This is a genomic window from Bythopirellula polymerisocia (assembly GCF_007860015.1).
Taxonomy (GTDB): Bacteria; Planctomycetota; Planctomycetia; order Pirellulales; family Lacipirellulaceae; genus Bythopirellula; species Bythopirellula polymerisocia.
Map to the genome: position 1 here is coordinate 519,042 of NZ_SJPS01000003.1, position 57,671 is coordinate 576,712.

Annotated in this window: 48 protein-coding genes and 1 pseudogene (2 of these 49 cut by a window edge); 16 read left to right on the forward strand and 33 right to left on the reverse strand. The window is 50.4% G+C overall.

Annotation, left to right across the window (positions count from 1 at the left end):
- The 6 genes from Pla144_RS11665 to Pla144_RS11690 form a co-directional block, all read right to left on the reverse strand.
- Positions 1–76 carry the start of a PRC-barrel domain-containing protein gene (locus Pla144_RS11665; RefSeq protein WP_231936315.1) on the reverse strand. Its footprint begins 500 nt before the window's first position, so only the first 76 of its 576 coding nucleotides appear in the window; the start codon lies at positions 74–76; the stop codon falls past the left edge of the window.
- Positions 77–146: 70 nt separating this feature from the next.
- Positions 147–350 carry a CsbD family protein gene (locus Pla144_RS11670; protein WP_146450846.1) on the reverse strand — a complete coding sequence of 68 codons (204 nt, stop codon included), beginning with the start codon at positions 348–350 and terminating at the stop codon, positions 147–149.
- A 62-nt stretch (positions 351–412) separates the two neighbouring features.
- Complete coding sequence (locus Pla144_RS11675; RefSeq protein WP_146450847.1) at positions 413–685, reverse strand: BON domain-containing protein; 273 nt, start codon at positions 683–685, stop codon at positions 413–415.
- Between the two features lie 82 nt (positions 686–767).
- Positions 768–1,262, reverse strand: coding sequence for a YciE/YciF ferroxidase family protein (locus tag Pla144_RS11680; protein WP_146450848.1), 495 nt, complete (start codon positions 1,260–1,262; stop codon positions 768–770).
- Between the two features lie 255 nt (positions 1,263–1,517).
- Positions 1,518–1,718, reverse strand: a complete 201-nt coding sequence (locus Pla144_RS11685; protein WP_146450849.1) for a hypothetical protein — start codon at positions 1,716–1,718, stop codon at positions 1,518–1,520.
- 68 nt (positions 1,719–1,786) lie between these two features.
- Entirely contained in the window at positions 1,787–1,942 is a 156-nt protein-coding gene (locus tag Pla144_RS11690) for a DUF3309 family protein (RefSeq protein ID WP_197530603.1), read from the reverse strand.
- 600 nt (positions 1,943–2,542) lie between these two features.
- Here Pla144_RS11690 and Pla144_RS11695 point away from each other — a divergent pair.
- Positions 2,543–3,067: a hypothetical protein gene (locus Pla144_RS11695; protein WP_146450851.1), complete on the forward strand. Its 525-nt coding sequence runs from the start codon at positions 2,543–2,545 to the stop codon at positions 3,065–3,067.
- 66 nt (positions 3,068–3,133) lie between these two features.
- Here Pla144_RS11695 and Pla144_RS11700 read toward each other — a convergent pair whose 3' ends face one another.
- The 5 genes from Pla144_RS11700 to Pla144_RS11720 all read right to left on the reverse strand — a co-directional run bounded on the left by Pla144_RS11700 (position 3,134) and on the right by Pla144_RS11720 (position 5,375).
- A complete protein-coding gene (locus Pla144_RS11700; protein WP_146450852.1) occupies positions 3,134–3,340 on the reverse strand; it encodes a hypothetical protein in 207 nt (68 codons plus the stop codon).
- 83 nt (positions 3,341–3,423) lie between these two features.
- A complete protein-coding gene (locus Pla144_RS11705) occupies positions 3,424–3,879 on the reverse strand; it encodes a phage holin family protein (RefSeq protein WP_146450853.1) in 456 nt (151 codons plus the stop codon).
- 240 nt (positions 3,880–4,119) lie between these two features.
- Entirely contained in the window at positions 4,120–4,575 is a 456-nt protein-coding gene (locus Pla144_RS11710; protein ID WP_146450854.1) for a hypothetical protein, read from the reverse strand.
- Positions 4,576–4,596: 21 nt separating this feature from the next.
- Positions 4,597–4,911, reverse strand: a complete 315-nt coding sequence (locus Pla144_RS11715) for a hypothetical protein (RefSeq protein ID WP_146450855.1) — start codon at positions 4,909–4,911, stop codon at positions 4,597–4,599.
- A gap of 44 nt (positions 4,912–4,955) precedes the next feature.
- The gene (locus Pla144_RS11720) at positions 4,956–5,375 is read right to left on the reverse strand and encodes a CsbD family protein (RefSeq protein WP_146450856.1); all 420 of its coding nucleotides are present in this window, start codon (positions 5,373–5,375) and stop codon (positions 4,956–4,958) included.
- 482 nt (positions 5,376–5,857) lie between these two features.
- On the opposite strand from Pla144_RS11720, the gene Pla144_RS11725 reads away from it, so the two are divergent.
- The 3 genes from Pla144_RS11725 (at position 5,858) to Pla144_RS11735 (ending at position 7,912) form a co-directional block, all read left to right on the forward strand.
- Positions 5,858–7,105, forward strand: coding sequence for an AI-2E family transporter (locus tag Pla144_RS11725; RefSeq protein WP_146450857.1), 1,248 nt, complete (start codon positions 5,858–5,860; stop codon positions 7,103–7,105).
- A gap of 156 nt (positions 7,106–7,261) precedes the next feature.
- Positions 7,262–7,471, forward strand: coding sequence for a carbon storage regulator (locus tag Pla144_RS25550; protein ID WP_146450858.1), 210 nt, complete (start codon positions 7,262–7,264; stop codon positions 7,469–7,471).
- Between the two features lie 24 nt (positions 7,472–7,495).
- On the forward strand, positions 7,496–7,912 hold the full coding sequence (locus Pla144_RS11735; protein WP_146450859.1) for an Hpt domain-containing protein: 417 nt from the start codon (positions 7,496–7,498) through the stop codon (positions 7,910–7,912).
- Positions 7,913–7,978: 66 nt separating this feature from the next.
- Here the strand turns inward: Pla144_RS11735 and Pla144_RS11740 are convergent, their stop codons facing one another.
- The gene (locus Pla144_RS11740; RefSeq protein ID WP_146450860.1) at positions 7,979–9,478 is read right to left on the reverse strand and encodes a sigma-54-dependent transcriptional regulator; all 1,500 of its coding nucleotides are present in this window, start codon (positions 9,476–9,478) and stop codon (positions 7,979–7,981) included.
- 377 nt (positions 9,479–9,855) lie between these two features.
- Between Pla144_RS11740 and Pla144_RS11745 the strand changes: the two genes are divergently transcribed.
- The 4 genes from Pla144_RS11745 to Pla144_RS25305 all read left to right on the forward strand — a co-directional run bounded on the left by Pla144_RS11745 (position 9,856) and on the right by Pla144_RS25305 (position 11,969).
- The gene (locus Pla144_RS11745) at positions 9,856–10,023 is read left to right on the forward strand and encodes a DUF1328 domain-containing protein (protein ID WP_146450861.1); all 168 of its coding nucleotides are present in this window, start codon (positions 9,856–9,858) and stop codon (positions 10,021–10,023) included.
- A gap of 64 nt (positions 10,024–10,087) precedes the next feature.
- A complete protein-coding gene (locus tag Pla144_RS11750; RefSeq protein WP_146450862.1) occupies positions 10,088–10,567 on the forward strand; it encodes a PA2169 family four-helix-bundle protein in 480 nt (159 codons plus the stop codon).
- A gap of 238 nt (positions 10,568–10,805) precedes the next feature.
- Positions 10,806–11,717 carry a hypothetical protein gene (locus tag Pla144_RS11755; RefSeq protein WP_146450863.1) on the forward strand — a complete coding sequence of 304 codons (912 nt, stop codon included), beginning with the start codon at positions 10,806–10,808 and terminating at the stop codon, positions 11,715–11,717.
- A gap of 117 nt (positions 11,718–11,834) precedes the next feature.
- Entirely contained in the window at positions 11,835–11,969 is a 135-nt protein-coding gene (locus Pla144_RS25305) for a hypothetical protein (RefSeq protein WP_261342322.1), read from the forward strand.
- A gap of 171 nt (positions 11,970–12,140) precedes the next feature.
- Here Pla144_RS25305 and Pla144_RS11760 read toward each other — a convergent pair whose 3' ends face one another.
- The 5 genes from Pla144_RS11760 to fucP are packed head-to-tail and all read right to left on the reverse strand — an operon-like array spanning position 12,141 to position 16,914.
- Positions 12,141–13,160, reverse strand: coding sequence for a zinc-binding alcohol dehydrogenase family protein (locus Pla144_RS11760; RefSeq protein WP_146450864.1), 1,020 nt, complete (start codon positions 13,158–13,160; stop codon positions 12,141–12,143).
- Between the two features lie 14 nt (positions 13,161–13,174).
- Positions 13,175–14,002 carry an amidohydrolase family protein gene (locus tag Pla144_RS11765; protein ID WP_146450865.1) on the reverse strand — a complete coding sequence of 276 codons (828 nt, stop codon included), beginning with the start codon at positions 14,000–14,002 and terminating at the stop codon, positions 13,175–13,177.
- Positions 13,999–14,388, reverse strand: coding sequence for an RbsD/FucU domain-containing protein (locus Pla144_RS11770; RefSeq protein ID WP_146450866.1), 390 nt, complete (start codon positions 14,386–14,388; stop codon positions 13,999–14,001). Before Pla144_RS11770 ends, Pla144_RS11765 begins: the two co-directional genes overlap by 4 nt.
- A 24-nt stretch (positions 14,389–14,412) precedes the next feature.
- Positions 14,413–15,447 carry an aldo/keto reductase gene (locus tag Pla144_RS11775; protein WP_146450867.1) on the reverse strand — a complete coding sequence of 345 codons (1,035 nt, stop codon included), beginning with the start codon at positions 15,445–15,447 and terminating at the stop codon, positions 14,413–14,415.
- 48 nt (positions 15,448–15,495) lie between these two features.
- Complete coding sequence (gene fucP / locus Pla144_RS11780) at positions 15,496–16,914, reverse strand: L-fucose:H+ symporter permease (RefSeq protein ID WP_146450868.1); 1,419 nt, start codon at positions 16,912–16,914, stop codon at positions 15,496–15,498.
- A 472-nt stretch (positions 16,915–17,386) separates the two neighbouring features.
- On the opposite strand from fucP, the gene Pla144_RS11785 reads away from it, so the two are divergent.
- Complete coding sequence (locus Pla144_RS11785; protein ID WP_146450869.1) at positions 17,387–20,596, forward strand: DUF1553 domain-containing protein; 3,210 nt, start codon at positions 17,387–17,389, stop codon at positions 20,594–20,596.
- Positions 20,597–20,604: 8 nt separating this feature from the next.
- On the forward strand, positions 20,605–22,059 hold the full coding sequence (locus tag Pla144_RS11790; protein ID WP_146450870.1) for a DUF1501 domain-containing protein: 1,455 nt from the start codon (positions 20,605–20,607) through the stop codon (positions 22,057–22,059).
- Between the two features lie 16 nt (positions 22,060–22,075).
- Here the strand turns inward: Pla144_RS11790 and Pla144_RS11795 are convergent, their stop codons facing one another.
- Positions 22,076–24,487, reverse strand: coding sequence for a glycoside hydrolase family 95 protein (locus tag Pla144_RS11795; RefSeq protein ID WP_146450871.1), 2,412 nt, complete (start codon positions 24,485–24,487; stop codon positions 22,076–22,078).
- Positions 24,484–26,031, reverse strand: a complete 1,548-nt coding sequence (locus Pla144_RS11800) for an MGH1-like glycoside hydrolase domain-containing protein (protein ID WP_197530604.1) — start codon at positions 26,029–26,031, stop codon at positions 24,484–24,486. Before Pla144_RS11800 ends, Pla144_RS11795 begins: the two co-directional genes overlap by 4 nt.
- A 229-nt stretch (positions 26,032–26,260) precedes the next feature.
- On the opposite strand from Pla144_RS11800, the gene Pla144_RS11805 reads away from it, so the two are divergent.
- Complete coding sequence (locus tag Pla144_RS11805) at positions 26,261–28,300, forward strand: glycoside hydrolase family 127 protein (RefSeq protein WP_146450872.1); 2,040 nt, start codon at positions 26,261–26,263, stop codon at positions 28,298–28,300.
- A gap of 26 nt (positions 28,301–28,326) precedes the next feature.
- Here Pla144_RS11805 and Pla144_RS11810 read toward each other — a convergent pair whose 3' ends face one another.
- Genes Pla144_RS11810 through Pla144_RS11835 form a run of 6 tightly spaced genes read right to left on the reverse strand, consistent with a single transcriptional unit; the run spans position 28,327 to position 37,817 of the window.
- The gene (locus Pla144_RS11810; RefSeq protein ID WP_146450873.1) at positions 28,327–31,548 is read right to left on the reverse strand and encodes a DUF6298 domain-containing protein; all 3,222 of its coding nucleotides are present in this window, start codon (positions 31,546–31,548) and stop codon (positions 28,327–28,329) included.
- Positions 31,541–32,878: a bile acid:sodium symporter family protein gene (locus Pla144_RS11815; protein ID WP_146450874.1), complete on the reverse strand. Its 1,338-nt coding sequence runs from the start codon at positions 32,876–32,878 to the stop codon at positions 31,541–31,543. Before Pla144_RS11815 ends, Pla144_RS11810 begins: the two co-directional genes overlap by 8 nt.
- A gap of 9 nt (positions 32,879–32,887) precedes the next feature.
- Positions 32,888–33,547, reverse strand: a complete 660-nt coding sequence (locus Pla144_RS11820; RefSeq protein WP_146450875.1) for an aspartate/glutamate racemase family protein — start codon at positions 33,545–33,547, stop codon at positions 32,888–32,890.
- Positions 33,548–33,586: 39 nt separating this feature from the next.
- Positions 33,587–34,975, reverse strand: coding sequence for a four-carbon acid sugar kinase family protein (locus Pla144_RS11825; RefSeq protein WP_146450876.1), 1,389 nt, complete (start codon positions 34,973–34,975; stop codon positions 33,587–33,589).
- Complete coding sequence (locus Pla144_RS11830) at positions 34,972–36,270, reverse strand: ribulose-bisphosphate carboxylase large subunit family protein (RefSeq protein WP_146450877.1); 1,299 nt, start codon at positions 36,268–36,270, stop codon at positions 34,972–34,974. Before Pla144_RS11830 ends, Pla144_RS11825 begins: the two co-directional genes overlap by 4 nt.
- A 23-nt stretch (positions 36,271–36,293) precedes the next feature.
- Entirely contained in the window at positions 36,294–37,817 is a 1,524-nt protein-coding gene (locus Pla144_RS11835) for a hypothetical protein (protein WP_197530605.1), read from the reverse strand.
- A gap of 35 nt (positions 37,818–37,852) precedes the next feature.
- On the opposite strand from Pla144_RS11835, the gene Pla144_RS24595 reads away from it, so the two are divergent.
- Complete coding sequence (locus Pla144_RS24595) at positions 37,853–37,993, forward strand: hypothetical protein (protein ID WP_197530606.1); 141 nt, start codon at positions 37,853–37,855, stop codon at positions 37,991–37,993.
- Between the two features lie 91 nt (positions 37,994–38,084).
- On the opposite strand, the gene Pla144_RS11840 is transcribed toward Pla144_RS24595, so the two are convergent.
- From Pla144_RS11840 to Pla144_RS11870, 8 genes and pseudogenes are all read right to left on the reverse strand, one after another.
- Positions 38,085–38,723, reverse strand: a complete 639-nt coding sequence (locus Pla144_RS11840; RefSeq protein WP_146450879.1) for a DUF3826 domain-containing protein — start codon at positions 38,721–38,723, stop codon at positions 38,085–38,087.
- Positions 38,724–38,935: 212 nt separating this feature from the next.
- Positions 38,936–39,688 (reverse strand): class II aldolase/adducin family protein, encoded by a 753-nt coding sequence (locus Pla144_RS11845; RefSeq protein WP_146450880.1) that lies wholly within the window; start codon positions 39,686–39,688, stop codon positions 38,936–38,938.
- An 81-nt stretch (positions 39,689–39,769) separates the two neighbouring features.
- Positions 39,770–41,434 carry a fucose isomerase gene (locus Pla144_RS11850; RefSeq protein ID WP_146450881.1) on the reverse strand — a complete coding sequence of 555 codons (1,665 nt, stop codon included), beginning with the start codon at positions 41,432–41,434 and terminating at the stop codon, positions 39,770–39,772.
- Positions 41,435–41,578: 144 nt separating this feature from the next.
- Positions 41,579–44,953 carry a glycoside hydrolase family 2 TIM barrel-domain containing protein gene (locus Pla144_RS11855; RefSeq protein ID WP_146450882.1) on the reverse strand — a complete coding sequence of 1,125 codons (3,375 nt, stop codon included), beginning with the start codon at positions 44,951–44,953 and terminating at the stop codon, positions 41,579–41,581.
- Positions 44,950–47,424 (reverse strand): glycoside hydrolase family 95 protein, encoded by a 2,475-nt coding sequence (locus Pla144_RS11860; protein WP_197530607.1) that lies wholly within the window; start codon positions 47,422–47,424, stop codon positions 44,950–44,952. The genes Pla144_RS11855 and Pla144_RS11860 overlap by 4 nt, the downstream gene beginning before the upstream one ends.
- Position 47,425: 1 nt before the next feature.
- On the reverse strand, positions 47,426–48,568 hold the full coding sequence (locus tag Pla144_RS11865) for a hypothetical protein (protein WP_197530608.1): 1,143 nt from the start codon (positions 48,566–48,568) through the stop codon (positions 47,426–47,428).
- A gap of 28 nt (positions 48,569–48,596) precedes the next feature.
- Complete coding sequence (locus tag Pla144_RS25555; protein ID WP_391580967.1) at positions 48,597–49,151, reverse strand: glycosylhydrolase-like jelly roll fold domain-containing protein; 555 nt, start codon at positions 49,149–49,151, stop codon at positions 48,597–48,599.
- A 126-nt stretch (positions 49,152–49,277) separates the two neighbouring features.
- Positions 49,278–52,040: pseudogene (locus tag Pla144_RS11870) on the reverse strand (glycosyl hydrolase); the annotation flags it as partial.
- Positions 52,041–52,196: 156 nt separating this feature from the next.
- Between Pla144_RS11870 and Pla144_RS11875 the strand changes: the two are divergent.
- The 4 genes from Pla144_RS11875 to Pla144_RS11890 all read left to right on the forward strand — a co-directional run.
- Positions 52,197–54,569 carry a glycoside hydrolase family 2 TIM barrel-domain containing protein gene (locus Pla144_RS11875; RefSeq protein ID WP_261342323.1) on the forward strand — a complete coding sequence of 791 codons (2,373 nt, stop codon included), beginning with the start codon at positions 52,197–52,199 and terminating at the stop codon, positions 54,567–54,569.
- A gap of 167 nt (positions 54,570–54,736) precedes the next feature.
- Positions 54,737–55,948 (forward strand): sialidase family protein, encoded by a 1,212-nt coding sequence (locus Pla144_RS11880; protein ID WP_197530611.1) that lies wholly within the window; start codon positions 54,737–54,739, stop codon positions 55,946–55,948.
- Complete coding sequence (locus Pla144_RS11885) at positions 55,948–57,579, forward strand: sodium:solute symporter (RefSeq protein WP_146450886.1); 1,632 nt, start codon at positions 55,948–55,950, stop codon at positions 57,577–57,579. Before Pla144_RS11880 ends, Pla144_RS11885 begins: the two co-directional genes overlap by 1 nt.
- A gap of 66 nt (positions 57,580–57,645) precedes the next feature.
- Positions 57,646–57,671: the beginning of a dihydrodipicolinate synthase family protein gene (locus Pla144_RS11890; protein ID WP_197530612.1), read on the forward strand. It continues 907 nt past the right edge of the window; only the first 26 of its 933 coding nucleotides appear in the window; its start codon is at positions 57,646–57,648; its stop codon lies beyond the right edge, outside the window.

The following is a 57,671-nucleotide window of genomic DNA, read 5'->3' on the forward strand; positions in this document are numbered from 1 at the left end:
GGGCTTGGACTATCGGCATGCTCGTGATGAGCATTGCAATCGCAGCACCGGCCGCGAATCTAGATATATATTTCATGATCTTATCTCCATAAAGTGAAAATACGTTTCGAACCTACAACAACATGCTGCAAGTCGCCCCTCGTTTCCTAACAACTGCAGGATTTCTCAAATTCCTTCACTTGTTTCTCGGCCTCTTCTTTTGCGATTCCATATCGCTGCTGAATCTTGCCGGCCAATTCTTCGCGTTTGCCGTCGATCACATCGAGGTCATCGTCGGTGAGCTTGCCCCATTTCTGTTGAACTTGGCCTTTGGATTCTTTCCATTTTCCTTTGATCTGGTCCCAATTCATCGTCCTTCTCCTTTCACAAGTAAATAGAATCGCCTTAAAGACGATTTTCAAATGTTGCCCCATCACCTTTGAAGGGGCGGTGATTTAATGTCCGAGTTCACCTCGATGTTGTTGACAACACGACGTACTCCCGGAACTTTAATCGCAAGCGTTTGCGCGATCTGCTTGAGGTAATACGAATTCAATACTCCTGTAAAGTAGATCGTCGACCCCTGAGCATCGCATGCGACGTTTGCAAGTTGTGGATACCCAAGCCCTGCGAAGGTTGCTTTTACGCGTTCCACTAGTTCAGTCGGATCGGTAGTCAAGTGAATATCGACCGCAGATGTCATCATGAATCCCTTACTAAAACTCTGCCGGTTAGAAGTCGTAAGCAAATACTCATTCGCAAACGATCGCAACTGGTCACGAAACGGTCTACTTGGTCATTGCCAGAAAATTGAGACTTCGTTCGGCAAGTCGTGTCAAATGCTGATTGGCATGGCCCTCTTCGTTGAGCGTTTTTTGAAGTACATCGGCTGCCTTGTGTTCACCCAGTTTTTCCGCATAGGCGCGGGCTGTTCCGTAGCCTGCCATTTCGTAATGCTCCACTCGCTGTGCAGCACCTACAAGAGCCGCATCACGCACCTTAGGGGGGATTTCGCCTTTCACGATCTCTTCGCCCTCTTTGATCAAGCCTTCCATAGCGGCGCACTTGTGGCCACCTGGCTCAAAATCGAGGTCGCGGAAGATCCCCTCCAAACGTCTCAGGTGCTCTTTCGTTTCCTTTAAGTGAGATCGAAACGCTTCTTTTAGATTTGAGTCCGAAGCAGCAGATTCCATTTTTGGAAGCGCCTCCACGAGTTGTGTCTCGGCGCTATGAAGATCTTTGAGCTCGTGAACGTAAAGCTTTTGTAAATTGTCGAGTTTCATGGCTTACCCTTTCATGATAAATGTTCAGCAAGATGAGAGTGCTGTTGAAGGAATAAGATGCACATCACATGCCAATCTTGAAAATCGTGATTTTCCCTGTTCGCGTTAAGGAAGAAGAAGGCGCCGTGTTTGATCGAAGATCAGTCTGGTCGATGAACGTTCATAGGCTTTGCGTTCAAATTCCACAAAAAAGCGAGCCCACTTGGAGCTCGCCCTTTTTGAATTCGAGTGTGTAAGTAAAACAATCTTTCTGTATTACTCGTTTGGTTTGGGGTCCCTGCTGACCTCGACATCGGTATCGCCTGTCTCTGGATCTCGTTCAACCTCGATCTCGCCGCGAGGGGTTTCAATATCCAGGACTTTTTCTTTCCGTTCACATCCACTAAACGCGGTTAATGAGACGGCAAATAAAAAGACAGCACCAAATCGCATGGTAAGGTTACGTAGACAATTCATTTTTTCTCTCCTAGGTAATTCAAAGAATGTTGAGGATAGGCAAAGCCAAAGTGGCTACTTGGGTAGGTTCAGATTCTACCCATGAGCACAAGTACTAGCAGGATGACCACGAGCAATCCCAACCCGCTTGATGGGCCATATCCCCAATTGCGGCTGTGGGACCAAGCAGGGACGGACCCCAGTAAGAGCAACACGAGAACGATCAACAGGATAGTTCCGAGCATCACTTTTTCTCCAGAGTGAAAAGGAACAGACAACACATACTAGTAAGCCACTGCATTGGCGGAGAATCCCTTTGAACTCTGCTGCATTGCGACAAAGTTTCGCTTTCTTCGGACAATGCAAACTTTGCGCCGTTTCCAAACTCCCAATCTTCTCGTGTCAGCAACTACAGCAAATGCCAATTTGTCGCCGTAAGTGAAGAGGACTCCCCTCAATCTATGGCGGAATAGCTGCCATTACGGTCGTTTGGGGACCAATACCCTAAGCGCTGGCGAGTCAATATTTTCATTAATTCACGCCTAGAGGAGTGCCTACATCTACTGATGAGAAGGCTCTATTCTGCAATTGTCAATCTGGCACGCGTAATGCATTAATCTCGATTCCATTAGTCTGTACTAGTCACGTTTCCAAATTCAAATCGACCATTTGTGGAGAATAAACAATGTTCAAATTCGCGAAAGAAAAGACTGGCAAGGTAAAATATGCGTTGCTTGGGTGGCTTATCGGATTGCCCCTACCTATAATACTAATCTTGTTTTTCTTCCGCGGATGCGATTTTTAGGAAGACTGATAACCAATATCTTGAACAAGAGACACCGATCATGGACAAGCCACAACAAGAAAAACCACGACCCGTACGTGCCGGGGTTTACAAAACGCTCGCTAAGGCTGAGACTGCCTTCCGTTCGTTGCAAGAAGCTAGTTTTACAGCAAAGGAACTCACCGTCATCTGCAGCAACGAACAGCAACAGAAACATTTTCCCAATCAAGTTGCCAAGGAGGGGGATCCTACCTCAACCAACGCGGCCGCGACAGGAAGCGCTCTAGGTGGCCTGATTGGGGGAGTTACGGCTGTTGCGGGGTTGGCAACCATCGCAGGGATACCCGTTGTAGTGGCGGGCGCACTGGCAAGTGCTTTGACTGGCGGCGTCGTGGGCGGGTTAACAGGAATGATGATCGATCGAAGCTTCGACCAGGAGGCAGCCGACTACTTCGACCAGGCAGTTTCCGAGGGCAAGATCCTCATCGCCGTGGAACCTGAGGATGCTAATCCTGAACGACTCAGCACCGCAGCCACCTTGCTCCGCGAAGCAGGTGCCGAACCCCTCTCGCTCCTGGAAGGCTGAGAGGTGAAGAAATGGGGGAAGTTACCGGTTTTCCTCCTTCCTTCTTTCCCTATTCGCCACTTTCCTCTACCACGGCTTTAACTTCCAGCCGAGCACGAATCCAATTCCCAGGCACCACAGGGCAGCTACCTCGGGCTTTTCGCGTGCGTAGGTTTTGGCGTATTCAATCAGATCGACCGTGGGTTGTAAATCACAGGTCCCTTGAGCGCCCATTTTCTGATTTGCGGTAGAGCCGCTGGTTTGAGACTTTGCACGGGTTGTTGTGGTAGGCATAGATACCTCTCAAGATTCAGTTTTAGTGAAAGTTAAATGCTTAAATCAATGCATTCGGTGTAAATTTGAAGTAACGATTTGGGTCAGAAAAACGTTTTACGAGATGTTGGTAGCGGCAGTTCCTCCTCAGAACTGAGAGTGGATTTTAGCCAGTCAACGTTTCGCGTCAGCTCCTCACTAGACCGATTCCAGGCGGTCAGACATTCCTTAAATTTCCACCAGCCAAGGCTGATGGCAATAGCGCTCGCGAGAATACCGCCCCCGGACACCATTCCCAACGCCTCCATGCGAGACCAGCCGTTGTTTTCTATCAAAGCTTCTGCCACTGCGAGCATGGCCAAAGGCAAAGCAGCCACCAACAGAGCAAGACCAATCGCGGCCAAAATCAGCGTGCCCCAGAGGATGCGGCTCGCCGCTTTCGAATCCAACTTAAACAACTTGAATTGTAATTCTGCCAAGTCCAGCGCATCCCGGGCCAACGTGGAAAAACTTTTCTGCACTCGCGGTGGATAAGGTGCGGCCCCGTTGGTTTCGCTCATTTTCTTTTCCCCAACCAACCCAAAGTTAATCCTACTGCAACTGCAGATATCACCAGTGCAGCGGGGTGCTTTGTGACGAACCGCTCGACCTTCTCTACCCAGGCTGGTGACGCAGTGTTTTCGACCTGATCATCTCCAGCTTGGCTGGCAGTGGCTTGCCAGAGCCTATTGTGTTGGTCAATTTCAAGCCGGTTAGACGACATGGGTCTCTCTCACAATGTGTACTAGGGTGTTATATTTTCATCTGGGCTGCGCGCCCGCATAGGTTGAATCGTGCTCAGAGTCATTTGCCGACCGCTTCTGAGATGCTTGTTCAAAAGCTTGGCTCAGAAAATTCGTGGCATAACTTACGGCAGCACGCGATCCCATCGCCAAGGCGACCGCAAATAGTTTATTTGCCCATGACTCGCTCTTAGGATTGGTGATACCTTGAGGGGCCAACATAATCTTCCCCTCCTTTGCTAGCTGCCTGAGCATGTCGACATCCGACACGACCTTCTCAACCCGACGGGGTACGGCTAAGTAACCGACTGCCGTGGCAGCTCCTAGCGTAAGCCACGGATGACTACTGACCAGGTAACGCCAGTCCGTCTTAGCACGAACACTCGAAGCCACCCGCTCGACATCGAAATCAAGCGAATTACGCAAAGTTTTCATCCGTCTCTGAATCTCTTCGGGGTCCATTTCAGGCGGCATAATTCAATCTCGTTTCAAGGTCTATCGATGGATTCGCTCACTCAATGCATCGGGAACCATGGCGCCGATTTTACTTAAAAAACGGTTTCCCATATTCTCGGCAGTCTCGCGGTTCCACCAGTGGGCCGATTGTCGAGAGCCTCCGATAGCTGTTCCGATCAAAATGCCGACTCCCAGACCTGAGGCCAAAGCAATCAGCATGGAACTTCCGGCATTGTCATGCACAACATGTTGCATACGATCCACACCTTTCGCGGCGTAGTACTGCCACTCGCCGGGACGAGCATCTGGCTTCTGTACCTGTTGCGAAGAACTCTCTAGTGTTTGAGTAGACATTTTCTACGCTCCTCCTGACTTTGTAATAAGTAATTGCGGTAAGATCAACGTGACCGCAGCACAAGTCCCACAATGACACCCGCGATCAAGCCGGTCCCAAACGCGACTGCTAGCGATTCGGCAGGACGACGCTGCACCAATTGCTCGGCGCCGGCATAACCTTCGCGAACTCGGTCACGAACCTGATCGGTTACATCGCTGACCGACTCGTTAGCCTGATTGAAATATTCACGGGCCATATCCTTGGCTTGCCCGTACACGCCGGTGCATTGCTCCGTTAACTCCTCGACAGCCTTTTCAACCTTGGCCTTAGCTTGCCCCGTCTTCTGCTGAATAAGCCCTACGAGTTGTTCATAGTCGCCTTGGACTTCCTGCAATTCATCGTCGGTCAATTGTCCCCAATGCTCACGAATGAGACCTTTGAGTTGATTCCAGTTACCGATCATTTGTTCTTGAGTTGCCACTTTGACGCTCCTTCTGATTGAGTTGGTGGATGGGGTAGCAAGTCTGCATTATCGCCTGGGAAAGGAAAAATGCGAATACCTGCGCTCATACTCGATTATTATTCAATTGTAGTTTATTAGAGTGCATATTGCGCGCCGGACACTCAGCCGCATTTTCTTGGGCTTTCAATCCATTCAATCAATTTATGTGCCAAATTTTGAGTTGTGTGGTGGTTGCTCGGCGCCCAAAGTGGACTTTCTTAAACCACATTGCGGTCGTAATTCAGGCAGTGAGAATAAGTTCTCTAGGCTAAGAATTTATTCAGAGAGAATGACCGAGGTCCAGTAATGAAAGGTCCTAAGAAATCTCACATAGCAATTTCGCTAGAAAAATTTCAGAAAATGCCTTGCGAGACGTTTCTGGCCCCGATATTGCACTGGAATAGGCAAATAATTTCTTCGGCGAGCCTTTCCTACTATCTTGCGAATTCCTCAATTTCACGATGCCCACCGCCGTTCCAACATTGACTCCCCAAGCCCCGTGCTGCGGCGGGATCGTCAATGAGGTGGATCAGGATAAACCAGCATTGCCAGAGCCAGTCATCCCAGAGATTGAGTCCACGCAGAATTCCCCACAGAACAGTGACGCGGAATTTCAAGATGCCGCCCATAGCTGGGACCTGAAGGATGCTCTTCTCGCTACGCTCGCAGTCCTGGCAGTCTTTTATACGATTTACTTTACGCGCTCGATTCTCTTTCCAATCACGCTTGCGGTATTACTGAATCTAGTATTCAAGCCGATTGTATTGCGAATGCAAGACTTTCGCATTCCGGCAGCGGTCAGCGCCACATTCATTTTGGTCGCCTTTGTAATAACCGTAATCGCAGGGATTTGGCTTCTCTGGGAACCTGCCAATCAGCGGATCGCACAGATCAGCTCCCCTGGTTATGTCGCTCGCTTGAAGGAGAATCTCAAGCCGCTGCAAAAACCTTTCAAGGGCTTGAATGAGGCTAGCAAAAAGATCGACGAAATCACCAACGTTACAGACGAAGATACACCCATCAAGGTCCAGAACGGTACAGATGAAGATACACCCATGAAGGTCCAGCAAGTGCAGCCCAAACTCGGCAGTATGCTGAACCTCACGGGTAGTTTTGTTGCCAGCGCTGTGATCGTATTCGTACTGCTTTTTTTCTTGCTTGCTGGCGGCGATCGCTTCTTAGAGAAATTGGTCGTCTTGATGCCAACTTTTAAAGACAAGCGACGAGTCGTCGAGCTATCACGGGAAGTCCAACATCGGATTTCACACTACTTGTTTACCATAACTGCCATCAATGTCGGCTTGGGCATTGCCATTGGCATCGGCATGTGGGCCATCGACTTGCCGAACCCGGTCCTCTGGGGCGTAATGGGAGCAATGCTCAATTACATTCCTTTCGCAGGCCCAGCCGTCGGGGCTTTGATCGTCTTCCTCGAAGGGCTTGCCGATTTCAACTCGCTTGGCCATGCCGCCTTGGCACCGGCGATTTACATTGGGCTCAATGCTTTGGAATCTAATTTCTTCACCCCTGCCCTGCTTGGAAAGTCGATCAGTCTCAATCCCGTGATGATCGTATTGGCCATCTTTTTCTGGGGCTGGCTCTGGGGAGTAGGTGGAGTATTGGTAGCCGTGCCACTATTGGTTGTGTTGAAGATTTTCTTCGACCAGTCCCAGGTCCTGGCTCCCCTGGGCACATTTTTGGAGAAATAAATGAGTTACCCGATTCTCACGAAATGCCTCGACCCAGCGCGACGCACGAAGAGGAGCCAGTTGAATCCCGCCGCGATGCCAGCTGGCATGAGATTCGCTCACTTTGTTGTTTGTTTACAGGAGGGTATTCGAATTTTAGGTTAAGGAGAACTAACGATGCTTATTCTAACTAGAAGGTCCAACGAAACGATATGTTTACCAGAATTAGGAATTGAGAATCGTGTTCTGCAGCAACGCGGACAGAATGTCTCTCTTGGAATTGAAGCACCACGGCAGGTGAAAATTCTACAGGGAGAACTTCTTGAAGAGGAGTCTGGAGAATCCAATTCATTCTTTCAATTCCACGCAATCCACCGCTCCGCATGATACGATGTATGTAGTAGATGCATAATGGATGTGATGGACATGAATTCTATTATTAAGGCCAGCAACGTGATGCAACAACACCGACCCGGACTATCAATTTATGATTTGAATGCTGCTCTGGAGCGCCTGGGTGGGAGCCGTGAACTTTTGTGCGACATGATTGGCTTCTACCTGGAAGACTATCCTGTCCTAATTGAGCGCATTGAAGATGCGGCCGATGCTGGCGATCCGGTCACCTTAGCGAGAAATACCCACAGCTTGAAAGGCTTGGCGGCAAATTTCGACGCTATGCAGGTGATTGCAGCTGCTGAGGCAACCACTCTTGCAGCGCGGAAAAGCGTCGGATTGGTGCCTGAGAAAGAAATTGCCACCCTTTCCAAAGCAGCCTCCGAACTTGCCGAACATCTTCAATCCGCTCTAGAAGATGACGAATCAGACTGAACTGTGAGCAATTATCCGCTCGCTACCGCCTCACGCAAATGACAAGGTTGAGCAGAATGTCTCACACTAGCATTGCTCAACAGGCACCGAATCCGCTTGCTCGTCCTTGGGTTGCTCATCCTCATCACTGACCGTGACTACCTGTTCAATCGAAATCCCCAACGAGCGAATCTTATTACGCAGACTGCCACGCGTAATTCCCAGAATCCGGGCAGCTTCCGATTGATTACCCTCCGTATGCCGTAATAAGATCGTCAGCAGTTGCGTCTCCATCTCTGCCAAAGTTTCCGCATAGAGATCGGTACTTTCGTCGGCGAGACGATCCTCAACAAAACGGGCCAGACCGCCATCGGCACTTACCCCAGAACCCTTACTGCTCTGATTTGCAGATTGCTTTTCCTTGAACAAGTCCTTACCAAGTGCCGATTTCAGTAAGACGGTACCTGAGCAATACAGCAGCGCCCGACGAAGCACACTTTCCAACTCGCGCACATTACCTGGCCAGTCATATTCAAGCAACGCTGTTTGGGCGTCCGGTGCAATTCCGCTCACTTCCTTATTCAGTTCCTTAGCTAGCCGTGCCAGAAAGTGCTCGATTAGCAGGATGCGATCTTCTCCGCGATCTTTCAGTGGCGGCAAATTGATCGTGTAACCATTGAGTCGATAATAAAGATCCTCGCGAAACTCGCCCTTGCGGCACATTTCTTCAAGGTCCTGGTTGGTGGCCGATATGATCCTCGCATCGGTTTCGATCGTCTCATTTCCACCTACACGCTCAAACTTTTGCTCCTGGAGCAAACGTAATACTTTGCCCTGCACACTAGGGGACATGTCGCCGACCTCATCGAGAAAGATCGTCCCTCCGCTGCATTGTTCAAATTTCCCAATCCGCCGACTATGGGCACCGGTAAACGCGCCTTTCTCGTGACCAAATAATTCGCTTTCAAGCAACGTCTCAGACAGTGCAGCACAATTCACCGCTAAGAAAGGACCCTTCGCCCTCGAACTGTGTTGATATATGGCGCGAGCCACCAATTCCTTGCCCGTGCCGCTTTCACCTCGGATTAAGACCGTGACACTTTGCGCAGCAACACGACCTATCGCTTTAAAAACATGTTGCATCGACTCACAGCGACCGACAAATGCGTCGTGTTTCTGCGCAGGGGTGAGCAACTCGTCCATTGCCACCGGCACGGTCATCATCCGTCGCGACTCGAGTGCTTGCTCAACCATACAGGTCAGCCGTTCCACATCAATCGGTTTGGGAAGATAATCAAACGCCCCCAGCTTCATTGCTTCAATGGCAATATCACTCGTATCGACAGCAGTGACAATGATCACTGGCATGCGTGGATCATGCTGCTTGAGTTGAGAAAAGAAGTCCATTCCTGACGCATCGGGAAGAACCACATCCAAGAGCACCACATCGGGAGGGGACTCAGTCAATTTGGCCATCGCTTCCTCTGCCGAGGCAGCCGATTCAATGTCGAGGTCAAATTCTTCGAGCGCCCGCCGAACCAAGTGATGAATCGAACGATCGTCGTCTATAGACAGCAGCCTGGGCATGGGCATCAGATTTTAACAAACTAGTGAAGGGGTGGTACAATCGGACAAACTTTTGGAGTGCAATTCATGATACTCAATTGGGTTCCTGGCAAATAGACTTTCCCATAGATTGCTATGAAATTCTAAAGTCACTCGATACATCAAGAACGGTCAAATCCTGGTTCCAATCGTTGGTCACAGATCAACCGCACTGGCTCCTTTCGGCCCAATTGGAATAGGATTTTAGCGTGTTTGCCAGCATTTTAGTAACGTTGTCACCCGGAATCTCTCTGGTACGAGACTTGCAACCTTCTTTCTGGTAACAGCAGCGGAGCAGGTCCGACTGCATTATACAATCGACGAAACAAGTCGCTATTCAACGAAAGGTTAGGTATATCATGTTAAGTTGGGCCCTCACATTTTTAGTCATTGCACTTATAGCTGCAGTTCTCGGTTTCGGCGGAATCGCCGGTGCCTCGGCAGGTATTGCTAAAATCTTGTTTTTAGTCTTCTTAGTCCTCTTTGTCGTTAGTTTGATTGTTCCGCGATTGCGGGGCGGAGTCTAACACTTCTCCGGCTTGACTTGTCGGGAACACAGCGGAAAGGGGCCAGTCCAGGAAGGAGGATGAAATGAGCATTCTAACCAAAAACACGGAGTGCAATTTGGAACCTGAGTTCGTCAGCAACCTGCAGACGCTCCATCAGGCAAACATAGATAGCTCTAAGGGGTTTAAAGAAGCCGCTCAGGATGTGAAAAACTCGCAGCTGGCTGCTAATTTTCTTAAGTGGTCTCAAGAGCGAAGCCATCAAGCACTCGAATTGGCTGAACTGGTTGAGATCAACGATGGCGAAGTGAATCGCGAGGGAACTTGGCTGGGAAGTTTGCATCGTGCCTACATGTCGCTCAAGGCGGCGGTAAGCTCTGACGACGACCATGCTATTCTCGCAGAAGCTGAAAGGGGAGAGGATTACATCAAAGAAGCCTACGAAGATCTCCTTAAAGAATCTCCTGGCACCGCTGTCAACGACCTCTTGCAGCATCAATATGCCAGCGTAAAAGCCACCCATGATCGGGTGCGTGTTCTACGAGATGCCTGTAAGAGTTGCTAATTCCTGCTCCAAACTGTGGAGCAGCGACTTAAGCAGCAGACAGCGACGGGGGCCCCCGTCGCTGTCTTTGTTTTCCAGCCGTGCCGCAACGCAGCACACGGTATCCGCCATAATAAACAACTCGAAGGCATGTAATTTGCATCATATTCTGATGGGGGGCAAACAACATGCCTCCAGACATCTTGCCAAATGGTTTGGCATAAAATAGGAAACTGTTCTAAAAGTAAGGATCAAGAAAATGAGAAAACGATTATTAACAATTGGATGTGCTGCATTGGCAGCCTTGTTCGCCATACCAACGGCGTCTGCCCAACAAAGCAGTGGACCGATTCGCGAAGGAGTTCGGGGTGTTGCCGAAGGAACCGCCCAGGCGGTTCGGCGTACTGGTGAGGTAACTCGAAACGTTATTCGTGGAACCGCAGAAGGAACCGCTAATGCTGTGCGTCGAACTGGTGAAGCGGCCAGAAATTTGGGAGAGAATACCCGTGACCGTTTACGCGGCGATGGAGACTATCAACGGAATAACCAGTCTTACAATAACAGCCAAAATCTGAACAATCAGATCGATGGCCAGTATCAGGGCGAATATCAATCGGGTTATCGTGGTGCCGAAGGACAGGGTCAAAACGACGCCCAGAATCAGCCCATGCAAGCCGGCGAGGGCCAATCGAATTCTAACCAGGGAACTACTCACTCTGGCCAAGTCTATCAATTGCGGCACGACGCATCGGGTCGGGAATTCATTTGCATGAATGGACAGCGAGTCTATTTTGAAAATGACAATCAGAGCAGTGCGAATGCCCAACCGACTACTCAACGTGCTATGTATGGCTCGGAGGAGAGCTTTCAAGGCCAGAATGCTGATCGCTCAAGTGAGAGTAATCAGGATCGACCTGAGTTGAACCAAACTGGTCAAGACAACCATGACTCGGTGCCACCCGTCCCACAACCGGAATCGGCCAATCCGAATCAACCTTTGAACAGTGCGGATCAAGCGATTGAGAATGACGCCAATCGAAATGATCGCGATTCACAGGCGATTGAGAAAAACAGCCCCCAGGACGAGCAATCAACCCAGAAGGACGTTGCCCGTAGTAAAGGTGACTCTAAGGATTCCGCATCTGACAAACAGAAAGAATCTGACAATTAGTTCGGGGTTGTCAATTTACCTGTGGCAACATTCCGTATAAATCGAAGCCACCAGTTTCTAGGAAGGGTAACTGGTGGCTTTCTTTGTTATCGACTAAGCGGCCCGGTAGGAAATCTTATGTCAGCCATCAAGCTGGTCTACATGGCGATTCACGAGGCGTCCAAGAAGTGGACCATACCGATTCACCACTGGAAACCAACGCTGTACCACTTCGCCATCATGTATGAAGGACGCATACCCGACTTGGGCTAGCAAATGATGCGACCTGGTAACGTGCCACAGAAATCTTTACAGGCCCGCGCAACGGACGAGATCAGTCTTGACGAAACCGAGAAAATTCAAATTTGAAACAGCCTAAACATGTTTCCTCGAAGTGGAAAACGCGCGACAAAAGTTTTGCAATCAATTTGATTTTGAAAAACCTTATTTGAAATCCACTTGGATTTTGGTGAACTCAGATGGGCTCTCACTCCAGCTTTCTAAAATCGTGCCGGCCTCGCTGAGCGAGACCGATTTGGTAATAACCGCTTCAACAGGGAATGTCCCCCCTTCCAGGAGCTGGATCACGGAGTTGAAATCAGCTAACATAGCATTGCGGGAGCCAAGGATATCGAGTTCTTTCATGACGAAGAACTTGGTTTCATATTCTACTGGCATTTTAGCATATCCGATGTAGACCACTCTCCCCGCGAATGACACTTCCTCTACCGCGCTGCGAAATGTTTGCGGGAGCCCGACCGCCTCCACGATGACTTCGGGGCCGTGCCCATCAGTTAGCTCTTGAAGTTGAGCATGCAGAGATCCTTTTACTGAGTTGATGCCGATAGTCGCTCCACACCTCTGAGCGAGTTCCAGCTTATTGTCATCCACATCGATAGCGATGACTCGAGCCCCACGAAAAGCGGCACCTGCAATCACCCCGAGACCGATCGCGCCACAGCCAAAAACCGCCACGGTATCATCAGGGCTAACTCGACCCCTAGCGACAGAATGGAACCCAACCGTCAAGGGTTCAACCAATGCCAACTCCCTCAGCGAAAGTTTAGAAGACGTCAACAGCTTATCATGAGGGGCGACAAAGTACTCAACCATTGCTCCGTCCCTTTGAACTCCAAGCGTTTCGTTGTGTTGGCAGCAATTGGCACGTCCTTGTCGACATGCAGCACAAGCTCCACAAGCAGTGTAGGGCAGCACCAAGACATCTTGGCCGATTTGCCAAGTGGCAGGCACTTCAGAGCCAACCACTTCGATGGTCGCACCAATTTCGTGGCCAGGAATGCGAGGATAACTAACTAGGGGGTTCAGCCCGCGAAACGTAGTTAAATCGCTTCCGCAGAAGCCAACTACGCGGGTTCTCAGAAGCACTTCCTTTGGACCAGGGGTTGGTAGATCCTTTTCGATGAGTCGAGTACTTCCCGGTTTATCAATTAACAGTGCTTTCATGTCTGATTCCGTGGTTATGTCAGAGAATAGGCTTCTCTTGCTGTCTGCCCGAAGAAGGACAGCTGCTCGGATTTGGATAATTGTGCTGCGAATTCCGCCACAACCGCGTACCAGCGTTTGTACTCGCAGGCGACTAGGCAAACGGGCCAGTCCGATCCAAACATGAGACGACTTGGCCCAAAAAAATCCAGGACTGTATCCCAATACGGCTGAAGTTGGTCGAGCGTCCACTTATCAAAGTCCGCTTCAGTCACCATTCCTGAAAATTTACAATACACGTTTGGACGCTTGGCTAATTCAAAGATATTCTTCCGCCAAGGTTCTAAGAGGTTCTGAGCAATTTTGGGTTTGGCAACATGATCGAGCACAAAAACCTGATCGGGATGCCGATCCACAAATTCGATCGTCTGAGGCAATTGACGTTCGACAATGAGAATGTCGTATGTTAGGTCGAATTTCTGAAGCAAAGCGATACCCTGATTAAAATCCTCTCGTAAGATAAAATCGTCAGGTTCGTCTTGGATCACATGACGCACAGCAGAAAGCTTGGTATTGGATGCCAGACGTTCAAGCACGTCAGTCACACAGGGTTCGACCAACGGCACCCAACCTACAACACCGAGAATAAAATCGTTACCCTCGGCCAACTGAAGTAGCCATTCCGCCTCAACGAGGCTTTGTCTAGCTTGAACAGATATTGCGCCGTCAATTTTTACCGATTGAATCTCTGTTTGGAGGTCCGCCGGGAGAAAATCACGACGAATTCGCTGCATGGAATCGTCGATCCAATCATATTCCACCGGATCGTATCGCCAAAAGTGGTGGTGGGCGTCGATTCTCATGCCGATTCCAGAATGATGTTCGCGTACTGAATCGTATCACCTGTCCGGATTAGGCCGATAGATTGGGGAATACGTTTCTTGAACTCTTCGTGTGTTTCGTGGATCAAAGAGACCCCTTCTAGCGCAGATGCAAAACTGTCAACGACTGGTTGGGAATTGCTACTCAGAAATTCTTCAGCCATCCATGCTTTGCCGAAGTGTGCCTGTTCCCGAATTGCTCGGAGCACTTCGAGCACCTGGGGAACGCCATCGACCAACGAGATGTCAATCGTTTCGATCGTCGGCCATAAAGGAAACCCTCGATCAGCAATTACCAGCGTGTTGGTGTGTCGCACTCGACTCAAAAGTGAGAGGATTGTTGGATTGAGAATTCCCGATTTGATCACTTCATCGCCTCAACAGAAAAAAATTTAAAGGTATGGATAGTCAGCAGCAATCAAGCCTATTTGTTTGGCTTCGTCCCAAAAAGGAGCTTCGATGAAGGTCTCGACTGCAGCAACATTCTCTGCCACTCGGCGCGGCTCGCTTGTGTTAAGGGCGATTGCGGCGACTCCTGGTGGTGAAAGTCCGAATTGGATGCAAGCCGTCGCAGGTACGATCTCATGTCGCTGACAGAGTTCAAGGAACTTCTCGCGCCAAGCGAAGATTTCCCGATCGTTTCGACGGTCTGGAAGTCGATAGTCAAAAAACTTGCCTCCGATCAAGAAGCCCGCGTTAAACACGGCGGAATTAATCACCCCCACATTCTGTTCTTCCAGTCTATTCACAAAATCGAGCAAATCCGGTGGGTGGCGATAGATCGTGAGGCTGTTGGCAAACATCACCCAATCGAGTTCAACCACAGATTCGAGCTCAGCAATCAAACGCCAATCTTTGGAACCTACTCCAATCGCCTGAGTCTCGCCTTTACGTTTGAGTTCATGCAGTGCACCGTAAGCTGCGATAATGTCATCGAAACGCTTTTGGCGATCTGCAGGCGAAATGGCAGCCGCCAAGTACTCGTCAGGATCGTGGACCGAAAGCAATTGCGGTTGATAACCGTCGCCAAGGAGTTCGCAGCCTTGTTCCCAGCACTCCAGAATACCATCACGGCTGATGCGTTGCACGGCATCATATTCTAATTCGGCCCAAGCACCGGGCTCAAATGTTGGCTCGGGTGTAATGAGCGGTACACGTTTCCAGCCCAGCTTGTTGCTTATGATTACCCGGTCAGAAGGCATTTCTAGCTGCCGCAGATTGCGCCCGATCATCTCCAGGGCTAAGCCAGCTCCATACTTGCCGGCCGTATCAATCACGGCGGGAGGCGCATGATGCGCAAACCATTCCCGTGAGATCGCTAACTTGGTCTCTTCTGATAGTGCCTCGTAAAGATTCCCCAAACAACTTGTCCCATAGATGATGCGAGGAATCTCAAGCCCCGTGTGGCCTAGTTTTCGGAATTTCATTGACTATTCTCAATTTCCGCATAGCCTGTCAATGTTGGGTCAACTTCTTCATGAAGAGCCCACAGACGGGCCTGAGTATCTAGGTGTTCTCGCAGTGAGAAATCCGTAAACTGCAACAACAAAAAAGCAGATGAGAGGCAGCACAAAAGAAGCTCGCATGGATTCAAGCGTTGTTCCGCCAATTGTGAAGGGGTCCATATCAATCATTTGCCCCTGAAGTCGAGGCATGAGAGCCCCCCCCACGATGGCGAAGATCAATCCAGCCGAGCCCAGCTTGGCATCGTCGGCAGTCAGTCCATCGAGTGCGATTCCGTAAATTGTAGGAAACATGAGCGACATGCAGGCAGAAATCGCCACGAGGCAATACAAACCAGCAAATCCCTGCAGAAAAATGGTGCCTAGTGTCAGCAGCATGCCACCAATCGCCAGAATGCCGAGAAGCAATCCTGGGCTAATGTATTTTAGAAAAAACGTACATACAAATCGGCTGGTCAAAAATATCACCATCGCCACTATGTTGTATCTTTGCGCTTGTGCGGCGCTCAGACCGAGTAGTGTCATGCCATAGTGAATAATAAACGTCCAGCACATGATCTGTGCACCGACGTAGAAGGCTTGGGCGACGACACCGCCAAGATAGCGAAAATGGGCTAAGTTACGAAGCACTTGACTCAGGTGGATCGTGTCGTGGGAGTGGCCCGTATTGGGCATCTTAGAAACAGCGAACGTCAGTAATACGCCCAATACAACCAAGGCAATTACAACATAAGGAATCCGCACTATTCCAAGGTCATGTGATTGCATTTTCGCGTGGGCTATTGGTTCAGTCTCTGAGTAATCCTTCAAGGACTTGGTCACAAGCGTGTCTACTTCGCTGGGAAGCATTGTGGCATACTCTGGATGTGTGGCCATTTCATGATCGCGAAACTCGGCTACCTGCAAGTTGGGCAGTATGAATTGGCTGGCAACAAGCATGCCGGTCAGCGACCCGATGGGATTGAACGCTTGAGCCAGATTCAACCTTCTCGTGGCGGTCTCCTCGGGACCCATCGAGAGAATGTAAGGGTTGGCACTGGTCTCCAAAAACGCGAGCCCAAAGGTCAGCACGTACAACGCGATCAGGAAAAGTGAAAACTGCATATTCATGCTCGCAGGAATGAAAAGCAGTGCTCCGATTGCATACAAGGCAAGCCCCAATATGATTCCTGTCTTGAAGGAAAACTTTCGGATGATCAATGCCGCTGGAATGGCCATGGTCGCATAGCCCCCATAGAAGGCTGTTTGCACCCAGGCGCTCTCGGCAGTACTTATTTGAAAGATTTCCTGAAATGCCTTCACCAACGGGTTAGTCACGTCGTTGGCAAACCCCCAGAGGGCGAAGAGCGATGTCACCAGTGCGAAAGGAAAGAGGTAGTGCCGGGGGACGACCGGAAGTGATGCCGATTCAGAATTGAAAGAGTGGGACATAAGTTAAGATTGTCAGTTGAAAAGTGGCCTATTCGTTCACTATTACTATAGCGATGTGCGAACCAAATTAGAACCATACCTAAAAGTCAAAAATACTTGTCGCCGGAAAATGTACAAGTCGACTCTAAATCAAAGAACAAGGAGTACAATCACAGTAATGCGTGAAGTGCCCTAGGTTTCCTGGTCTAATCGGCGATATTGGCGATGAATTCGCTGCGCGTTTTTTTTTGCAAAAAATTCCGAATGCGCTACAGTAAACCCATTGTCTGTTCCTACTGCTCAAAGTGCGAAAAAACAGCAAAGAATTGCAACCCCAACGACCTTCTATCCTGCTCTAACTGACAAGGCATAGGTACAATGGATGATATCAGTATTTTCGAGATTGAGGCTTCTCTCGCTAATCGAAGCTCTGGATTCCATCTTTTCTTAAATATTAATACCGGAGCGAACTTTTTTGTATCCTTGGAAACTCATGGAATCTTATTGCCCACCAATCCTGCAAATTAGAAACCAATTGAGGACGCGATTGGTTCTTATCCTGGCTGCAGTACTATTTCCAGCATCAGCCAATGCGGTTTTACCAGAGATTGTCGACTATAATTTTCACATTAAGCCGATTCTTTCAGACCGCTGCTATGCCTGTCACGGTCCTGATGAGGAGACTCGGGAAGGGGGATTTCGTCTTGATCTGCGTGATTCGGCCTTCGGTGAGGCGGACTCTGGGGCACACCCGATCATTCCCATTAAGCCTGCACAGAGCGAGATCCTTTCGCGATTGACATCGGCTGACGAGGACTTCCGCATGCCTCCGGCGGATTCCAAGCTTTCGGTTTCTGAAGAAGAAATTGCCCTGTTACGTCGCTGGATCGAGCAAGGTGCTGAGTGGAAGCAGCACTGGGCATTTTTACCTGTCCAAGTTCCTGATGGAAAGTATATCGCAAATTCCATCGATCGCTTTGTCCTGGATCGGCTGGAACACGAAGGTCTGGAGTCAACAGGCGAGGCTACTCGCGAAGAGTTGATTCGACGAGTCTCTTTTGATTTAACAGGGCTCCCACCGACGGTAGAAGAGATTGACACCTTCTCAAGTGATTCTACAGAGAATGCATATGAGCGTGTCGTTGACCGGCTTCTACAGTCCCCCCGATTCGGCGAGCGGCTGGCAGTCGAATGGCTCGATGTTGCACGCTATGCGGATACCTACGGTTATCAAGCGGATCGATATCGGGCGGTTTGGCAGTGGAGAGACTGGGTCGTTCAGGCCTTTAATGAGAACCTTCCCTACGACCAATTCATTATCTGGCAACTGGCAGGCGATCTCTTGCCGAATGCGACGGACGAACAAATACTTGCGACTGCTTTCAATCGATTACATCGGCAAACCAATGAAGGAGGGAGCATCGAGGAAGAATTCCGCAATGAGTATGTAGTGGATCGTGTAGATACATTCGGGACTGCTTTTCTCGGCTTGACGATTCAATGTGCGCGTTGTCATGACCACAAATTCGATTCCATTACTCAGCGTGAATACTACGAGCTGTACGCATTTTTTAATAATATCAATGAGAGTGGACTTTATTCACATTTTACAGATGCGGTGCCCACACCAACTTTGCTGCAAGAAACACCCTCGAAAAAAGAGGTGCTCTCAGAGTTGGAACAGAAAATCGAGATTGCCGAGTCCGATTTAAAAAAGATTGCCGAGCAAACTCGATCTCAATTCGTGAAGGATTTAGAAAAGGGGTTGGTCTCGATTGATGGAGACGGGCCTATTGGGATCTTTTCTATGGATGGGCTTGATCGCGATTCGTTGGCGAATCGTGTTCATTCCGAAGAGTCCGCCGAACTCGAAGGCAATCCGGATCTTATATCCGGTCGATTTGGCAAGGCACTGAAGTTCAACGGTGAAAACAACTTTTCAACGGATGTTGGTGGCAAATTTACTCGCGATGACGCGTTTTCGATCAGCTTCTGGCTAAATACACCAGATGAAAAATCACGTGCCGTCGTGCTCCATCGATCGCGATCCTGGACAGATGCAGGTAGCCGAGGGTATGAGGTTTTGATTTCTGACGGGAAGCTACAAGGATCATTGATACATTTCCTGCCAGGAAACGCAATTAGTGTGAGAACGACTAACAAGCTTCCCCTGAAAGAGTGGGTTCACATCTGCTTGACTTACGATGGATCGAGTCGAGCCGACGGGCTCAAACTCTTTGTGAATGGCAACCCGACTGCTACTGAAATAATTGCTGACCAATTGACTAAAACAATTCTCTACAAAAGAGAAGAATACCTTGGTGGCGAAGAAGACTTTGCCCAGGCACATCGGTTGACGCTTGGACAACGATTTCGGGATCGTGGCTTCAAGGAGGGGGCAATCGACGAGTTACAGATCTATGATTGTGAACTAACTCCCTTAGAAGTGGCAGAACTCCACGGTGGGAATATGCTAACCGATTTGCTTGGGCGAAATAGACAGGAGTTATCTCAGCTCGAACGTGAGCAACTCTTCAAGCTCTTTGTGAATCACAATGAGAAATATCGAGACGCTTTGCAGGGGCTGAAGTTGCTCAGGCAACAGCGCAGCCGATTATTGGACGAGTTGCCAGAAATCATGGTGATGCGGGAATTGTCCCAGCGGCGACCTGCATATCTGTTGGCGAGAGGTGCCTACGACTCCCCTCAAGTAGAAGTAGTGCCTAATACTCCAAAGAGTCTGCCTGACATGAATCCTGAATTACCTCGAGATCGCCTAGGTTTAGCTCGGTGGCTGACTGATCCTAATCACCCGCTGACCGCGCGGGTTGCCGTGAATCGGTATTGGCAAATGCTGTTCGGGCGCGGATTGGTGGCCACGGCAAACGATCTGGGAAGTCAGGGGCAATTGCCATCCCATCCGGAATTGCTTGACTACCTAGCGTTCTCGTTCATCGAATCGGGCTGGGATCTCAAGGCAATGCTGAAGCAAATCGTAATGTCAAATACTTATCGGCAAAGTCCCCAATGCAATCTCGCTTTGCGAGAACGCGATCCTCACAATGAATTGTTGGCGCGTGGTCCTCAGCAGAGGCTCACAGCAGAAATGATGCGCGACAGTGCTCTCTTTGCCAGCGGGCTGCTTGTCGAAAAGCGAGGTGGTCCTCCCGTAAAGCCTTATGAACCCCCAGGCTTGTGGGAGGAGAAGGGAAGCGAGTCTTATGTTCGAGACGTCGGCGAAGGCAGTCACCGGCGAAGTTTGTATACTTTTTGGAAGCGGACTTCGCCGCCACCTTCAATGATTACTTTCGACGCGGCCAATCGAGAAGTCTGCGTAGTAAACAGGCAGATGACAACTACTCCGCTGCAAGCTTTGCTCTTGATGAACGATCCACAGTATGTCGAAGCTGCCCGCGCGGCTGCAGAGAAGTCGCTGTTACAAGGATCGGATAGCAGCACGGATCGCCTGGATGATTTGTTTCGATCTTTCACTAGTCGAATGCCAACAGGTGCAGAGCAAAAGGTGCTCAGTGAGCTTTATGAAGAACAATTGGATTACTACAAGAGCGATCGGTCATTCGCTGACAAATTCCTCAACATTGGCGATCATCAAAACGACAGAAAGATCGACCCCGCTCAATTGGCGGCGTTGACTGTTGTCGCCCAGACGATCATGAACCATTTTGATGCCATCGTTAAGTGAGTGCAAAAATGAATCCAGAAGCAGAGATTAAGCGACTTTTGACACGTCGACATTTCTTTGGTCGCACAAGTATTGGACTGGGATCAGCGGTTCTGGCTCAAATGGTGGGTGGAACCGAGAATCGTGTGCATGCTTCGGCAGGCAACGAATCGGGCGGTGTATTAAAATCCCTACATTTTGCCCCTAAGGCGAAGCGAGTGATCTATTTGTTCATGAGCGGCGGCCCCTCTCAGATGGACATGTGGGATTATAAACCGCTCTTAAACGAAAAGAATGGACAGGAACTACCGGATTCCGTACGCGGTAAACAGCGGCTCACAGGCATGTCTGGTAATCAGTCAACGCTGCCTTTGGCAGGCTCGTTATTCAAGTTTGCTCAGCATGGTCGTCATGGCACTTGGGTTAGCGAGCTGTTGCCGCACACTGCGAAAGTTGTCGACGATCTGTGCATAATTCGCTCGATGCATACCGAGGCGATCAACCACGATCCAGCAATTACCTTTTTCCAAACCGGATCGCAAATTGCAGGAAGACCCTCAATTGGATCATGGCTCAGTTATGGCTTGGGTACTGCGAATGAAAATCTCCCTAGCTTTTGCGTCCTGGTGACCAAAGCAGGGACTGGTCAACCGATCTATTCTCGATTGTGGGGAAGTGGATTTTTGCCCTCGGTCCATCAAGGAGTCCAGTTTCGAGCTGGCAAGGATCCCGTGCTCTATCTCAACAATCCTGCTGGAGTGTCTGGCCCATCCCGCCGCCGCATGTTGGACCGACTACGCGAATTTCATGAATTGCGTCTTGCAGAAACACTCAATCCGGAGGTCAATGCCCGCATCGCCCAATATGAAATGGCTTTTCGAATGCAGACCTCAGTGCCGGAGGTTACCGACATGAGTAGTGAGTCGGAGAGCACCTTTGACATGTATGGTCCTGATTCGCGTGAACCAGGCACCTTTGCCGCGAATTGCCTGCTGGCACGTAAGCTGGCAGAACGTGATGTTCGTTTCATCCAACTCTTCCACCGCGGTTGGGACCAACATTCCAATCTTCCTAAGGGGATTGCCGCGCAGTGCCGTGCTACTGATCAGCCTTGTGCGGCGCTGATTCGCGATCTCAAACAGCGGGGCATGCTCGAAGACACACTGGTTGTTTGGGGGGGCGAATTTGGCCGTACCAGTTATAGCCAAGGAAAGCTGACCGCCGACAACTATGGGCGAGATCATCATCCGCGCTGTTTTACTATGTGGCTGGCAGGCGCCGGTGTTGAAGGGGGGATGGTTTACGGTGAGACCGACCCTTTTTCTTACAATATCGTCGATCAACCCATGCACGTTCACGACCTGCATGCCACGATGTTGTATCTCTTGGGAATCGACCACGAACTATTGAACTATAAATTCCAGGGGCGGCGTTACCGACTCACTGATGTTCATGGGATCGTAAAACATGACATTTTGGTCTAGCCCGATTCTCAGAAGTTCACTGGATGATAAGCGCACCATCCAGTGTCTTGGTTTCCCCAGGGGCAAGGGAAACGGTGGTCTGTTGAGATCCACAACTAAGTATGCAAGAACCCCCTTTTGAACTGCTGATTGACGCAGTCTCAAGTTTTCCGTCTTTCCAGGCTATATCGACTTCAAACCCACCTCGCGCTCGAAGACCGGTGAACGCCCCCGTGGGCCAGGCGGATGGCAAAGCGGGCAGGACTTCCACCAACCACAATCCATCGCCTGTTCTGCGGTGCGACTGCAAGAGCATCTGGCAGATGCCGTTTGTAGCACCGAAGTTTCCGTCAATCTGGAACGGAGGATGGGCATCGAACAGGTTGGAGTAGACTCCACCTCCCTTATAATCCGTGAGAGGCGAATCCGTAAGCCTCAGCAATCCATGCAATACACGATGGGCACGATCGCCATCTCGCAAGCGAGCCCAGAAGTTGATCTTCCAGGCACGAGACCATCCCGTTCCCTCATCGCCACGAAAATTGAGGGATTTTTCTGCAGCACCAAACAGTTTCGGAGTATCTGGGGTAATTTCCTCTCCAGGAAATAGTCCCCAGAGATGAGACACGTGGCGGTGGTCATTGCTCGGATCGTCGATATCCTCAAGCCACTCCTGCAGCTGACCATGCTGGCCGATTTGATTCGGAGCTATGCGAGCTACACGTGAACTCAGCTCCATACGAAGATTCTCGTCAACCTCAAGGATTTCAGCAGCCTCAATCGTACTGGCAAACAGCTCGCGTATGATTTGATGATCCATTGTTGGACCCATCACCAGCCCCCCTTGCTCAGGAGAATTGCTGGGGCCACTGATGAGCCAGTTCTGATTCTCACGGGGATCCTCAACAAGGTAATCCGCAAAGAATTCGGAAGCACTCTCCATAATGGGATACGCTTTCTTGCGAAGGAATTCCTCGTCCCCTGAATAGAGATAGTGCCACCATAAATGTTGACAAAGCCATGCTCCGCCTGTGGGCCAGATACCATGATTTGCGGCATTGATCGGAGCTGTGCCACGCCAAAGATCAAAATTATGATGCAAAACCCAGCCCGGAGCATCGTAATGAACGCGGGCAGTCTCACCACCCGACTGCGATAATTCACTGATTGCTTGGAATAGGGGCTCGCTGCACTCCGGGAGGTTACAGGTTTCCGAGAGCCAATAGTTCATTTCCGTATTGATATTGACGGTGTACTTGCTATCCCAGGGCGGGCTAAGCTGGTCGTTCCATAACCCTTGTAGATTGGCGGGTTGGCAACCTGGGCGACTGGAGGCAATCATCAGATAGCGGCCGTATTGAAAGAATAGCGACTCTAATTCCGGGTCAGGATGCTCCGCATACCGAAGTACACGCTGGTCAGTCGGCAAATCCACATTTGGCGAAGGCCCCAAGTCGAGCGTCACCCTCCTGAATAGCCGTTGATAGTCATCAAGGTGATCCGCTCTCAATTCTTCATAAGATTTATGGTGAATTTGTTCGAGGTCTTGCTGGCTACGTGACACCGGATCTGCTGATATATCCTGGAAATCGACAAAACTTGTTGCCCCTGTAAGAACCATTGTTGCACTGCTGGCGTCTGTTACCCTCAGCACTCCGTCTGAAATCGAAGTATTGCCATCCGTGTGTAGAACCTGGAGATGAGAGGCGAATCGCATCCTGCTTGCGATAGTTCCAACCCGGTTGAGTTCGGTATCACGTACGCGCCCAGTCATGACCACAGTGCGGTCACCTGCAGGAGCAAGGGAGACATCCGTTTGTGGACTACTCATTCTCGCAGTAAACGCCAGTCCTTGCGGCGAATCGCAGTTCACGTGAATGACTATTGCCCTATCGGGATAACTAGCAAACGATTCTCGTTTGTACTGAATCCCATTAACGCGATATTTCGTAGATGCAATTGCCGTGTCGAGATTAAGTGAACGTCGACAGTCCTCAAAGGCATCGTGTCCAGTGAATTCAAGGACAAGATCACCAAATGGCTGGTATGCCATTTGTCGCATCGGAACCGACATGAAATGATCTGTCGCCAGTCGTTCCGCTTCACGCTGTTTCCCTTCGAATAACAGTGATCGAATACGTGGCAAATATTCTGCCGCACCGGGATGGGCGTAGCTGTGGGGACCTCCGGTCCAGAGGGTATCCTCGTTAAACTGGTATCTTGCTTGGGCAGTTCCTCCAAAGACCATGGCTCCCATTCGACCATTTCCGAGTGGCAGGGCTTCGGTCCACTGCTTGGCGGGAGCTGAGTACCAGAGTTCCAGTCTGGATTCATTTGAAGTTATCGTGGAAATACCTTCAGCCGACTTGGCAGGAGGAACCCACGAGAAAGCCACACAGAGTGTCAACAATGCTGCCAGGAAATAGCTTTCTAGAAAACTTTTTATCATGGCAACTTCGCCGTAAGCGGCCCCAAACTCGGAGACCGCCCGATTTCTTGTCCATCGGCTAGGATTACCAAACCCTTGCCACGATGGTATCGCGCTCCGTTACGGTCCCAGAAAACTGTCAAGGTTTGACCGTGGTACTGCACGCCATCGAGGCAGAACCAATCCCAAACATCTTTGGGGATGAGCGGGTCAATTTCTATGAAATTATCATCCCGAGGCACGATTCCAACCAAACCAGAGATTATGAGATCATTAAAAGTCGAGTGATTGTAGAAGCGACTTCGCTCGGCCTTCGGGCCAGTAATCAGCCAATCGCCAGTTTGTTCGTCATAGTATTCGCCGATGTAGGCCATCCCATCTTGCTGTTGGGCTTCAGCGTACAACATCAACTGGTCGAAGAAATCTCGTTTGGTGACAAAAGATTGAGGGGCACCCCGCAGAAGGTTTGCGAGCCCATTCAAGGTCTGGCTCGTTGCAAAGGGCCAGACGGCACCGTCCCACTCGCAAGTGCCGGTGCCGTGAGTGCGAAACTCTGGGTGTCGTCTTTCGGCAGTGGTGAGTCCCCAGGGTCCACGGAAACCAGCAGGATCAATTAGTTGCGCCCATGCCTCTGCGTGTTCTGGTTCGGCAAGATCAAACATCCAGGGTATGAAGCCAATCGCTTCGCGAGCGGTAGAGAATTCACCGTTTTCAAGGACTACTTTAAAGAACTGGGAATCCTTGTCCCAGAGTTGTTCATTTAGAAGAGTACGCAACTCCTCTGACTTCTTGGCAAATTCTTGGCTGAGTTCCGACTTTCCCGCCAGATCTGCAATGCGGGATATCGCCAGGGCGTTGGCAACCATATAGCTGTTGATCGTTGGGCGAATATTCTTGACACGTCGACCTCCGCTGATCGATTCTTCCATGCCATCTTTAACATCGTGCTGCCAGAAAAGACCGTCGTCTCTCTGGCGTTCACCCTCCCAAGTTCGATAGTCTGCGACCAAATCTTCCAAAATGCTTACGAGAAAACTGCGATCTAAGGTGACGAGATAACGGTCGTACAATGCCACAGCCGCCCAACTACTGAACTTATGGAAGTGTTCTGCCGGGCCTCCGCCAGGTCCTGAGCGGAGCCAGAACAGCGTATAGTCATCGAGGAATGTCTGGTCATGCAACCAGCGGCCTTCAGCTACCTGATGTCCAAAGGCACATGAGACAGTGTTGTAATCTCCAGCGTGGCTGACGGGGAGGATAAACTCCGTCAAGACCATGCCTACGGGTGTCCGCTTCATGTGTTTTCGGTAAGTCCACCAGCGGAAATAGTACATTTCTTCCAGGCGCGTGGAGGGACATTCAAACAGTGGCGCTTGATCGACCATCCACAGCCAGGAATCTGCATTTGGAATCTCATTGACTACCTGCTCGTTATCACAGGCGTTGAATCGCTCGTAATGATGAGCGAAATCATCAGGCTTAAGAACCGCCGCCTCTGCATGAGCAGAATTGAAGTCCGATCGCCAAAGCAAGAGCGAGCCACAAACTAAAGCAAGTCGGATCAAGAAAGTAATCGCTTTTGGCGGAGCATTGAGCATTGTGGAAACTAGCAAAAAGACGTCACGATCTCAGCAAGAAGTCAATTGTCTGGTTAATACTAGCTGCGAGAATGACATTGAACAAGTCGCTATACATTTAGTGGAATTTGACAGGAAACTAACGTAGAATCACTGTTGCAGGCAGAGGTTAGTCTTCTGCAACCAGTGACACCAATTCATTCAGCGAACTCTCAAAATGCTCGAACTCTCAAAACCATTTCTTACAATTGCCCAGTTGGTGATTGCGTGTATTGGGGCCAGAGAGTCGGGATTTATTTTCGCGGCGGAAGTCGTAGACACTTCGCATAGCCAATTCGCAGTGGTTCGACCTGTTGGTTTTGACGAGGTGCATTGGACAGAAGGATTTTGGGCAGACCGTGTCCGAGTGTGCCGGGAGAAATCCATCCCGGCTATGTGGGATCTCATGAAAGGCCACAAATACAAACCCTTCTTAGAGCATTTCTTGATTGCGGCTGGACGTGCTGAAGGTGATCATCATGGAGCGAAATGGAATGACGGCGATTTCTACAAATGGCTCGAGGCGGCTATCGCCACGGTCGCTGTTACAGATGATTCACAACTCAAAGCGGCCATCGACCAATCCATCGAAGCGATCAGCCAGGCCCAAAGCCCGGATGGGTACATTCATACACCGGTGCTCATTGCCCAGCGCAACGGGGACAAGAACGTGAAGCCTTTCCAGGATCGGCACGCGTTTGAGATGTACAACATGGGTCACTTAATGACGACAGGTTGTCTGCACTATCGCGTGACTGGCGAAAAAACACTTCTCGACATCTCCAAGAAAGCGGCGGATTACTTAATCGAGACATTTCGTGATCCCACACCAGAACAGGCCCGCAATTCAATCTGTCCTTCCCATTATATGGGGGCCGTTGAGTTGTATCGCACTACCGGCGATGAACGCTACCTTGAGCTAGCAAAGACCTTTCTGACCATGCGTAACTTGGTTACGGAGGGAGGAGACGACAATCAGGATCGGATACCTTTCGTAGAACAACGAGAAGCAGTGGGACATGCAGTAAGAGAGAATTATCTCTGCGCAGGTGCAGCTGATTTGTATGCCGAGACGGGCGAACCAGATTTACTGGTTCCGCTGGAATCTATCTGGGAGAACATGGCCCACAAGAAGATGTATATTACAGGGGCCAGTGGAGCATTGTACGACGGTGCCTCGCCAGATGGATCCGACGACCAGGCACACATCACACGTGTACATCAAGCTTATGGGCGGAACTACCAACTCCCCAATACCACGGCGCACAATGAGACCTGTGCGAATATCGCCAACTTAATGTGGTCGTGGCGAATGTTTCAAATCTCGGGTGATGCTAAATACTTGGATGTACTCGAACTTGCTCTCTACAACAGCATTCTGAGTGGCGTCAGCCTGAGTGGTACAGAGTATTTCTACGTCAATCCGTTGCGAGTCGTCGATCCCTTGCCGACTGAGCTACGGTATCCTCGTACTCGACAGCCATTCTTTGTGTCCTTCTGCTGTCCGCCCAATTTATTGCGCACAATTGCTGAACTCAGCGGCTACGTTTATAGCATGAGCCACGACGCCCTCTGGCTGAACCTGTATGGGGCCAACACGCTTTCGACTGAACTTCTGGGGAAGCCGTTGCAGATTTCACAAGAGACGGAGTACCCCTGGAATGGAACTGTGAAGCTTCAAGTCGAGGCTTGCCCCGAGCAGGAGTTCGCCCTGAACCTCCGAATACCCGGTTGGACAGACGGGGCGACGGTTAAAGTCAATGACAAGCAGCAAAAGATTGAGATCACGGACAAAGGATTTTTTGAACTACTTAGACCATGGAAAGTTGGCGACCGGGTCGAACTAGATCTACCGATGCCAGCGAAGTTGATAGAGGCGAACCCCTTAGTGGAAGAAACAACGAATCAAGTAGCATTTCAACGCGGACCGATCGTTTATTGTTTAGAATCGGTTGATTTGCCAAAAGATGTGGAACTTGAGCAAGTGCTTATTCCTAGGGATATAAGTCTTCATGAACGTTTCGATGCTAACTTCTTGCAGGGGGTCATCTTGCTCGAGGGAACTGCCGTGGCCAAACAGATTGCGGAATGGGGTACAGAGCTTTACCGCGAAGTCGAGAAAGCACCTACTCAGGAGTTCCAGCTACGCCTAATCCCCTATTACGCTTGGGCAAATCGAGGACCAACTAAAATGTCTGTGTGGTTGCCGCTGCAGTAGTCTAATCGAGGCAACGAATGGCTTCTCTAGGGTTCGATCTTTGAAATCCAGAGCGCCTTTGATTTCGGCGACAGCTTAACACTGCCTTCGGCACGCATGTTGGATTTATCGATGATCTTCCCTGTGCTCGTATCTATCCAGTTCATTCGGAATTTTTTTATCGCAGTTGGGAGAGACAGTATGAGTTCAGCTCCTGGATTCTGGGTATAGATCAGCAGATCTCCCTCGGGCGACGCCAAGCACCACTGCTCTTCGCCCGTGATAATGTCGTCCGTGGGGACCATCTGAGGTACTTTGCGAGCCAATTCAGGCGGCAGACTCACAATCGGCAGTGAACCACCTCCCATGAGTACTGCCCAACCCTCTGTGGGACTCCGACATTCAAGATCCGCATTGTAAAGCACCACTTTCTCCGGGTACTTGTTCCGGTATTCGCTTACAGATTTGACAATCGAGCCAAAGGAGGCCGCCTCAGGTCTCAATTGACGCATGTGCTGACGAGGTGCAAGATACTTCCCCCCTTCTGGCGCGTACAACTGGTAATTCTTGTCATAGGTCCAATAGCGGATGTCGATGACATCGACATGGGATTCTCGTACAGGATCCGCCAGTATCGAGTCTTGCACATCCTTGGTGCAACTAAGTCCAACTAGCACATTCGTATCGGTCTCCTTTTCCCATTCAACAATGGTATCGATCCAGAACTGGACAAATTCCAATGGCCCCGTGAATTCAGCGCTTGTCAACTGAATGACATTGGTGGAATCAGCGAATGCCTCCAGGCAATGACGGATGTAACGACGATGGAGTGCCCGCATGTCGGGATTGGAAACGTCGTAGAAGTGCTGGGCCATGAAGAGGCGCTTGTCGCCGATATAAGGAGGCGGCTCTGGGAGACCCGTCTGATTGATATTATTTACCGGTCTCCAAGGGCAATCGGCCCAGTGTGCGCCGGCCTCCAGGATGTTGTGCTGAAAATAGTTGTTGTGAACGAGTAACAAACCATTTTCATCAAACAGCTTTGCAAATTGAGTTAAACGGTTCCAATACCATGGGTTGTAATTCGTTAAGTCGTATTTGCTCAAGCCGTCCCATGCGACTCCTTCCCCACTTCTGACAAAAGGTTGCTCGTAGAATGGTGGGGCCGCGGCACCATCTGCACGCCTTACCATCAGATGATCATCTCGGCGGCGGTCGTACCACAGGCCGTAGTGATGTTCATAAGATATCGTGCCGCTCCAAACCATGTCTTCCACCACCGTTTCAACATCTTCCGTGAGGCCGACTCCTTCTCTACCAGGGACAAACCGTGTGATGTTGTGACCAAACTCTACTGCCTCTCCTGGGCGGAGGGAACCTCTCCACCAGCTTGGCTTAAGGCGTTTTCCTATCATGAGTTGCCTATCTGCAACGAACCACCCATTCTCGACAGACAACGTTTTGCCGACCTCCGAGGCTTGCATGGGTGACGATGAATCACTTTGAGCATTTCGCGAGGCGAGATCGTCAAGCTCAATCGCATTTTGAAGTACGTCCGTCTGGGAGCCCAAGGACCTATCTGCCGTGGACCTCGCGATATTGCTTTGGATGATGTCCAATAGTCGCTTCGCTGGCTTCTCAGACTGCTTGAGGAATTTTGCCGCCTCTTCGTAACTAGGGTTTGTTGCAGCAATAGGCTTGCCCAAAATCGGATCGATCCGGCTGCCAGCGTCTTTTCCAATTCGCTGCCGTAGCTGTGCCTGATACAAGCTTTGAGGCTTGACGAATTCACTCAAGCTTTCGAAAACTCCATCCCCGGCGGGAGTTGCCCACACTCCGATCGCCCAGTTGTTTGCGCCGGGTGGACGAAAGCATCGGACGTTTGCCGCTCGACATTGCCAAATCACACAATTCGCGGCAGACCACCCAGTAGCGGGTGGCGTGTTCCAGCGATTTTGAAGTTGAAGATCGTTTCCGTCGATGCGGACATTGTCATAGAGTACACCCGAGGCCCAACTCTCAATTGGGCCACTTACACCAAGCGCCTGATCAGCGCGGCAGTTTACAAACGCATTCGGACCAGGGGCGCAATGCCCGACAGAAAAATCATGACGGCCCAACTCCGACCAACAGCGGTTAAAGAAGGCTAGTTGCCCTAATGTGAAAAAAGTATGGCGACGATAACCTCCATTTTCTGATATCGGCGCCAGCGAAACGCAATCTTCTACTTTTATCGAAATTGTATTTCGGCCCAAAAAAACCGCTCCTCCGGCGAAATGTTCAAAGGTAGTGAGTCGTACCCATGCATCCTGGACATTATCCATCGTGATACCAAACCAGGAGTGATCTTCATCATTGAGATTCTGCTGATCATAGCTCGACTTTAGCCGAAGGTCTTCGATGCCGACATATTGAAGTCTCCCAGGCCAGTCGTAGATTTGGACCAATCCGCCTCCGAATCGTTTGTCCAGCGAAGTCGTGATGGGTGCATCGACAGTTATCGTGTTTCCCGAGACAGAGGTGACAATTCGATCCCAATTAATATCCCTAGAACCGGGTCTCCAGCCAATGCCCTCCGCTCTCCCACCAACCTCCTCGATCCACTCTGCCGTACTAGGGCGGGTGATCACGACCGGGTCACCTACCGAGAAAGAATCAGCTGAGTCGAGAGAAAACTCTTTCGATCCCACGGCGACGTAGTTCTCTTGAATTTCCTGGATGGCTGGTTTGTCGCGAAATACTCGGTCGTTCACCCCGATAACCTTGATGATTGCTCGGCGATCTTGACCTGTTGCAACGATGGTGGTCCCCCCTTCACCAGCGCCCGACCCTTGCAGAACGACTCCGGAAGCCTTGATGACAATCTGACCCGCGACTTGAAATTCTCCCGAGGCAAGTCGCACTGCACCCCGAAAGCCGTCATCGTCAACAGGTAGTCCAGCTACATAATCAATGGCTGCCTGAATTCGCTTGCCATCATCCCCTTCAACGGGCTTCACTCGAACCCGAACTGGAATCTGTGGAACGTTGCTGGAACCATTGTCATAGCCGCAATACGAAAAATCAGGAATTATGTTGCCTTGCGAATCGGGGGCGTAACTCAAATCCCCTTCAGCTGACAGTCTCACTGCAGGTTCAGCAAAGGAAACTGCAGACAGGCTCACAAGAATCAATAGGCCGGCCAGGCCTTGAATCCTCGCTAGATAAGAGATGAGCGTGGATCGTTCGAGTTCATCGGTTCGCACTGCTTTGTCTACCTTGCTAGTCACTGGAATTCTCACTTCTGTCGTTGTTATCAGTTTTTGAGAGTCTGTGCCTTCGAACTTGCATCGCCAGGATTGATCCGGAGATGTTCATCCACGGACTGAAGACAGCCGCAGCCAGGCCGACGGTCCCGAGTTTGCCCATGAACCTTGCCAGACCGGATGCCATCCCACCATTTTGCATTCCGACTTCGAATGCCACGGTAAGTGCCGAATTCTTATCGAGCCCAGCAAGCCGACTGAGTGAGTATCCAAGCCCATATCCGGCAAGATTATGGATTATTGCTGCGAGGATTAGAGCCATGCCAGCTACGAGGAGATTGTCTCTTCCGGCCGCTGTGGTCACAGCGGTAAAGTAAATAATACCAAACATCGAGATTAAATGAATATTTCGATCGATCGAGGGAAACCTGCTTGCAACAAAGTGATAAGCGACTCCAAACGCCACAGCACCGCAGGTCATTAGGATTGCTTCGAAAACCGGCGTAGATATAGGAAAATCGAAGGATTCGAACGCTTGGTAGTCTTTCAACAGCAATAGAATAATAATTCCTGCGCAAATTAGGGCCAGTGAAACGACGATTCTTTTTTTCTGCACTGAAGAATGTTTGAGATAGTCATGCAACATTGCTGCGCCGATGGGTACCAGTACTATTTTGACAATTTCGAGTAACATTGCCCTAGAATCAATCTCAACAAATTCGCCCGCGAGCATCTGCATCCAGAAAGTTGTGGCGAGAGGAGCAAATAATGTGGCTACTGCAGTGAGTGTGATCGAGAGGGCCAAATTAGCCCCAGCAAGAAAGCACATGACGTTGGAAGCCAAACCACTAGAACAAGAACCAATCAGTACGACACCAGCAGCAATTTCCGGGGGGAACGCGAACAACTTTGCCAAGGAGTATCCCAGAAGCGGCATGACAAGAAACTGCAGTCCCACCCCTATGATGACCGGGTAAGGCATCTTTGCCACCCCTGCAAAGTCCTTGAAGCTCATCTTAGTGCCCATTCCGAACATCACCAATTGAATAATAATCAGAAACAACCACTTGTTCTGAAGATCGATTGCGGAGACCTGAAAGAACTTAAAATCAAACGGGCCAAGACTGAGAAAGAAGTTCGGATAGATCATTGCCGATACTACGGCAGCCAGGATCCACAGAGTGAAACGATAGCCTGAAAGTTGCGGAAATGCTCCGAAGCCAAGTGCAGTTGCCACCGCGAAGACCACCGCCGCCGGGTGCCAGAGCGTGGCTGAGGCACAGAATACCCCAACGAGGACGAACAAAAGTGCTAAGACCGCAATACCGAGGAAGAGTTTATTCGCAGTTGCCATGCTATGAGACTAAAGCACAGTCGCAAGATAGTCCACTGCGAGGGATGGGCTCGATAGAATAGGTGTCTTGATCTCATCTCCCTTGAAGTCACTCATTACCCTTGCCATGGAAGCTTGAGCCAAGACTATGACGTCTACTGTCGGAGCAAGCCTCTCGATAGCTTCCATCACGGCGGCATCATGGCTCTCTAGGTCATCAGCGAGGAATGCCTCAAATGCCCCAGCACAGAGTTCTGAAACTATATTGACTTCCTTACCAACCTTGACTGCATGACGTCGGATGAGGTCGACGGTTGGGACCAAGGTTGTGGACAAAGTCGCGATCACTCCAATATTCGTTCCTATTTTTACGGCCGCTTCAGCTAAAGGCTGGTCCACACGCAATACAGGCTTGTGGAGCCGCGACTGAGCGGCATCAACTGCAGGACCGATCGACGAGCAAGTCACCATAATATAATCAGCGACAGTGTCTTCGGCTGTCGTAAGATGGTGCAGGACTCGTTCCAATGTGTCGGCTGTTAATTCTCCATCTGCAATCACATCCCGTATAAGACTCGCATCCTCGATGTGAAGTAAATCCACATCAAGCAGCTTTTCCTTACACAACCGTTCGAATACGGGTGCGAGCGTGGAGGATGTGTGAACCAGGGCAAGCGTTTTGCGATTCATTTTTCTAATCTTAATCTCGATCGTAGCGATCGTTATAACCTATTGGATTGTTCCCGCTAAAAGTGAACCAAAGAACTCTTCTGAGCCGACTTGTCCTCCTTTGAAATTAATCTCAATTCTATCTGCAGGAGAGTTGGGGGCGTGAGCCGTACAAATCGGTGAGCCAGGTGCAAATGGACAAAGCATCTCAAGGGTTTCAATGCCAATTTCTTGGGCTAGATAGCTCGATGTATCTCCACCAGCTACGCAAACTCTGCGCACTGAAGTTTCGTCCAATGCCTGTCGTACCAAGCGGCCCATCGCTGTGCCTAGTACCTGCGAGCTACAACTAGCACTTGGCCCTCCATTGGTACTCCATTTAGATAGTACTTCTGCTGTGGCAGCTATGCGTGGGTCGGAATTGCCTTTACTAGTGTGCGCGACAACACTTTTTCCCGATTTAAGAAGATCGACCACTTCGTTTGCCGATCGTTGTATCGATTGATGCGAGCCTTCATCAGCGGCGACCGAGGCGGTATCAATTGCCACTTCAACGATGCCATTCTTGGCCGCCCATTCTATTTGAGACTTAGTGACTGGCGAACAACTGCCGGAGACGATGAGAACTTGACTTGTCTTACCAGGATTCTCCCAGTTGTCCCTAGGCTTCAGCTTACCCATCGAAGCCCACTGCGAGCAGAGCGCCATCTCCACACCAGAGGAACCAACAGCAAACCGAAGGGACTCTGGGCCTTCACTCTGATCAAGCAGTGCACCTATCTGCTTCAGTTGATCATCGTTCACCACGTCAAAGAGTACGACCTCAGCCCCGGCAGCTACGAGTTGATTCAATTCTTGTCGTTGTTGCTCAGCCGTTAAGCTGAACTTGAGCAAGTCGAACAACGCTAACTTGGCTTTCGTCTGTTTACCCAAATGAATGCGTAGATCGCTTTCTGTCATCGGTGTCTTTGAGTGACCGCTTGCTGAAGGGTGTCGATCAAGACGAAAGACTTCTTCCCCGTAATTAACTCCCGCCGTGGCGAACAAGTGGCCAAACGCACAATATCGGCCCAAGGAGGGGGCACCAACAACCAGCGAAACATTCGGGGAGCCAAGGACTCGACGACCAACATCAATTGCACAGCCTATGCTGCCAATCTCTGGCGCGGAATCGAAAGTGGAACAAACTTTGTAATGGATATGTCGAGGCTGCAGTTCTTGCAAAGCCGTGAAAGCATGGACTAACTCTTTCTCCATGGCGCTGGGAGAGAGAGAACGTGTTGTTCCGGCTACTCCTACTGCCTGCAGACCACTATGCCGGGCCAACATTTCCCGAGTAGGCGGCCGAGTGAACAGCGCAGTGCGGACCCCAGCTCGGGATAAACATTCCAACGCATCGGTCGAGCCGGTGAAGTCGTCACCGTAATATGTGAGCAACAAGTCATTCATGGCGATGATGCTGCATGTAAAGCAGGGGTCTGAACTGGACTAGAACAATTGTGCTTTGAAAACTTCTCCGTGGCTCGCCTTAAAGCCGATGATTCCTGAATGGCCTCTTGCAGAGATAAGCCAGCGACGGCAGCCTCCCAGGATTCCTGGAGGGCTTTGACTCCTTCTCGTGGTCCATCAGGATGTCCCAAAATACCGCCCCCTGCGAGATACAATAAATCGACCGTCTTGGTTTGGCGGTAAGTCTCAGGGGCTTGCCCTCCCCATTGGCCGGAAGAAACGACCGGCAGGATCGGAAAACCACCCAACATCGGTTCTTGACAAGCATTCATCGAACGCACAACCGACTCATCGGATTCGCAAAACTTATTCTGTATCCCATTGACGTGAATGTGATCGATCCCTGCCAATCGCCAAAGTTTCTGATAGGCCTTAAATTCTATTCCCAAAAACGGGTGTCGATTGAGCATGCCCCAGCCATTGCGGTGCCCGTGTATAGCAAGTTGCCCACGATCGCAGATTTTTTTGACTCCGGCCATACCAACACTATTGAGGCTAACCATTGCGCAGGTACCACCCTGCCCTACTACAGTATCGTAGTGTTCAAGCATGCGATCCATTTCGTCGCTGATATTGAACGCCACCATGACCTTTTTGCCCGTTCGAGCCGCATGATCGTTGACCACACACATGACAACTGCAACTCGCTCTTTGAATGGAGAGTGCGGAGGGTCGGCCATCAATTCGTCGTCCTTTATGAAATCAACGCCTGCCTCCACAAGAGTTTCGACGAGCTTGGCAGTTTCCTCGGGAGACAATCCCACACTGGGCTTGATGATCGTACCGATCAGAGGACGGTCGGGCAGCACATCAGCAAGTTGTCGAGTCCCTTCGATACCAAAGGCAGGGCCTCTGAAGTGCTCCCTGAAAGAGGCCGGGAATTCCAGGTCCATCAGTTTAAGACCAGAAAACTGACGAAGCTCGTAGAGGTTTCCTTGCACTGTGGATATGATCGCTGGCAAGTTGTATCCAACATTTTCCAGGGGCCACGAAATAACGACTTCCGCCCGCTTGTAGCTGTTCTCGCTACTCAAGCAACCTGGAAGGCTGGGTGTGTCGCTCTGCTCAAGCTCTCGAAGGCTTTCAATCCGCGCGGCAAACCGCTGTTTGAGTGCCTCGGTTTCTCCTGGCACGGAAACAAAAGTACCGGAAGACTGCTCACCAGCCAACGACTCCGCAGCCACCGCGATGTCCAGCGGCGTTTCAATCAGATAAGTGGCGAAAAATCGTTCCATAGCAATTCAAACACTGGCCCTGACTATTGCCAAAATAAATCCTGATAGTTTCTCGGGGCAGACCATGGCACGTACAAAGTGCCAGGGTCCAATCCGTAGAGATAATCTTCGATGTGCGTGTACCCGTCACCATTCAGGTCGCCTGACGCATCGCTAGGGTCGTCAGGCTCGAGGTTGTATTGCAGCTCCCATTGATCCGGCATGCCATCGCCATCACTATCAGCAAGAGGTTCTCCCTGGTATTTGGGATACCCTCCAACCTGTTCAATGTTAGTGATGATCCCCTTTCCTTCCTGATAGCCAACTTTTCCCGTTCGGACCATTTCAATCACTCGCTGATCTACGGCGTCTCGTTTTGGAAGCGTTGCCCCGGCTTCGGCCAGCACGAATTTGTAGGCTTCTTTAGCAGGCTGGATCATGAGGTAAGAATGAGGATAAGGCTTGTCAGCCTTTACCTGAGCCATAATTTCAATGCGCCTTTGTTCCGCGAGAGTTCTTCGCTGCTCGGGTGTAAGGTCAGCTTTTCCTGACCGTAATTCTTTTTGCGTTAACTGTTCGTTAATAGGCAGAAGCTCGCTATCCTCGAATTGTACGCCACAGTCCCAGTTGTTTTTGGTGACTTGCTCATTTCCTTCGACTATGTTGCCGGCTACATAAGCTTTTCCAAAATCCAGATTGAAGGTAGGGCTTCTACGTTTCTCGGGTTTGAGAATGCGATAACTGATTGGACGTGAGCGATCAGTAATCGGTCCCGGCTTAAAATAGTTGTTAATGATGGTGTAGAAGCTTCGATGATCACCACCGTCAATTGTTCGATGTCGCCAATTATATAGAACATTATTGGCAAAGCTGAAATCGTAGATCATGCCTACACTGGGGTTGCGCCCCGTATTGCAGGCCCACAGATTATGATGGAACGTACTGTTGTAGCCACCAAGAGTACTCCCAAAAGAATGGTTGTAAGTATCTAGCGCTTCGCTGAAGATCGAATTCTGAATGGTAATGTTCACAGTCGGCAGTTTTTGAGCCAGACTACCGTCGGCTGGCTCATACATGTGGCGGTACATCGACAAGTTTTCATCCAGGCCCCAGCTTGCTGAAACGTGGTCAATGATTATGTTTCCCACGGGATTGCCTCCCAAAGAATCATTTCGATCCCCTACCCAGGTAGCCCCTCGACGAAATCGCATGTGGCGGATAATCACATCGTGAGTGTCAATTTCGACAGTGTCACCAGCAATACAAATCCCGTCTCCTGGTGCGTGGCTACCGTCGATTGTCAAGTAAGGGGCACGTACTAAGATGCGCTCCTTCAGCCTGATGATTCCTGCAACATTAAAGACGACAAACCGAGGTCCTCCCGCTTCCAGTGCTTCACGAAAGCTGCCTGGACCGCTGTCATTGAGATTCGTCACGACAAAAACTCGACCGCCTCGCCCTCCAAAACTGTACATTCCCCCTCCTTGCGCACCGGGAAATGCGGGGACCGAAGCTTGGGGCAGGTCACCTGGTTTCTTGGCCCAGGGGATGAAAGGTTTATCTCTCATTTCCCATTGCCGAATAGTTGGCAAGGCCTTTTTCCATGCAGCGTCTGAATGACTTCGTACCGCATCCATTCGTTGCTTTGATTCAGCAGCGACTTCAGGTGAAATATCGGGATACTGACTATGGCAAACGTCCGCTATTGGGAAAACAATTGCAAATGAAAGACTTAGGCAAATGAATTGAAATCGCGTCATATTCGTCCAACTCTACCGCAATTAATCGTCTGGTTAAAAGAAGTCTCACAGCCCTATTTTGCTGTACAAGTAACTCTACATCTTGTAACCAGCAGACGATAAATAATTGTTGATTTTACCTTTGTACTTTCGAAACCAACCGTGCTTCTCATCCGATGAGCCGGCATCCATGGCGTACTCGCGAGCTTCAATTAACAATGCCATGATTTTGCGTTTCTGGTCTTCCGTGAGATTAGGTAGCGTATGAAGATATTGATCGTACGTTCTCGGCAGAACCCCGTAGGTCATGCCATCCTTAATACCATTGACTTCTTCAGGACCTAATTCCGCTGACAGCTTTGCAACAAAACTTCGATGCAACTGAAACTGCTCGATCATTGAAGCCCGGCGTACTTCCTCAATTAAGTCTTCAATTTGCTTCTCCTGAACTGCAACTGACTTCTGCAACTCTGTGATCTCAGTGTCACGTGAATCGTGTATGTCTCGCAGGCCTCGGTATTGCTCGGCTACTGCCTGTGAGATTCGATCTGCGAGCTCTTCATCGGAGAGGCCCAGTTGGTCAACTATCGCCCGGGAGCGAGCATTGATTACTTGAGTGTACTCGTCTTCCTGACCAACCTCCTCTGCAAGGCCCAAAGTCGAGTAGGCTGCCCAAGCTAATAGCACCCACACTACAAAACCCAACTGTTGAACAACTATTCGATCAGACAACATGACAAGTACTGCAATTATTGAGAAAGCCACTGTTAATTTAGTATATTCGGGGAAACCGTTTTTATAAAGGAGACCGCCTTGCAATGCTGTTCCGCAAAACCGCAGTGACTTTAAGCAGTAAGTCTCGTGAGCCGAGTCGGAGCCTATTTATTGGGCTTCCCTCAATGTTTCTATCAGCCGCGACGTGTCCTCAACGAAGCCTTGAATTTCGACTAGGCTGATTCGATCATACGTTGGCGATAGTGCTCATCGGAACGAGAAGCGATGCGATCCACCTGTTTTTGAGGCAAAAAGTTGGGACCTCCTGCAGTGGTTGCACCGACAAATACTTGAGCCGACTTTTCCGCCATTAATAGGGCAGCTTCCACTTGCTTTGAAGTCTTGCCCAACGCGATCAAGCCGTGATTTTCCAAGAGGATTGTTTTAGGGAAAGTGTTACGACGATCGATAAATGCCGTGACCATCTCCGCTATTTTTGCAGCAAGAATGATTCCTGGATCCACGTACGGCACCAACACCGACTCAGCCCCACAATAAACGATCTGGTCTGGGAAAAGTCGATTCTCGGCGAATTCCTTAGCCCGCGGCGAACAGAGGATTTGATTGACGCAAATCGGATGCGTGTGTCCGATGAATGAGACATCAGGCAACTTCAAAAGCCACGCGTGGAATAAGGTTTCGACCGACGGTTTTAATGCATCAAGATTCACGCGACTGGCAAGCAAAAGTTTCTCGATCTCTTCATCGCCGGTATCTCCAGCGGTCAGGCCATCGAGGATTGGTGCAGAATTCACTTCGACAAGTTGTTTCGCCGTCAACGTGCCTAGTTCAGTTCCGCTAGCCTTAATCAAAAACTGCTCATCGCTGAGTCGACCAGATACATTGCCCTCACCCAAGATAGCCATTCTGTCGGCTAGGCCGATGCGATGGGAAAGCTCCAGAAGTTGATCAAGTACTTCAGACATTGCTTTTTCTAGAAGTTACTGGTTGTTCGAAATCGGTTCGAGCTAGTAATTATGTTGGCTGCTCAGGTGTACACGGTCACCTTACCAAGGCTTATCTTCTTTACGCGTGCCGCAGATTGCCACTTCCATACCTAACGCCTGAGCCATCGCTGCTTTGACAAGCATTGCTTTGTCGGCTTCCTCTGCTGAGTTCGCATAGGCAACCTGAATATGATTGCTCTTATGGCGGGCCATCATTTGGTCTCGAGTCACACCATAGGTAACCGCATGCATGATGGGCCATTGGGGCGTCGTCTCCTTCCAGCGCCGCTGCGTCTCTTCAAGTGGCAGCTCCACTACGGCAGCGCGACCCAAATCTATTTTGAGCCGATTGTCTTCGACATAGATGCGTGACCATACGATTTCACCTGGCTTCGATATGCCCTTGATCGTACCTCCCCCATTGGGGAAATACATCGCAGGTTGGCGAACGCTCGTTGCGCCTTTCCAGCCGCCCGCAAGATGCGCGGGCGGAACACTTCCGCTAATCTCAAACACCCAGACATACTCCTTGGTCGTTCCTGAACCGTCCCAGTCCCCCCAGCGCAGGTCGTGAAGCGTATTTTCCACGGGTTGGTCCATGGCCTTGTGGATTCGGTAGGTCATCAGCCCATCAAGTCCCGCGCACTCATCGACTTCATTAAAGTGCGGCAGCGGCTCTCCTTCATAGAGCACGCGCTCACCGTCTCGACTGAGAACAGGAGGTCTCTCACCATTATTGAGCGTTCCTTCCACGAGATCGCTGGCAGGAAGTAGATCTTTAAGTCCTTGTTGATACTGAATACCGATCGTGTCGCATCCAAAGTCGTCGGCAATCCGCACGGCTGCGATATACATTTTGCATTGCAGAAGGATTTGCTCGTATGTGAGGTCTTCCGCATGACTGGGACCAGTCTCGAAGGTCATTCCTCGATCTTCCATCCATTTGCGTGACTCTCGAGCTTGCTCGTCGGAGACTTGAGTTGCTTCGTAGTAGAGTGCCGACTGGCTCAGTCGTTCCTTATAAACCCCGGTAGGATTGAGCAAATGGTCTGGAATGATGGCGTTAAACATCCCCATGCAACCTTCATCAAACACGCCCATAATAGCTTTGTCACGCACAAGCTGCTGAGCCAATGCCTGCCCCAATTCCTTTTCCGGCTTGCCGACGGATACTCGATCCAACGGAGTAACGTGATCGATCGCATGTCGAATCGTTTCTCCCGAGAACCAGCGGGTCAACTGCTCTAAGAATTGTGCATCGCTAAAATCTTCGGTCCATAGGGTACTGTAAACAACCCCTGCCTTGGTAAGCGAACCGTTGAGATTCAGCATTCCAACCAAACCCGGCCAGGTGCCCGACCAGTTGGCCAAAGTGAGAATTGGTCCACGATGGGAGATCAAGCCATGCAGGATATGATGGGAATACTGCCAAACCGCCTCGGCCACGATCAGCGGCACGTCCGGATCGAGTTGGCGGAATACATCCATTCCTTCCTGCTGGGAGCTGATGAATCCGTGTTTCTCATTTTCCTTATAAGGATGAGCACGGATAACTTCCCATTCTGCCGATTCAATTGCTTTAGCTATTTGCTGCTCTATGGCATTCTGTGCCGCCCAGCAATTCTGATTGGCAGACAACCGCAAATCCCCATTGGCCATTAAGTAAACTTGTTTGGCGGCGAGCTTATTTGTTTGTCGTGTTTCGGGCAAACAGTATCCTGGCATGTCTAAATTCTCCACCTTAAACTTCTTGTCATAGTATTTTTTGCAACAGTCCTCGAATTTTCATAAAACTTTCGTCGTATCGGGCTTTTCTCACTAGGAAAACATGATTCACTGCTGAGTTGACCGAATCTGAGCATGATACATTCATTTGGATCTATCATAAATCGCTCTGGCAATAGCGGGGATGTCGTCCCCTGCATTGACACGTCGGAAAGAGACCTGAAGTTTATAGGATTCCGGAGGAACCGCAAACCGCTGCACTACGCCCGGCCCACAACTACTATTGCCTAGTCCGGATTGGCGGGCATCCAAAGAAAGGACTACCTCTTGGCGCGGTTTCAAAAGATGCGCATGGGAGGCAACGGCCAGATCATCGACCGTATAATGCAGTGCCGAAGCAGCAATCGGTTGCGCGGCGACAACCACCATTCCTCGTCCGATTTCGTCGGTCAAAGCAATCCAGCGTACCCCTTCTTTGTTACCGTTCTCTTGAGGTCTCGGATAGGGAACGTACTGTTGTGTGACAGTACTTGTCCAAAGCCCCAAAGGACAAGATTCCTTGCGGTCGGGATAGTTTTCGTGGGGACCATGCCCAAACCAAGTCATCGTTTCCAATTCAGGAGATAACCGGAGCATGACCCCGATTCGACCCAGCGGAGGAAGCGAACCGGCAGGCGTGAAACTATTCGTCATGTCCAACGAACCATCACCCCGTACTAACCATTGGGAATATTGATCGTAACTCCCTGTGCTAAAATTGTATTTGGCACGAATCTCAATCTCCACGGTATCTCTTGTCGATTCAGAAGCCTCGCAAGATTGTACGATGCGTTCTGGTGACGCGAGTCCCGTTTCCTGCCAATTCTTGGCGAGCCAGTTCCCAAATCCACGGTCGTTGTCGGTCGGTGCCCGGAAGAACTGAGCGACTGGACTTGCAAGTTCCGTAGCATTGGCCGCTAAGACTTCATGCCCATCATACTCGAGCGATACCAAACTCCCTTGCGCTCGATTAAACCGAGCAACGAATTCATTGCCGTTGATTGTTATAGTTTCATCGGACCGAGTGACATTAAGTTTCGCAAGTGCCGAAGTGTGAATCTGCGGAGCTAAAGTGTGTTGTACAGTAAACGGGAATTGCTCCCAGGCAATTTCATAGCCTACATCTGCCCAGGGTGTAGCTTCGCGAGTGTGTACGCTGACTCGCAAATAGGCCGCTTCACCGGCTGGAAAAGGCCCCGTCTCGTTGCAAGGAATTTTCAATATCCCTTCTTCGCCTGGTTCTAATTCCAGAGGTTCAAGATCGCCCGAAAGCACAATCTGACCCCCGACTAGAAATTGCCAGCGAAGATCGAACTGGTTCAAGTTACTGTGATCAAATCGATTGACGACTCGCAGAGATGCAATGTTCGGACTAAGCCGCTCTGACTGGAAGGTCACCGGTTGGTAGACTTTTTTCACTTCGTGATATTTCGGCGTCAGTCGACGATCGGCAAAGACGATCCCGTTAAGACAAAAAGCCTTCGAATGTGGAAAATCGCCAAAGTCTCCTCCATAGGCCAGAAATTGTTTCCCTTCAGAGTCTTTTTTATACAACCCCTGATCTGCCCAGTCCCAAATAAATCCTCCCAGCAAGCGTGGTTGGGAATAGATCTCATCCCAATACTCAGCGAGATTCCCAACAGCATTTCCCATCGCATGGCAATACTCGCTCATGACTATCGGGCGGTCGTCTTTGGAATTCTGAGCAAGCTCCAACAACCTTTCCCAACGAGCATTTTCGGCACGCTCCTGTTGATTTCCGTCGGGGAGCGGTGGCTGCAAATACTCTTGATTCACGCGCGGATAGAAACGACTTACAATATCAACGGTCCTAGGATCTGCTGGTTCTGATTGTGATCCTTCATAGTGCACTGGCCTAGTTGGGTCGAAAGCATGCAACCAGCCAGAAATGGCAGCAAAGTTCGGGCCGTACCCAGATTCATTGCCCATCGACCAACAGAAAACACTGGGATGGTTCTTGTCGCGTTCCGCCATGCGGATCGCCCGATCAAGAAAGGCCTGCCCCCAGCGCGGATCACTTGCCAACAGTCCTCGAACTCCGTGTGTTTCTAAGTTTGCTTCATCCATCACATACATTCCGTATCGATCACACAACTCATACCAGCGGGGATCGTTCGGATAATGGGACGTGCGAACCGCATTGATATTCGCCTGCTTCATCAGCTTGATATCCTGCACCATGCTGTCTAGTGGGATGGCGTGTCCGTACTGTGGGTGATGCTCGTGGCGATTGATACCGCGTAGTCGAACTGGTTTACCATTGACAAGCAGTCGACCATTTAAGATTTCAATCTTTCTGAACCCCACGTCGCAGCCAACTGCCTCGACGGTGTGGCCCTGAGGATCGTGCAATTTGAGGACCAGGCGATAGAGGTTAGGCGTCTCCGCAGTCCACTTCGTAGGATTCTGAACTGTTGCATCCATCCAGCCAAATTTAGGCAAACCTCGTTGAGGAGTACGCTGATTCAGGATTTCGGCGTTGAAGTCTCGATTGACGATGGATGCTGCATCTTGGACTAATGGGTCTGAAAACTCTTTTCTGTGAGCTTTGTCGAATAACTGGGCCTGCAAAGTCCAGCCTGCCAAAGACTCAGTATCCCCTGCGTCTAGTTCCGGCTCAATGGACAGGGTCGCACCTTTGTAATCGTCATCTAGTTCAGTTCGAACTGCAAAATCACAAATTCGTACCGAGTCAGTTGAATACAGAAACACATCTCGAAAGATTCCACTCAACCGCCACATGTCCTGATCCTCGAGATGGCTTCCATCGCACCAGCGATAGACCTGAACTGCAATCTGGTTGCGTCCTGCGACGAGCCAATCAGTTATTTCAAATTCTGCCGGCGTTCTGCTACCCTGACTATAGCCGACAGCGTGTCCATTGACCCAGACATAGACGGCACTATCGACGCCAGCGAAGTGCAGAAATACTCGCCGCCCATCCCACTTTTCCGATAGGGTAAAGTCCCGCCGATAAGAACCTACGGGATTTCGCTCCGCAAACGATGTGTATTTCGGATCCGGTTCGGAAGTGACACGCGGCGGGTCGATACGGAACGGGTAACCTGCACTGATATAGATCGGTGTACCGTAGCCGTGCATCTCCCAATTGGAAGGAACCGGAATCACTGGCCACTTGGAATCATCGTATCCCGGCACAAAAAAACCCTGAGGACGTTCTTCGCTTCGTGGCACCCATTGAAACCGCCAGTCTCCATTGAGAGACAAGAACCAGGGAGATGCACTTTGTTCGCCGGCTAGGGCTTGCTCACTGGTAGCGTAGGGGATAAATGAAGCACGGGCGCGCAACCGATTCTTTTGTAGAACATGCTCATTCTCCCAATCTGGCTGAGCTACATCTGCATAGCCGAGCGAACTCAGAGCAAGCCATAGCAGAACACTGACCATCGCCAGCACGATTCGGTACCTGGCAGACAAGTGTATGAGTAAAATTATCACTCGTTCGCCTCAGATGCATGTACGGGGTTACGCTGAGTTTCTGGAGATTCTAAATCACCATCAAACAATGCCCTTTGGCCGCTTTTCAATAGTAATGGAACTACTTGAGAATGATATCGAATCTTGGCAGGTAGACCTTTGCGACTGAGAATCTCGACAGATACCAACTTGCCATTTTTCCAACTCATGGAAACTTCAAACCCACCACGAGCGCACAAACCGTGGACTTCTCCTTCGGGCCAGGCCGAGGGTAAGGCAGGTAAAAGCTCGATATCAACCAAGCCATTGTTGCTCAAATCGGGTGAGGAGCTTTGCAACAGCATCTCAGCAATTGCAGCCGTCGCACCCAAATTCCCGTCAATCTGAAATGGAGGGTGGGCGTCAAAAAGATTGGGGTACGTTCCGCCACTCCACTGCTTCTCTGAATGACCATGGAGGACGGGATGCAAATGCTGGCGCAGCAATTGGTACGCCCTATCGCCATCTTGCAAACGAGTCCACATGGCGATCTTGTTGGCAAGTCCCCAGCCCGTGCCTGAATCTCCCCGAACATCCAGCGACTTGCGAGCCGCAGCAGCCAACTCAGGAGTCTGACTCGCACTGATTTCATTCCCGGGATAGAGTCCCCACAAGTGAGAGACATGCCGATGTTCGGGATCCTTTTCAGGATATTCAGCGTCCCACTCCATGATGCGACCATCTGAGGCAATTCTTGTCGGAGCTAATTGCTCTATGGTGAGACTAAGTCCCTCACGAAACTCCTCATCCTTATTCAAGACCTCACCTGCCTGCCGACACGCATTGAAATGGTATCGCAAGATTTGCATGTCCATGGCGGATCCGATGCAAATCGATGCTTCCCCTCCGTTAGGTAAGTAATATCGATTCTCTGGGGACGTTGACGGTGCAGTTACCAGCCAATCCTGCGTGGGATGTTCCACCAACGTGTCGAGGTAGAATTCTGCCGCACCCTTCATGACCGGGTAGACTTGAAGGAGGAAATCCTGGTCTTGAGTAAATAGGTAATGCTCCCACAAATGTTGGCAAAGCCAGGCAGAACATGTGTTGGTCGATCCCCAACTGACTCTCTCGCCGGGCGAAGTGAAACCCCAAGGGTTTGCCAGGACATGGGTCACCCAGCCATCCGCGTCGTAATAGTTTTGCGCGGTTTGCGACCCTGGCTGGACGAGCGATTCGATGAGGCAAAACAACGGCTCATGAAGTTCAGAAAGATTGCAGACCTCGGCAGCCCAATAGTTCATCTGGACATTGATATTCGCGTGCCAATCGCCATTCCAGGGGGTCTGAATCTCCTCAGCCCAGATTCCTTGAAGATTCGCTGGCCGACCCCCAGGACGAGACGACGAAATCAAAAGATATCGTCCGAAGTTGAAATAAAGCGCAGCCAAGCCATTGTCCGACACGCCCTCCCAAGAAGCACGTAATCTCGCATCCGTTGGTAGCTTTGCGTAGGATTCATTCTTTTTAGGTGCCAAGCAGAGACTGACTCGGTCGTAAAAAGATTGATAATCACGAACATGATCTTTCAATAACTCGGCAAAGGGCTTGGTGGCCGCGTGCGCAAGGTCTGCCTTGGAAACTTCCTCCGGACTCGAATTCGGCTGGCTTACGAGGGACTCTAGGTCAGTTGCCGCGCTCACCAACAATATTGCCGAGGTTGTTCCCCGAACTTTGATGGTGTCTCCATGTTCGGATACCGTGCCGCCAGTGTGTAGTACTTTCACACGACTACAAAACCGGACTCCAGTTCCACTATCTTTGCCATCGTTGAGCTGTCCCTCCATCAGAAGTTCGTTCACATTGACACTTTCTGTGTTGCTTCTCTCGGATCGGTCGAGCGAAACGTCAAACGACAATACTCCGTCCTTGCTGGCCGTGAGTCGATAGACAAACACCTGATCGGGGTAGCTAACAAAAGCCTCTCGCTGGTATTTAACACCAACTTGCGAGTAGCTGATCCGAACGACCGCGTCGCTCAGGTCAAGTTCTCTGCGGTAGTTCTGTACAGAAGGAGTTTCCCCATCGAGCAGGAATTTCAATCGGAGCGTGCCGAGTGTTTGGTAACAGCCGTAGGGTAGCTCACCAGCCTTACCGTGCCCCGAGCCCAGTCCAGCACAGGTAAACTCGTCGTTCATAAGCTGTTCGGCAGCCACGTTTCCCCCAGCGAATAGCAGTCGTCGAATTTCCGGAAGGAATGCCGCTGCCCCCGGACGGTCGGCTTGTTGCGGGGAGCCAGACCACACGCCGTTCTCGTTAAGTACAACCGTTTCTTCGTTCACACCTCCATAGATCATGGCACCGAGTCGACCGTTACCGATGGGAGACGATTCAGTGAAATGGCTGGCAGGCCTGTCGAACCAAACAAGCTCACTTTCCGTGCCACAGGCTCCGTTGGCTGCGACTTCTACCAAGAGCAAAAAGAGCATACTGAATTGCAACTTGAAATTCATGTTAGCGATTCCGAAGGTCTTCAGAGGTTGCCAAGGCGAGTATACGACCTTCTTTACCGACAGCGCAGTAGAAATGGTAGACAACGCCATCGTGTTTGAGCATCCATGGCTTGTGTGCGAACGTCTTGTCCCAAGGTTCGGAAGACTGAACAAGGACGTCGCCGTCCCATTGAGTCCAATGCACCAAGTCCTTGGAACACGCAAAACTATCAAAAGCTCCTGGCCCCCAACCCAGTCCAAAATAGAACATGACCCACAGGTCGCCAATCTTTACGAGTTGTGGATCCCCTGAAATCCCCTTGCCATTGTCAATGACTGGACCCGATCCATATCGCGACCAATTCACCATGTCTTTTGAAACTGCCATGCCGATACGTTCGATTCCTTGTCCCTGCTGTTTGCCGTTGTAATACATGACAAAAGGGAAACCCAACGACTCCGACTTATCCCAGAGGATATGGCTCTTGTAGAGAGTCGCGCGTTCAAAAGGGCGCGCATCCGACTGACTTGGGGTGAGCACCGGATTTTCTGCAAGACGGTTCCAGGGCTTGGCTTTCTGCGGCTCGGTAGTCCAAGCCAGTCCAAGGGACAGTGGATCGGTTTCGTAGCCTTGCAGCGCACCACCAAAGTAGGACATCCAATATTTTCCATCATATGTTTGCAGCTTCGAAGATCCGCCCCATTCAGGGTCGATCAAAGAGATACTCCCATCGGCTTGCCACTGATCCCAGCCACTCTTGCGAAAGGGTAGGATCGTTCCCAAAGGTTCCCAGCTAAGCAGATCCTCACTACGAGCCAGGTACGTTTCGTAACCAATTTTCCCCTGAATCCCGACATACACCATGTACCAGGCATCGTTTCCACGAAATATATTCGGGCAATCAATCGAATGCCCTTCGCTCGGTCGCATGATTACGCCGTACTTGTAAGGAGTTTTTACCTCCTCGTAGATCGCCTTCATTTCCTCCTTAGTAACTGTACGATCAGCGTCTGGTTCCCGGGCTTCAATGATTGTACGCCCCTCTGACTCCGCCCAAGTTGGCTCATTAGGAAATAACCAGAAACATAGACAGGCAACGAATAAAGCAAAGTAAGACATGAGCTTGTTAGAGTACGATTGAAAACTGAAATAGTCTTTTTGCATTTCTGGTACGTCCTTAGAAGAGAAATGGTTATTGCGCGGAGAGAATTACAGGACCGATTAATCCTGCTTCTCGCAGGGTCTTATTTTTTGGCAGAGGGGGCGCGGTAGTCCAACTCCATTGCGGCGCGTCAGGATGACTTTGGTCGCCCAGTAGCCGATTGACCCAAGTATTTGTAACTTTAATTTCGAGATCATTCATTCCAGGTCGCAATGCATCGGTAACTTCAATTCGGTAGGGGGCAGTCCAAGCGACGCCACATTCGATATCATTCAACTTGACGGATGCGAGATCTGCTACTTTTCCAAGTTCAAGCCAATAACGATTGACATCAGATGCCAGGGGAGTCCAATAAAACTTTTGACGATACACACACGTTCCGGAAAAAAAGCGAATATCTTCCTCGGGACGTGTAGTCCAGTCTACCAGATTAGCAAATTCCAGAGGTTCTTTTGGTCCACCCAATTCAGGATCGAAAGTGATTTTCCATGAACCCTCGAGTTCCAACTCATGCCGTAGTTCGATCCAATTTGGCCCTTCGGAACTATCACGAAGTTCAGTCGGACGGCGAAATACCACGAACACCGATTCATGCGGGGCAAGTTTTATTGGTACCAGCGTTCGCCCTGTGGCCATCTGCCATGTGGTGGCCGGATTACGTCGACCTGATACCGGGTCCCAAAGTTCGGGGACTTTGCCGACTGTGCGCAATGAGACATTTAGCTGTTGCTCACTGCTGGCTTGATTTGACACGAAATAGATCTCGCCTTCTTTTGCTCGGCGGTGTGCCCAGCCTATGTTGTTTACTCGGTCTCCCGACGGAGTCGTCGCTATAAAGTCTGGCTCAAGGCCCAAGTCGGCAAAGGAATCCGACTGAATTGGCCCACGAATGACCCTTCCCTGCCCTACATCGTGCTCAGGATTCTGATCTTTAGCCAAGAGCTGGTGAACGAGCTTGCGAAGTTGGGAGTCACAGCCAGGGAATCCACTAAAACTGGGTGATTGCTTTGGTGGAGCACATATCACAATCTGAGCCCCTGCCTGCACCAAATCAATCAGTCGATGAGCCAATTCCGGAGTCATCAACCTCGAATTTGGAGACAGCGGCCTTGAAATCGGTACAACGAGCAGGCCATAGGAAGCACCTCCCGGAAACTCGATCCGCTTCTCTCGCACTTTTGCCAGTCGCAGAAGAGCATCGTGATTCACAGAGTCATAGGCATAGCCCCGCAAAGGATCGATCCAGTCGGCCTGATCGGTCATATTGGCAGAATGCTTTACTCCTGGGGGTAATTCGCGTAGCGGCACCCCCCTATTCGCTAGCCTTTCCACTTCGTGCTCGACGGTATCCTTCCCCATGATTCCCGGCAACGTGCTAACAAGTCGCTCAGGCAGAACAGCTCGGCGGGGCATTTCCTCACCAGTGAACACGGCAATATCTACAACTGCATGTCCACATTGCAACATAGCTTGGCATCGGCGAGCATAGTCAACCCAAGCTTTCCCGGATCTCCACCAGGTTTGATCCCGCTGAAAATAAAGGCCGACATTGTCCAGCGTCATCCCAGGCCGTCGGTCGAGCCACGGATTGTGGGTAAAGACGTGATAGACGAAGCGATTGATACCCAAGCAATACTGCCGATCACCAAGCGACTTGAGCATTGCTGGGTGCTCGTCCCAGTTCATCCGCAGCTCGGTAAAGGCCTCGGCCTGCACAAGCGGTTTGCCGTACACATGCGCGGCAGACACCGCATCGCGGATGTCATTGGGTTTGTCGTGCGTAGGGCTGCGGAGCCAAAACTCTCCCATGGGAATATCAACTTCAGCAAAATGCCGCATACCGTCAGCGAGCATGGTCGGCGCCACACACTCGGCACTAAACTGGCATCCATTCTCATGTGCCAACTCATCCATCGTGCCGAAAAAATTCTTTATCAGCAATTCGCTGATGGTTAGTCGCAAATCGTACAAGAATCGCTCGGAGACATCAGCACTCTCCACGGGAATCCCGGCCATGGCGGGCAGGTACAACAGCGGGTCGTAACCACGCCGCTTCTCAAATTCGCCTCTGAAACTAGGTGTCCAATTTTGGCTGCCACATTCCCAGCTATCGACGTGGAATATTTTCAGGACACGACTTGCAAGTTCAGGGCCGATCTGGCGGATCGCCTCGCCAAACCAGCAATCGAACTGTAATCGAACTGCCAGCGGATTCAGCTTGTCGCATTCGAGCCCTTTGCCGCCCCCTCCAGTTTCATTGCGTGTCCCTGTAGATGTATGGCCCAATCGCAAAATGGTCCAGCTTCCCCCAGGAACATCCAATGTTAGCCTTCCCTGATCATCGAGTGCGTCTGTCAAATCAATTACCGTACTCAATGGCACGCAATCTTCGTCTGACAACAGCGAGCTGGAGGAGCGGCTACTGACGCGCCACACTTCACCTGTCTTGCCTCGGAACTGATTAATTCGAGGCTCAGGCGAAATCTCGATGTGCTTGACTTTCAATACGGGGGACCACTTGGCAGAATCCAAATCTTCGGAGCCAGGTTCTGAGCCATCCTTGTCGAACACTAAGCGAAAGCACTTTGCCGTTGTCGGCTCGATTGCATGCGTCACGATACCAGCCCCATTCTGCCATCCATGGCGCGGAGGTTCGAGGCGTCCAACGGTGTGAAATGACTCGCCGTCGTCGCTTGCTTGGAGCAACAATCGATGGGCCTGATAGTTGTTGCCATCGGGGGTAATGGTTATTGAACTACAGAGAAAGGGCTCTTCATAAGCGAATTGAATCCAGCCCGGTACTTCCATCCGAACACGCTGGTCATCTTGGTCGATTGTCAAAAACTGAGCGTCGAACTCGGGAAGACTTATGGTGACTTTGGGTTCTTCGACCTGAGCTGACTCAACCAAGGGAAAGGCAAGGACGGCAATTTCTTGGTAATATCCCTCATTCACATCGGGTCGCGGCAACTCAAGAGATCTCTTGTGCCCTCCTTCAATCTCTGTCGTTGACCACACAACTTTCTGCATTGAGATCTCTGGTGTGATCCACGGTCCCCCTGCCACTGCGAATCCGTCACAGGCATGCATTGCGATTTGCAAACCAAGCCGATCAGCTTCACTCATGGCATGGCGCACCATATCCCACCAAGCTGAGGTAAGTTGCACCAATGGGGGATCTATCAGAGGCAACTCCGTCGGCCCCTTTATCGGCATGAGGTACGCCCCCCCTAGACCAACCTCCTTCATTGCCTCCAAGTCAGCGGTGATTCCTTCCCGGGAGACACAACCATTCATCCAGTACCAAAACACCCAAGGACTGGCCGAAGAAGGGGGCTCTGCAAACAAAGCCTCAAGATTTGTTGCATGGGCAATTGGAAAAAACGTGAATAGCCCCCAAAATGTCATGAGTGTCCGGAGAATGCGTACAGCACCCGCTGAGCTACTTCTGCAAGTGGACCGCTTCGCTAACATTAGATAAAACAGTGACACTTCGATCCGCTATGAATAGAGCAGTAAAGCTGGAGTCTGCCTTTCTTATCTTATAATCGCCCGAACACCATGCAAATCAGTAATATCCGCCTCAACATGTTTTCTCCTGCAGCTCTCCGCGGCTTGGCTTTGTGTTGCATGTGGTCATATCTTGCAGGAACATCTATCGCACGGGAGAGAAATCCACTTGATGCAGATTGGAAGTTCCGCTTGAGCGAAAAGCCTGATCTTCTCGAAACCGGTTCCGACGCTTCCAATTGGCAAACGGTTCAACTTCCTCATGACTGGAGTATTGAACTCCCTACCGACCCAAAAGCTTTCAGCGCAGGGGGAGGAGGTTTTTTTCCCACAGGCATTGGATGGTACCGTCGCGAGTTCATAGCCCCTGAAGACTGGCGAGATCAGCGAGTTGGTGTTGAGTTTGATGGGGTCTACGAAAATGCCGACGTTTGGATCAATGATGTTCTGCTGGGAAAACACCCTTACGGATACACTCCCTTTCAGTATGACCTCACTCCGCACCTGAATTTTGGCGAGAAAAATACACTGGCGGTACGAGTCGACAATTCCGAGCAGCCCAATTCCCGCTGGTATAGTGGGTCGGGAATCTATCGGCATGTCTGGCTAAATGTCACCGAACCTGTACATATCGATGATAGGAAGATTTCGATCAAGACAGAGCGAGCTTCCGATAAAGAAGCGCTACTGGCCATCGAGGCAACAGTATTAAACGACACATCTGAGAAAAAATCCATCGAGTTGGTAGTCGAAATTCTTGATCCAGGAGATCATGTTGTCGCTTCGGCAACCATTCACATCTCAGTGGAACCTCATAATCACTCCGCTCTGGTTCAGAACTTGGCGATTTCACAGCCACATTTATGGTCGCTGGACTCTCCTAAGCTCTATTCCGCCCGGTTTCGCATTGTCAGCGGCGATCGGCAAATTGACGCATTGGAGATTCCCTTTGGAATTAGAACCATTGAGGTTTCTGCTTCCCAAGGCTTCTTACTCAATGGCAAACCTGTCTTGCTCTGCGGCGCAAACGTTCACCACGACAACGGACCCTTGGGAGCAGCGGCCTTTGATAGGGCCGAGACGAGGAAAGTTGAAATTCTCAAAGCCGCCGGATTCAATGCCGTTCGCACTTCCCACAACCCTCCTTCCAAGGCATACCTAGCAGCGTGCGACCGCCTTGGGTTACTCGTGGTCGATGAAGCCTTCGATGGGTGGGCTGCCAAAAAGAATCCTAACGACTATGGCACTGTTTTCCACGATTGGTGGCAACGCGATCTTACAGCAATGATCCAACGCGATCGCAATCATCCCTCGGTGGTGATGTGGAGCATTGGTAACGAGGTCTACGAAAGAGGCAAGCCGGAAGGTCTAGCCATTGCCAAGGCGATGACAAAACAGATCAAGGAGCTAGATTCTTCTCGACCAATAACCGCCGGAATCAATGGACTCGGTGAAAGTGGCGATTGGTCACAGTTGGACCCACTATTCGATACGCTGGACGTAGCAGGCGTAAACTACGAACTGCATCGTCATGAGGAAGATCATCGGCGTTCTCCAAGCCGAGTAATTATGTCGGCTGAGTCCTATCCTCAAAATGCGTTTGCTTGTTGGAATGCCGCAGCAAAAAGCTCGTACGTAATTGGTGACTTCGTCTGGAGCGGCTTCGACTATTTGGGGGAATCTGGCATCGGGAGAGTATTCGCGTCCGATGAAGAAGTGTTGCCGCATTGGGAAGGCAGTCACTTCCCCTGGCATGGAGCCAACTGTGGAGAAATTGACATTACTGGCTGGCGGAAGCCGCTCTCCCACTATCGTAACATTGTTTGGGACAGTGGTGAGAAGCTCTACATGGCGGTAGTTGCCCCAGCACCCAATAAGCAAGACTGGCAACCCTCCGCATGGGCACAGTTACCCGCGATACCAAGTTGGACTTGGCCCGGAAATGAAGGAAAAGAACTGACCGTCGAGGTCTACTCGCGTTACCCAATTGTCCGTTTGTATTTGAATGAAAAGCTGATTGGTGAAAAGCCTACCTCGCTAGAAAATGAATTTCGCGCTGAATTCAAGGTTCTCTATGAACAAGGAACTCTTAAGGCTGTAGGAGTGTCCAACGGTTCGGTGAAAGAGGAGATGCTCTTCACGACTGCTGGAAAACCTACCGGAATTCGGCTCCTACCCGATCGCAGGACGATATCTGCGGATGGCCAGGACCTTTGTTTTGTTGCCGCGGAAGTCATTGACGATGAGGGTCGCCTTTGCCCTCAATCATGTGCCCTCGTCGAGTACCAGATTGGCGGGAACGGCTCGCTAGCCGCAATTGGGAGTGGCGATCTATCCACTCTCCAAACCTATAGCGCCAATCCCAGGAGTGTCTTTCTAGGGAGGGCAATGGTGGTGATTCGTTCTACTGAGGAACAAGGACCAATTCTACTAGAGGCTAGTTCTCCAGGACTAAAGTCGGCCAAAGTAGAGCTGCGTAGTTCAAATCAATAGTAACCGTTTGGTCTGCGGCCATTCCGGTGCTAGAATATTTTGTTAGTGAGTTGCGGAGAAATGGGTGTTTCTTGCAATATGCGGCGGTATCCTGCAAATCCAGTGTCGGTAATATGGAGTTAGCGGAGTCTTATCTTTCCTCATCTGCTCCTCGCAAATGAGAATGATTGCGTAAGCACTATCCTGATAAACGGATTGCAATCGGCTTTACCGGTTGTCGCAACGAGCGTGGCAAAAAACGCTTGGTTTTCTTTCTCCTTGAGCAAATCATGTTGAATCTTCAGTTATTTTGCTTTGGTATTGGTTCAATTCTTGCCACTTCTATCTCGCTGGTTGCGTCTGAGCAGGAAACGGATTCGTTGACCGAACAACCCGGATACGTATCAAATGAGTTCATCTATGAAATCGCACCCTTTCCATCTTGCCACGCTTCGACGATAGAAGAAACTTCAGATGGCCTGATTGCTGCTTGGTTTGGTGGCACTCACGAGCGCCATCCCGACGTAGGAATCTGGACATCCCGTTGGGAGAACGGCGATTGGTCTCTACCTGTGGAGGTTGCCAATGGGATTATTTCGACGAGTGAACGCTATCCCAGTTGGAACCCAGTCCTGTTCCAACCAGATTCTGGCCCTTTGATGCTGTTTTACAAGTTAGGTCCCACTCCGAGCGATTGGTGGGGGATGCTAATGACATCCTCAGACGAAGGCAAGACTTGGTCCGAACCCCGACGCCTACCAGACGGGATATTAGGTCCTATCAAGAACAAACCCATTCAACTGTCGAATGGGGATATTCTCTCACCCTCAAGTACTGAACATGACGGTTGGCGAGTCCATTTCGAGAGATCCTCGGATCTGGGCAGGACTTGGCAGACGACGGCACCGGTCAACGACGGCGAAAAGATTCGAGCTATTCAACCTAGTCTGTTGCGCTACGACGATCAGTGTCTGCAGGCAATCGGTCGCACGCGATCCAGTGGCATCTTCCAGATATGGTCGAGGGATGAGGGCAAGACTTGGGATGATATGACTCTCACTTCCCTTCCCAATCCCAGTGCAGGCACCGATGCTGCCACCCTCTCCGACGGTCGCCAATTGCTCGTCTACAATCATAATCCAAATTACAAGGGGCGGAGCCCCCTCAATGTGGCGGTCTCGGATGACGGAAAAGATTGGCGAGCGGCTTTAGTACTAGAAGACACACCGAAAAGTGAGTTTTCGTATCCCGCGGTGATTCAATCGCAGGATGGTTTAGTACATATCACCTATACCTGGAATCGAAAACGAATTAAGCATGTCGTGGTCGATCCTGAGAAACTTCGACTGCGACCTATCGTTGAAGGGACTTGGCCTTCCAAAAGACCAGAGGACTTGTGATGTTGTCCTTTGTCGATCTCATAGTGTTGATTGGGTATCTGCTGGGAGTCGTTCTCTTTGGTTGTTTTTTTGCCCGAAAAAGCTCAAGCACCAGTACCTTCATGACCGCTGGGGGTACGTTACCAGCCTGGGCAGTTGGGCTGTCTATCTTCGGCACCTATCTCTCCAGTAACACCTTTTTAGGCGTTCCTGGCAAGGCGTATGGTTCGAATTGGAATGCACTCGTGTTTTCTCTTTCACTGCCACTGGCAGCCTGGTTAGCGACGCGTTTCTTTGTTCCTTTCTACAGGCAGTCGGGGGAGATATCTGCTTACCAGCACCTAGAACGCCGGTTCGGCACTTGGGCACGAACCTACGCTGTTGTTTGCTACTTGTTGACCCAATTCGCTCGGACGGGAACCATCCTCTTCGGAGTGTCGTTGGTGATGTCGGCCCTCACAGGATGGAATCAATCGCTCATCATCGTAGTAGCGGGAGCACTCATTACGCTTTACACGGTCTTGGGAGGGATCGAGGCAGTCATCTGGACCGACGTAGTCCAGTCACTCGTCCTTATCGCTGGTGCAGTAGTCATTCTAATTCTCCTCTTGACCGGTCTACCCGAGGGTCCCACTCAGGTCTTTGCTTTCGGAGCAAGTCACGACAAGTTTTCACTTGGGAGCTTTGATCTTGATCTCACTAGTTCAACCTTTTGGGTCGTCTTGCTCTACGGACTATTCATCAACCTCAGCAATTTCGGCATCGATCAAAGCTTTGTGCAGCGCTACCATACGGCTCGCGACGAACGTCAGGCTTCTCGGAGCGTCTGGCTGGGAGCTATGCTCTACATGCCGATTTCCTTGCTTTTCTTCTTTATCGGGACTTCGGCGTTTAGCTTTTATCACACGCATCCAGATCAACTTGAGAACCTGCGCCGGCAAACAGCAGAAGAACGTCTCGTTCAGGCAAAATCGCCCATCTCAGAGACTACCATTGGCCAGAAAGCGGCCAACCTCACCGACGCTGAACTGGGTGACAAGGTACTGCCCCACTTTATTGTCCATGCATTGCCTGTTGGCGCAAGAGGCCTGTTAATCGCGGCAATCTTGGCGGCGGCGATGAGCAGCATTGATACGTCTCTAAATAGCTCAGCCACGGTGCTTCTGACAGACATATACAAACGATTTATACGTCCCTTTGCCGGCGAGCGAGAATCAATGGTCGTGCTTTACTCTGCAACTCTGCTAATGGGTATCGCAGGCACAGCGGCGGCCGTGGCGATGATTGGTGTGCAAAGTGTACTCGATGCCTGGTGGCTGCTATCTGGCATCTTTGCGGGTGGAGTGCTGGGCCTCTTTCTACTGGGGATTATGAGTCGGCGGACCGGCAACTTCGCTGCTGTGGTAGGCGTTGTATTTGGATTTATCGCAATTCTATCGATGTCTTGGCCGCAACTTCTCGAAATTGCGAAGCTTCGAGGCTGGCAAGTTGTTTCACAGTTCGCGGTACCATCCTTGCTAACGATGCGGTTGCATGAAAACATGACCATTGTTGTTGGAACATTAACGATTCTCTTCGTAGGAATCCTAGTTACACGCTTAGGAGGCACGAAAAATACCGTTGGACTTAGCTTCCAAGAAAGTAAAGAATAGATAACAAGACCTTTTTACAACTACGAATCACGTGCCTGTCGCTTAAACTCTATGAAAAGTAAACCCATGAAATCAGCCTGTGGAATAATTCC

Coding starts and splice junctions, on each gene's coding strand:
- Pla144_RS11670 (WP_146450846.1), bottom strand. CDS start 350: ATGAATTGGGACCAGATCAAAGGAAAATGGAAAGAATCCAAAGGCCAA.
- Pla144_RS11675 (WP_146450847.1), bottom strand. CDS start 685: ATGATGACATCTGCGGTCGATATTCACTTGACTACCGATCCGACTGAA.
- Pla144_RS11680 (WP_146450848.1), bottom strand. CDS start 1,262: ATGAAACTCGACAATTTACAAAAGCTTTACGTTCACGAGCTCAAAGAT.
- Pla144_RS11685 (WP_146450849.1), bottom strand. CDS start 1,718: ATGAATTGTCTACGTAACCTTACCATGCGATTTGGTGCTGTCTTTTTA.
- Pla144_RS11690 (WP_197530603.1), bottom strand. CDS start 1,942: ATGCTCGGAACTATCCTGTTGATCGTTCTCGTGTTGCTCTTACTGGGG.
- Pla144_RS11695 (WP_146450851.1), top strand. CDS start 2,543: ATGGACAAGCCACAACAAGAAAAACCACGACCCGTACGTGCCGGGGTT.
- Pla144_RS11700 (WP_146450852.1), bottom strand. CDS start 3,340: ATGCCTACCACAACAACCCGTGCAAAGTCTCAAACCAGCGGCTCTACC.
- Pla144_RS11705 (WP_146450853.1), bottom strand. CDS start 3,879: ATGAGCGAAACCAACGGGGCCGCACCTTATCCACCGCGAGTGCAGAAA.
- Pla144_RS11710 (WP_146450854.1), bottom strand. CDS start 4,575: ATGCCGCCTGAAATGGACCCCGAAGAGATTCAGAGACGGATGAAAACT.
- Pla144_RS11715 (WP_146450855.1), bottom strand. CDS start 4,911: ATGTCTACTCAAACACTAGAGAGTTCTTCGCAACAGGTACAGAAGCCA.
- Pla144_RS11725 (WP_146450857.1), top strand. CDS start 5,858: ATGCCCACCGCCGTTCCAACATTGACTCCCCAAGCCCCGTGCTGCGGC.
- Pla144_RS25550 (WP_146450858.1), top strand. CDS start 7,262: ATGCTTATTCTAACTAGAAGGTCCAACGAAACGATATGTTTACCAGAA.
- Pla144_RS11735 (WP_146450859.1), top strand. CDS start 7,496: ATGGATGTGATGGACATGAATTCTATTATTAAGGCCAGCAACGTGATG.
- Pla144_RS11740 (WP_146450860.1), bottom strand. CDS start 9,478: ATGCCCAGGCTGCTGTCTATAGACGACGATCGTTCGATTCATCACTTG.
- Pla144_RS11745 (WP_146450861.1), top strand. CDS start 9,856: ATGTTAAGTTGGGCCCTCACATTTTTAGTCATTGCACTTATAGCTGCA.
- Pla144_RS11750 (WP_146450862.1), top strand. CDS start 10,088: ATGAGCATTCTAACCAAAAACACGGAGTGCAATTTGGAACCTGAGTTC.
- Pla144_RS11755 (WP_146450863.1), top strand. CDS start 10,806: ATGAGAAAACGATTATTAACAATTGGATGTGCTGCATTGGCAGCCTTG.
- Pla144_RS25305 (WP_261342322.1), top strand. CDS start 11,835: ATGTCAGCCATCAAGCTGGTCTACATGGCGATTCACGAGGCGTCCAAG.
- Pla144_RS11760 (WP_146450864.1), bottom strand. CDS start 13,160: ATGAAAGCACTGTTAATTGATAAACCGGGAAGTACTCGACTCATCGAA.
- Pla144_RS11765 (WP_146450865.1), bottom strand. CDS start 14,002: ATGAGAATCGACGCCCACCACCACTTTTGGCGATACGATCCGGTGGAA.
- Pla144_RS11775 (WP_146450867.1), bottom strand. CDS start 15,447: ATGAAATTCCGAAAACTAGGCCACACGGGGCTTGAGATTCCTCGCATC.
- fucP (WP_146450868.1), bottom strand. CDS start 16,914: ATGTCCCACTCTTTCAATTCTGAATCGGCATCACTTCCGGTCGTCCCC.
- Pla144_RS11785 (WP_146450869.1), top strand. CDS start 17,387: ATGGAATCTTATTGCCCACCAATCCTGCAAATTAGAAACCAATTGAGG.
- Pla144_RS11790 (WP_146450870.1), top strand. CDS start 20,605: ATGAATCCAGAAGCAGAGATTAAGCGACTTTTGACACGTCGACATTTC.
- Pla144_RS11795 (WP_146450871.1), bottom strand. CDS start 24,487: ATGATAAAAAGTTTTCTAGAAAGCTATTTCCTGGCAGCATTGTTGACA.
- Pla144_RS11805 (WP_146450872.1), top strand. CDS start 26,261: ATGCTCGAACTCTCAAAACCATTTCTTACAATTGCCCAGTTGGTGATT.
- Pla144_RS11815 (WP_146450874.1), bottom strand. CDS start 32,878: ATGGCAACTGCGAATAAACTCTTCCTCGGTATTGCGGTCTTAGCACTT.
- Pla144_RS11820 (WP_146450875.1), bottom strand. CDS start 33,547: ATGAATCGCAAAACGCTTGCCCTGGTTCACACATCCTCCACGCTCGCA.
- Pla144_RS11825 (WP_146450876.1), bottom strand. CDS start 34,975: ATGAATGACTTGTTGCTCACATATTACGGTGACGACTTCACCGGCTCG.
- Pla144_RS11830 (WP_146450877.1), bottom strand. CDS start 36,270: ATGGAACGATTTTTCGCCACTTATCTGATTGAAACGCCGCTGGACATC.
- Pla144_RS11835 (WP_197530605.1), bottom strand. CDS start 37,817: ATGAGAGATAAACCTTTCATCCCCTGGGCCAAGAAACCAGGTGACCTG.
- Pla144_RS24595 (WP_197530606.1), top strand. CDS start 37,853: ATGCAGCGTCTGAATGACTTCGTACCGCATCCATTCGTTGCTTTGATT.
- Pla144_RS11840 (WP_146450879.1), bottom strand. CDS start 38,723: ATGTTGTCTGATCGAATAGTTGTTCAACAGTTGGGTTTTGTAGTGTGG.
- Pla144_RS11845 (WP_146450880.1), bottom strand. CDS start 39,688: ATGTCTGAAGTACTTGATCAACTTCTGGAGCTTTCCCATCGCATCGGC.
- Pla144_RS11850 (WP_146450881.1), bottom strand. CDS start 41,434: ATGCCAGGATACTGTTTGCCCGAAACACGACAAACAAATAAGCTCGCC.
- Pla144_RS11860 (WP_197530607.1), bottom strand. CDS start 47,424: ATGAATTTCAAGTTGCAATTCAGTATGCTCTTTTTGCTCTTGGTAGAA.
- Pla144_RS11865 (WP_197530608.1), bottom strand. CDS start 48,568: ATGCAAAAAGACTATTTCAGTTTTCAATCGTACTCTAACAAGCTCATG.
- Pla144_RS11875 (WP_261342323.1), top strand. CDS start 52,197: ATGTGGTCATATCTTGCAGGAACATCTATCGCACGGGAGAGAAATCCA.
- Pla144_RS11885 (WP_146450886.1), top strand. CDS start 55,948: ATGTTGTCCTTTGTCGATCTCATAGTGTTGATTGGGTATCTGCTGGGA.